The organism is Aeromonas sp. ANP5 (assembly GCF_963870295.1).
Classification (GTDB): Bacteria; Pseudomonadota; Gammaproteobacteria; order Enterobacterales; family Aeromonadaceae; genus Aeromonas; species Aeromonas veronii.
The window spans coordinates 1-56,803 of record NZ_CAWMRY010000031.1 but is presented as its reverse complement, the minus strand read 5'-3'; the positions used below and the strand labels follow the sequence as shown (position 1 = coordinate 56,803).

The 56,803-nt window shown below is 60.4% G+C and carries 49 protein-coding genes (1 of these 49 cut by a window edge); 31 read left to right on the top strand and 18 right to left on the bottom strand.

Features of this window, described 5'->3' with window-relative positions; translation table 11 throughout:
• The 8 genes from wecB to AACT07_RS16635 form a co-directional block, all read left to right on the top strand.
• Nucleotides 1–605, top strand: partial view of a non-hydrolyzing UDP-N-acetylglucosamine 2-epimerase gene (gene wecB / locus AACT07_RS16670; RefSeq protein ID WP_069528998.1) — the 3' portion only. 478 nt of this gene lie to the left of the window's left edge; only the last 605 of its 1,083 coding nucleotides appear in the window; its start codon lies off the left edge, out of view; its stop codon occupies nt 603–605.
• Between the two features lie 5 nt (nt 606–610).
• Nucleotides 611–2,854 (top strand): cyclic di-3',5'-guanylate-activated glycosyltransferase NfrB, encoded by a 2,244-nt coding sequence (nfrB, locus tag AACT07_RS16665; protein WP_069528996.1) that lies wholly within the window; start codon nt 611–613, stop codon nt 2,852–2,854.
• Nucleotides 2,854–5,814, top strand: a complete 2,961-nt coding sequence (locus AACT07_RS16660; RefSeq protein ID WP_069528994.1) for an NfrA family protein — start codon at nt 2,854–2,856, stop codon at nt 5,812–5,814. The genes nfrB and AACT07_RS16660 overlap by 1 nt, the downstream gene beginning before the upstream one ends.
• Entirely contained in the window at nt 5,814–6,701 is an 888-nt protein-coding gene (locus AACT07_RS16655; protein WP_069528993.1) for a DUF4434 domain-containing protein, read from the top strand. Before AACT07_RS16660 ends, AACT07_RS16655 begins: the two co-directional genes overlap by 1 nt.
• Before the next feature lie 636 nt (nt 6,702–7,337).
• Complete coding sequence (gene pgaA, locus AACT07_RS16650; RefSeq protein ID WP_253182274.1) at nt 7,338–9,722, top strand: poly-beta-1,6 N-acetyl-D-glucosamine export porin PgaA; 2,385 nt, start codon at nt 7,338–7,340, stop codon at nt 9,720–9,722.
• Nucleotides 9,722–11,680: a poly-beta-1,6-N-acetyl-D-glucosamine N-deacetylase PgaB gene (gene pgaB, locus AACT07_RS16645; protein ID WP_069528991.1), complete on the top strand. Its 1,959-nt coding sequence runs from the start codon at nt 9,722–9,724 to the stop codon at nt 11,678–11,680. The genes pgaA and pgaB overlap by 1 nt, the downstream gene beginning before the upstream one ends.
• Nucleotides 11,677–12,927, top strand: a complete 1,251-nt coding sequence (pgaC, locus tag AACT07_RS16640; protein WP_083249994.1) for a poly-beta-1,6-N-acetyl-D-glucosamine synthase — start codon at nt 11,677–11,679, stop codon at nt 12,925–12,927. Before pgaB ends, pgaC begins: the two co-directional genes overlap by 4 nt.
• Entirely contained in the window at nt 12,914–13,228 is a 315-nt protein-coding gene (locus AACT07_RS16635; protein ID WP_069528989.1) for a hypothetical protein, read from the top strand. The genes pgaC and AACT07_RS16635 overlap by 14 nt, the downstream gene beginning before the upstream one ends.
• 145 nt (nt 13,229–13,373) lie before the next feature.
• On the opposite strand, the gene AACT07_RS16630 is transcribed toward AACT07_RS16635, so the two are convergent.
• Nucleotides 13,374–13,763 (bottom strand): hypothetical protein, encoded by a 390-nt coding sequence (locus AACT07_RS16630; protein ID WP_253182273.1) that lies wholly within the window; start codon nt 13,761–13,763, stop codon nt 13,374–13,376.
• A 151-nt stretch (nt 13,764–13,914) separates the two neighbouring features.
• On the opposite strand from AACT07_RS16630, the gene AACT07_RS16625 reads away from it, so the two are divergent.
• Nucleotides 13,915–15,207 carry a ferredoxin reductase family protein gene (locus AACT07_RS16625; RefSeq protein WP_069528986.1) on the top strand — a complete coding sequence of 431 codons (1,293 nt, stop codon included), beginning with the start codon at nt 13,915–13,917 and terminating at the stop codon, nt 15,205–15,207.
• Between the two features lie 15 nt (nt 15,208–15,222).
• On the opposite strand, the gene AACT07_RS16620 is transcribed toward AACT07_RS16625, so the two are convergent.
• Complete coding sequence (locus AACT07_RS16620; RefSeq protein WP_069528984.1) at nt 15,223–18,390, bottom strand: S41 family peptidase; 3,168 nt, start codon at nt 18,388–18,390, stop codon at nt 15,223–15,225.
• Between the two features lie 279 nt (nt 18,391–18,669).
• Between AACT07_RS16620 and AACT07_RS16615 the strand changes: the two genes are divergently transcribed.
• The 6 genes from AACT07_RS16615 to AACT07_RS16590 all read left to right on the top strand — a co-directional run bounded on the left by AACT07_RS16615 (nt 18,670) and on the right by AACT07_RS16590 (nt 23,323).
• Entirely contained in the window at nt 18,670–19,149 is a 480-nt protein-coding gene (locus AACT07_RS16615) for a L,D-transpeptidase family protein (RefSeq protein ID WP_005340284.1), read from the top strand.
• A gap of 120 nt (nt 19,150–19,269) precedes the next feature.
• Nucleotides 19,270–19,977, top strand: a complete 708-nt coding sequence (locus AACT07_RS16610) for an AzlC family ABC transporter permease (RefSeq protein ID WP_005348822.1) — start codon at nt 19,270–19,272, stop codon at nt 19,975–19,977.
• Between the two features lies 1 nt (nt 19,978).
• The gene (locus AACT07_RS16605) at nt 19,979–20,314 is read left to right on the top strand and encodes an AzlD domain-containing protein (protein ID WP_005340292.1); all 336 of its coding nucleotides are present in this window, start codon (nt 19,979–19,981) and stop codon (nt 20,312–20,314) included.
• A gap of 122 nt (nt 20,315–20,436) precedes the next feature.
• Nucleotides 20,437–21,963 (top strand): YjjI family glycine radical enzyme, encoded by a 1,527-nt coding sequence (locus AACT07_RS16600; protein WP_069528983.1) that lies wholly within the window; start codon nt 20,437–20,439, stop codon nt 21,961–21,963.
• Nucleotides 21,964–21,973: 10 nt separating this feature from the next.
• Nucleotides 21,974–22,861, top strand: a complete 888-nt coding sequence (locus AACT07_RS16595; RefSeq protein ID WP_069528981.1) for a YjjW family glycine radical enzyme activase — start codon at nt 21,974–21,976, stop codon at nt 22,859–22,861.
• 138 nt (nt 22,862–22,999) lie between these two features.
• Nucleotides 23,000–23,323 (top strand): DUF1820 family protein, encoded by a 324-nt coding sequence (locus tag AACT07_RS16590; protein WP_005340296.1) that lies wholly within the window; start codon nt 23,000–23,002, stop codon nt 23,321–23,323.
• Nucleotides 23,324–23,386: 63 nt separating this feature from the next.
• On the opposite strand, the gene AACT07_RS16585 is transcribed toward AACT07_RS16590, so the two are convergent.
• The 3 genes from AACT07_RS16585 to AACT07_RS16575 form a co-directional block, all read right to left on the bottom strand.
• Entirely contained in the window at nt 23,387–24,319 is a 933-nt protein-coding gene (locus AACT07_RS16585; protein WP_042053292.1) for a LysR family transcriptional regulator, read from the bottom strand.
• Nucleotides 24,320–24,495: 176 nt separating this feature from the next.
• A complete protein-coding gene (locus tag AACT07_RS16580; protein ID WP_069528979.1) occupies nt 24,496–25,692 on the bottom strand; it encodes an amino acid aminotransferase in 1,197 nt (398 codons plus the stop codon).
• A gap of 127 nt (nt 25,693–25,819) precedes the next feature.
• On the bottom strand, nt 25,820–26,095 hold the full coding sequence (locus AACT07_RS16575; protein ID WP_058058594.1) for a metal/formaldehyde-sensitive transcriptional repressor: 276 nt from the start codon (nt 26,093–26,095) through the stop codon (nt 25,820–25,822).
• Nucleotides 26,096–26,166: 71 nt separating this feature from the next.
• Between AACT07_RS16575 and dmeF the strand changes: the two genes are divergently transcribed.
• Complete coding sequence (gene dmeF, locus AACT07_RS16570; protein ID WP_069528978.1) at nt 26,167–27,138, top strand: CDF family Co(II)/Ni(II) efflux transporter DmeF; 972 nt, start codon at nt 26,167–26,169, stop codon at nt 27,136–27,138.
• Nucleotides 27,139–27,185: 47 nt separating this feature from the next.
• Here the strand turns inward: dmeF and AACT07_RS16565 are convergent, their stop codons facing one another.
• Nucleotides 27,186–27,599, bottom strand: coding sequence for a hypothetical protein (locus AACT07_RS16565; protein ID WP_069528976.1), 414 nt, complete (start codon nt 27,597–27,599; stop codon nt 27,186–27,188).
• Between the two features lie 262 nt (nt 27,600–27,861).
• On the opposite strand from AACT07_RS16565, the gene pulA reads away from it, so the two are divergent.
• Entirely contained in the window at nt 27,862–31,926 is a 4,065-nt protein-coding gene (pulA, locus tag AACT07_RS16560; RefSeq protein ID WP_139123858.1) for a pullulanase-type alpha-1,6-glucosidase, read from the top strand.
• A gap of 201 nt (nt 31,927–32,127) precedes the next feature.
• Here pulA and AACT07_RS16555 read toward each other — a convergent pair whose 3' ends face one another.
• Nucleotides 32,128–34,581, bottom strand: a complete 2,454-nt coding sequence (locus tag AACT07_RS16555) for a zinc/cadmium/mercury/lead-transporting ATPase (protein WP_069528973.1) — start codon at nt 34,579–34,581, stop codon at nt 32,128–32,130.
• Between the two features lie 184 nt (nt 34,582–34,765).
• Here AACT07_RS16555 and tpx point away from each other — a divergent pair, with 184 nt between their 5' ends.
• Nucleotides 34,766–35,266 (top strand): thiol peroxidase, encoded by a 501-nt coding sequence (tpx, locus tag AACT07_RS16550; protein ID WP_069528971.1) that lies wholly within the window; start codon nt 34,766–34,768, stop codon nt 35,264–35,266.
• Between the two features lie 59 nt (nt 35,267–35,325).
• Here tpx and AACT07_RS16545 read toward each other — a convergent pair whose 3' ends face one another.
• The gene (locus tag AACT07_RS16545; RefSeq protein ID WP_069528970.1) at nt 35,326–36,153 is read right to left on the bottom strand and encodes a transporter substrate-binding domain-containing protein; all 828 of its coding nucleotides are present in this window, start codon (nt 36,151–36,153) and stop codon (nt 35,326–35,328) included.
• A gap of 144 nt (nt 36,154–36,297) precedes the next feature.
• Between AACT07_RS16545 and AACT07_RS16540 the strand changes: the two genes are divergently transcribed.
• Nucleotides 36,298–37,518, top strand: a complete 1,221-nt coding sequence (locus AACT07_RS16540) for a DEAD/DEAH box helicase (protein ID WP_069528968.1) — start codon at nt 36,298–36,300, stop codon at nt 37,516–37,518.
• 2 nt (nt 37,519–37,520) lie between these two features.
• On the opposite strand, the gene AACT07_RS16535 is transcribed toward AACT07_RS16540, so the two are convergent.
• The 3 genes from AACT07_RS16535 to AACT07_RS16525 all read right to left on the bottom strand — a co-directional run bounded on the left by AACT07_RS16535 (nt 37,521) and on the right by AACT07_RS16525 (nt 40,648).
• The gene (locus AACT07_RS16535; RefSeq protein ID WP_069528966.1) at nt 37,521–38,306 is read right to left on the bottom strand and encodes a hypothetical protein; all 786 of its coding nucleotides are present in this window, start codon (nt 38,304–38,306) and stop codon (nt 37,521–37,523) included.
• Nucleotides 38,303–39,619 carry a sphingomyelin phosphodiesterase gene (locus AACT07_RS16530; RefSeq protein WP_069528964.1) on the bottom strand — a complete coding sequence of 439 codons (1,317 nt, stop codon included), beginning with the start codon at nt 39,617–39,619 and terminating at the stop codon, nt 38,303–38,305. The genes AACT07_RS16535 and AACT07_RS16530 overlap by 4 nt, the downstream gene beginning before the upstream one ends.
• Before the next feature lie 198 nt (nt 39,620–39,817).
• On the bottom strand, nt 39,818–40,648 hold the full coding sequence (locus tag AACT07_RS16525; RefSeq protein ID WP_069528963.1) for a CPBP family intramembrane glutamic endopeptidase: 831 nt from the start codon (nt 40,646–40,648) through the stop codon (nt 39,818–39,820).
• Between the two features lie 120 nt (nt 40,649–40,768).
• Here AACT07_RS16525 and AACT07_RS16520 point away from each other — a divergent pair, with 120 nt between their 5' ends.
• Nucleotides 40,769–41,506 carry a substrate-binding periplasmic protein gene (locus tag AACT07_RS16520; RefSeq protein ID WP_069528961.1) on the top strand — a complete coding sequence of 246 codons (738 nt, stop codon included), beginning with the start codon at nt 40,769–40,771 and terminating at the stop codon, nt 41,504–41,506.
• Between the two features lie 67 nt (nt 41,507–41,573).
• Here AACT07_RS16520 and AACT07_RS16515 read toward each other — a convergent pair whose 3' ends face one another.
• On the bottom strand, nt 41,574–41,870 hold the full coding sequence (locus AACT07_RS16515) for a hypothetical protein (protein ID WP_005340323.1): 297 nt from the start codon (nt 41,868–41,870) through the stop codon (nt 41,574–41,576).
• Between the two features lie 53 nt (nt 41,871–41,923).
• Nucleotides 41,924–42,298, bottom strand: a complete 375-nt coding sequence (locus AACT07_RS16510) for a YacL family protein (protein WP_031227767.1) — start codon at nt 42,296–42,298, stop codon at nt 41,924–41,926.
• A gap of 209 nt (nt 42,299–42,507) precedes the next feature.
• On the opposite strand from AACT07_RS16510, the gene AACT07_RS16505 reads away from it, so the two are divergent.
• The 7 genes from AACT07_RS16505 to AACT07_RS16475 all read left to right on the top strand — a co-directional run bounded on the left by AACT07_RS16505 (nt 42,508) and on the right by AACT07_RS16475 (nt 49,935).
• Entirely contained in the window at nt 42,508–43,623 is a 1,116-nt protein-coding gene (locus tag AACT07_RS16505; RefSeq protein ID WP_069528959.1) for a sugar diacid recognition domain-containing protein, read from the top strand.
• Between the two features lie 118 nt (nt 43,624–43,741).
• Nucleotides 43,742–45,004 (top strand): GntP family permease, encoded by a 1,263-nt coding sequence (locus AACT07_RS16500; protein ID WP_058059709.1) that lies wholly within the window; start codon nt 43,742–43,744, stop codon nt 45,002–45,004.
• Between the two features lie 9 nt (nt 45,005–45,013).
• Nucleotides 45,014–46,147 carry a glycerate kinase gene (locus AACT07_RS16495; RefSeq protein ID WP_069528957.1) on the top strand — a complete coding sequence of 378 codons (1,134 nt, stop codon included), beginning with the start codon at nt 45,014–45,016 and terminating at the stop codon, nt 46,145–46,147.
• Nucleotides 46,148–46,379: 232 nt separating this feature from the next.
• The gene (locus tag AACT07_RS16490; protein WP_069528955.1) at nt 46,380–46,943 is read left to right on the top strand and encodes an NnrU family protein; all 564 of its coding nucleotides are present in this window, start codon (nt 46,380–46,382) and stop codon (nt 46,941–46,943) included.
• A 58-nt stretch (nt 46,944–47,001) separates the two neighbouring features.
• Nucleotides 47,002–47,538 carry a glutathione peroxidase gene (locus tag AACT07_RS16485; RefSeq protein ID WP_069528953.1) on the top strand — a complete coding sequence of 179 codons (537 nt, stop codon included), beginning with the start codon at nt 47,002–47,004 and terminating at the stop codon, nt 47,536–47,538.
• An 82-nt stretch (nt 47,539–47,620) separates the two neighbouring features.
• The gene (locus AACT07_RS16480; RefSeq protein ID WP_005340335.1) at nt 47,621–48,556 is read left to right on the top strand and encodes a LysR family transcriptional regulator; all 936 of its coding nucleotides are present in this window, start codon (nt 47,621–47,623) and stop codon (nt 48,554–48,556) included.
• A 182-nt stretch (nt 48,557–48,738) separates the two neighbouring features.
• A complete protein-coding gene (locus tag AACT07_RS16475; protein WP_005348874.1) occupies nt 48,739–49,935 on the top strand; it encodes a NupC/NupG family nucleoside CNT transporter in 1,197 nt (398 codons plus the stop codon).
• 106 nt (nt 49,936–50,041) lie between these two features.
• On the opposite strand, the gene AACT07_RS16470 is transcribed toward AACT07_RS16475, so the two are convergent.
• From AACT07_RS16470 to AACT07_RS16450, 5 genes are all read right to left on the bottom strand, one after another.
• On the bottom strand, nt 50,042–50,461 hold the full coding sequence (locus AACT07_RS16470) for a DUF4426 domain-containing protein (protein ID WP_005340339.1): 420 nt from the start codon (nt 50,459–50,461) through the stop codon (nt 50,042–50,044).
• A 43-nt stretch (nt 50,462–50,504) separates the two neighbouring features.
• Complete coding sequence (gene yggU, locus AACT07_RS16465) at nt 50,505–50,807, bottom strand: DUF167 family protein YggU (RefSeq protein ID WP_021230942.1); 303 nt, start codon at nt 50,805–50,807, stop codon at nt 50,505–50,507.
• Nucleotides 50,807–51,358 (bottom strand): YggT family protein, encoded by a 552-nt coding sequence (locus tag AACT07_RS16460; protein ID WP_069528951.1) that lies wholly within the window; start codon nt 51,356–51,358, stop codon nt 50,807–50,809. The genes yggU and AACT07_RS16460 overlap by 1 nt, the downstream gene beginning before the upstream one ends.
• 11 nt (nt 51,359–51,369) lie before the next feature.
• Nucleotides 51,370–52,194 (bottom strand): pyrroline-5-carboxylate reductase, encoded by an 825-nt coding sequence (gene proC / locus AACT07_RS16455; protein WP_069528949.1) that lies wholly within the window; start codon nt 52,192–52,194, stop codon nt 51,370–51,372.
• 142 nt (nt 52,195–52,336) lie between these two features.
• A complete protein-coding gene (locus AACT07_RS16450) occupies nt 52,337–53,038 on the bottom strand; it encodes a YggS family pyridoxal phosphate-dependent enzyme (RefSeq protein ID WP_013724131.1) in 702 nt (233 codons plus the stop codon).
• Between the two features lie 39 nt (nt 53,039–53,077).
• On the opposite strand from AACT07_RS16450, the gene tapT reads away from it, so the two are divergent.
• The 4 genes from tapT to AACT07_RS16430 all read left to right on the top strand — a co-directional run bounded on the left by tapT (nt 53,078) and on the right by AACT07_RS16430 (nt 56,691).
• On the top strand, nt 53,078–54,112 hold the full coding sequence (gene tapT / locus AACT07_RS16445) for a type IVa pilus ATPase TapT (protein ID WP_005340354.1): 1,035 nt from the start codon (nt 53,078–53,080) through the stop codon (nt 54,110–54,112).
• A gap of 28 nt (nt 54,113–54,140) precedes the next feature.
• A complete protein-coding gene (tapU, locus tag AACT07_RS16440) occupies nt 54,141–55,250 on the top strand; it encodes a type IVa pilus ATPase TapU (RefSeq protein WP_005340356.1) in 1,110 nt (369 codons plus the stop codon).
• A gap of 47 nt (nt 55,251–55,297) precedes the next feature.
• Nucleotides 55,298–56,071 (top strand): peroxide stress protein YaaA, encoded by a 774-nt coding sequence (gene yaaA, locus AACT07_RS16435; protein ID WP_040067414.1) that lies wholly within the window; start codon nt 55,298–55,300, stop codon nt 56,069–56,071.
• Between the two features lie 194 nt (nt 56,072–56,265).
• A complete protein-coding gene (locus AACT07_RS16430; protein ID WP_005340360.1) occupies nt 56,266–56,691 on the top strand; it encodes a hypothetical protein in 426 nt (141 codons plus the stop codon).
• Nucleotides 56,692–56,803 lie beyond the last annotated feature (112 nt).

Sequence of the window (56,803 nt, the reverse complement as noted above, 5' to 3'; positions counted from 1 at the left end):
TGCCGACAGAGAGGGTACATGTGACTGGCAATACTGTCATTGATGCCCAGTTATGGGCCAGCAAACGTCACGGTATCAAACGTAAAGGAGATCAACCGGGACATCTGCTGGTGACGGTACACAGGCGCGAAAATTGGGGCAATGAAGTTGCGGGGATCTGCCGTGCTATCGCGCGGCTTGCTACCGCCAATCCCGGTATGCGAGTGCTTTTCCCGGTACACCTAAACCCCGTCATCAAGCAGGTTGTCTACCCACTGCTTGGTCATTTATCCAATGTCACGTTGACTGAGCCTCTGGATTATCTGGCGATGCAACAGGCTATCGCTGATGCATGGTTGGTTATGACGGATTCTGGAGGTTTGCAGGAAGAGGCGCCAACCTATGGGGTGCCACTGCTGGTATTGCGTGAAGAAACGGAACGCCCCGAGGCTGTCGATTCCGGTTACGCACAACTGATGGGGACGGATGAGGAACTCATTGTCCAGCGAGTCAGTGAGCTATGGCAAGCCGGGGACTTTGAGCCACGAGAGATGGCAAATCCGTTTGGGGATGGCCAGGCCTGTTCCCGCATCGTGGCTATCATGGCAGACACTCTGCTGAGGTAATCGGGATGCCGGAATATTGGTTGGTGGATGGTTTTGCTACCTATCTATATGGTCTGAAGCTGATCGCTATCGTAGTGGCAATAGCCATGCTGGTGAGTGGACTGGATGACCTTTTCATCGATGTCGTTTATTGGCTCCGAAGTGCTTGGCGGCGGCTGACGGTTTATCGACAGCACGATCGGCTGAATTATCTGGCGCTTTATGAACGGGAGGAGCAACCTCTCGCCATTATGGTGCCAGCATGGCATGAAACGGGCGTAATTGGTCAGATGGCGGAGTTGGCTGCGACCCGTTTTGACTATGAAAACTATCAGATCTTCGTCGGTACCTACCCCAATGATCCGGATACTCAGAAGGATGTGGATGAAGTTTGTGCCCGTTTTCCTAATGTGCACAAAGTTGTGTGTGCCCGTCCTGGGCCGACCAGCAAGGCGGACTGTCTCAACAATGTGCTTGATGCCATTTTCCAGTTCGAGCGCAAGGCCAACCTCTCTTTCGCAGGTTTCATTCTTCACGATGCCGAAGATGTTATTTCGGACATGGAGTTGAGGCTCTTCAACTACTTGGTAGGCCGCAAGGATCTTATCCAGATCCCTGTCTATCCCTTTGAGCGTAGTTGGTTCAATTTTACCAGCTTGCATTATCTGGACGAGTTTGCCGAATTGCATAGCAAGGATGTTCCGGTGCGTGAGGCCGTGTCAGGGCAGGTACCCAGCGCTGGCGTTGGTACCTGTTTCAGCCGCCGCGCCGTCATCGCGCTGTTGGAAGATGGGGACGGTATCGCTTTTGATGTGCAAAGTCTGACTGAAGACTACGACATAGGTTTCCGTCTTAAGGAAAAGGGGATGGAAGAGATATTCGTCCGTTTCCCTGTCATTCGTGAGGTCAGAAGTACCCCGAATAAGCGTTGGCGACTTGGTATGCATGAGCGTGATACCAATGTCATCTGTGTAAGGGAGTATTTTCCCGATACTTTCCAGACCGCTGTGCGCCAAAAGTCACGCTGGATCATTGGTATAGTCTATCAAGGTTTCAAGACTCACAAATGGAGCCGAAACTGGAAGCTTAACTACTTCCTGTGGCGAGATCGCAAGGGCGCTCTGACCAATTTTCTCAGTTTTACTGCCAGTCTTATTTTGCTCCAGTTACTTGCTCTCTTGTGTTATCAGTTGCTTGCCGAGGACCCCTACTACTTTCTATCTATCTTCGAAGGTGACAGCTGGTTGGTCACCCTGCTTTGGGTCAACCTGTTTCTTATGCTTAATCGAATGTTGCAGCGCTTGATTTTCGTGACTCGCTACTACGGCATAGTGCAAGGATTTATGTCCATTCCCCGCCTGTTCTGGGGGAATGTAATCAACTTCATGGCCAACTGGCGTGCGCTTTCCCAAATCATTGCGCAAGGGGATCCGCGTCGGGTTGCTTGGGACAAAACTACCCACGACTTCCCAAGCTTGGGAGAAGAAAACCGGGCACGGCGACCGTTAGGTCAGATCCTGATTGATCAGGGCGCACTGACCAAGGAGCAGCTTGAACAGGTATTAATGAACCGATTGCCCGGTTTGCGCTTGGGCAGCAACCTGGTGCAACAAGGGTTACTAACCAGTGAACAGCTGGCTGCAGGGGTGGCTGAGCAGAGTGGGGTGAATTGGGAACATGTCGATGCCTATGGTCTGGAGCGATATCTGCTGCACAAGGTTCCGCCCAACGTTGCCATGCACTATGGGGTGTTACCGCTACGTATTGAGGATGGGGTGCTGGTGCTTGCATGTGAGGTTTATTTAGACCCTGTCTCTCTTGGCGCGCTATCTCGCAAACTCCGGTCACCCGTTACCTATGTGATCGCCTGCAGAGGAGAAGTGACCGTGGGCCTTCGTCGCTGGTATGCCCGTGGTCAGCGTATCGACCCAAAAGCATTGCTGCAGCGAGCACTGACGGATGGTCTGGTTAGTGAAGAGCAATCAATTACGATCTGGAACCGATATCTGGCCAGTCAGGTGATGTTGCCCGAACTGCTGATCACGCTCGGCCATATAGATGAAGCGGCGTTGCGTTCCTTGTTGCTGCGACATGAGCGAAGCGAATTGACACTCGCCCATTTTCTGGTCGACCAGGAAGTGATCTGTGAGCAGGTGTTGGCTCAAGCCCTGACGTTGCAAGGGGCTTATCAACTGAACCTGTACGAACTGCTGCGGGAAGCGGGAGTTAATGATAGCTGGTTGGCGCAACGCTCGGAGGTGACTACCTGATGCGTCCCGAATTTTTGCTTTTGTCAGGGCTGTTGCTTGGTCAGGGAGTTATGGCTGCTCCCCAGGAATATGAACTGGGGCCCGGAGTGAGCAGTTATCAGCGTTTCGTGCTTTATCCTCATTTGCAGAAAGGGTTCTCTGCCATTGAGCGGGGACATCGTGATCGCGCAATTTCCGAGTTCGAACAGGCTCGCAGGCTGCAACCTAAAAACCCGGTTATAGCCCTCTATCTTGCCCGAGCGTATGAGCATTTTGGTCAAGACAAGCAGGCTATGGCGCTGGTGCGCCAGCAGTTAGCTATCACGCCGCAGGATGCCGAGCTATTAACCTTCGCTGAAGGGTTGCAGCGTAAAAAACCATTCGATCCTGACTGTAATTTGCTCGAGTGCAAGGTCGCAAGGGCCGAGCGAAAGTTGTTGGATGCGGACCTGCAAGGGTTGGCTACTTTACTGGATGACCCCGAGCTTGCAGCCACCCCACAGGGGTTGACACTGCGGCATGACCTTCTTGCCCGCTCACTGGGTGAACGGAATTGGGGCTTGGCTGCCGGGCAGCTTTCCTGGCTCGATAAAGCAGGAAAACTGAGCCTGGGAGAGCTGAAGCAGTGGTTCAATATGCTACTGACACAAGGGGATGTCACCCAAGCTGTTGTATTGCGTCGCCGTTTGTCGAGTCAAGATGGTGAAGTGGATTTGGCCATCGCACTCGCCCTTGCCAAGGAGCCGGATAGTGCAGCGTTAAGGCGTTATCAGCGGTCTCATTCACCACATTTTGCCAAGGCAGCTCAGGAGCGTGAATGGTTGCAGCTCTCCGCCAATACAGGAATCCTGAAGGGCGACGAGGTGTTGCAATTTGCTGAGAATCAGCGCTTTTATGCCAACTTGATGTTGCCTGTATTACGCCAGGAAGGGCGTTGGGCGGAGCTGGATAAATTGCTGGTGAGCGTGCCGTCACACGAGAGTGCTGAGTTGGCATTCGAATCGGCCTTGCATCAGCGCCAATGGCGCAAACTGATCAGAGAGGGGCGCAGGTTGATCCGGGACTCTGGACAACCAATGAGGCAGTTGGATCGGCTTACTTACCAGTTGCAGCGTGCAGGTTTATTGACGGCGGCTCGTGAGCTGCTCATTGAATATTGGCCCTATCAGGGAGCCAACTTGTCGGATCGAGAGACGTTGATTCGGCGTTTGACTCTGCTGCAAGAGGATAAGGGGTTTGGCACATTGCCCGATCACCTATCTGAACCATTGAGCGATCCGGCGCTGCGTACTCTGCAGGCCAATCTGTTGGCACTGTCTGGTCAATGTGACGGGGTTATGCGGGTGCTGGGTGATCTCTCAGCCCGTTATGATGCTGACAGCTGGCGTGCTCTCGGAGGTTGTTATCGACACAGCAAGCCGGGCTTGGCTGAATATGCCTTTTCTCGGGCCGCCAGTTTTGGATTGCCTGGTGATGTACGTCAATTTGCCTATCAGGCGTATGAAAATCATCACTACGATGCAGCGCTCAAGGCCTGGCAGCAGGTTACGCTGGCCTCTGATCAACAAGAGCAAATGGCAGCAATTCGTTCAGCCCTCGCTGCCGGAGATATTGTTCAAGCTCGGCGGTGGCTTGAGCAATATCTGCAGTCAGGGTTGCCTCAGGATGCTGAATACTGGCGAACTTTGGCCAAGACCCAGCAGGATGAACAAGCGATTGCAAGCCTTGAGCAGGCTATTGCCTTGATGCCGCAAGCTGCTGACTATTCCCTGGTGGCGGATCATTATCAAAAACGTGGACAAACGTCGCAGGCGAGTACGGCATTGCAGGTAGCAAACCACCTTGAGCCGAATAATCGGGAATACCAGCTGGCTTACGGCTATGCCCTTCTGAACAATGGCGAGAAACAGGCGGCCAGTGACTGGTTGGAGTCCCTATATCGGGAGGGGGATACCGAGTTGGCGGAGCAGCTTGTTTATATCAATCAATCCCTGGCTCATAACCCGAAAGCGCGTATGTATGCCACCAAAGCCATTGATGGCGATCAACCGGCACAATTACGTTACGACTTGAGACGATTGCATGAAGATCTGGGTCGGCGCTTGACTTACAGTTTTGATGCATGGACCGGGAATGGTCAGGGCACGGTCAGTGGCATCGGCGGTAATGCCGTGGCTCAGAGCTATGCCCAGACAGAGTTGGAGTACCGTTTGGGAGAAGAGACCATCCGTGATGGCAAGACGCTCTCCTTGTATGGCCGTCTCTATGGCAGCAGTCAGAGCCAGCGGCTTTACCATTTAGATGAGGGCGACCCGAATGACGGCACCTATATGGAGAAGACTGGCAGCAACCCGCTTGATTTCCGGGATCCCACCCTGGGGATAGGGCTGCGCTGGAAACCATTCGGAAGTCAGACTCTCTTCTTCGCGGCCGAAGAGCTGCTGCCACTCAACAGTAGTCAAGGGGGCGAACACGATACCCTGATCCGTGCCAGTGCTTCTTTCCTTAATGGTGGCAAATATAGTGATGAGTGGCATGTCGGTGATAGTGGCTGGTGGGCACAGAACCTCTATCTGGATGTAGCTCGTTACCTGCGTTCACAGCAGACCAGTCTGGTGGCTGATTATCGAGTCAGCTACCACCACAAAATTAGGTGGGGTGAAACTGTAGAGCCTTATGCACATGTTCAGGGACGCCAATATTGGAACGACAAGAGTCCGGATCGAGGTTACTACAGTGGCAAGAATGGCATAGTGGAGTATGTGTCGGGCTCTGACGATTACACCCTGCTGATGGGGGGGGTTGGGCTACGCTGGAACCACTGGTTCGGAGAGACTCAATACGATGCTTGGCCCCATAAATTGAGCCTGGGGATCGAATATCAGCACCGGTTGAAGAGTGATCCCGTCATCAAGGACATTAAATCCGGTAATGACTATGACAAAGGCACCCTGATGATGACTATGGGATTGAGATGGTAATGAGATATTGGTTCAAGGGTTTGCTACTCATTCTGTTGGGAATTGTGCTGCCTGCCCAGGCTAGCCAGGGCATCTTCTATCAGCCCCAGTTGCGGGATGCCACCCTCGGAGAGTTGCGCTGGGATGAGATAGTTGCTCAGGTGAAGCAGGAAGGGTTCGATACGCTAGTCGTTCAGTGGACTCGCTACGGTGATGCTTTCGCCAAGCCAGAGGAAAGCGCTTGGTTGGCAGCCAGGCTAAAAAGAGCTCATGCCGCGGGGTTGAAGCTGGTTCTGGGGCTTTACGCGGATCCTGCATTTTTTCAACGCCAGGATCAAAGCGCAGGTTCTCTTGCTCGCTATCTTGAGCAGCAGGAAAGTCACAACCATCTTCTAGCCGAAGAGTGGTTAAATCGTCTGGGTGAGGGAAGTATTGCGGGTTGGTACCTACCTGCAGAGTTGGACGATTTCAATTGGCGCGACCCCGAACGGCAAGTACTGCTATCCAGGCATCTGGCCAGCTCCGCCAAGGCGTTGCGCGAAGTGAGCCCGGAACCCGTCTATATCAGCAGCTTCTTTACTGGCAAAATGAGTCCACAAGCCTATCGGGATCTTCTGACCCGCCTGTCAGATAAGGGCGTAAATCTGATGGTTCAGGATGGAAGTGGAACCACAGTGCTGAGCAAGCCGGAGCGTGAGCTCTATCTGGATGCTCTTTCTCCCTGCGAGGGTCGTGTGACTGGTTTGATTCATGAGTTGTTCGTTCAGAAGGGAGAACTCGCAAGTTTTCATGCAGAGCCCTTGGCTGAGCGACAACAGCGGGCACTTATGGTCTCTCCGAGCTCATGTGGTAGCCAACGCTGGTTCTTTTCACTACGTTACTTGCCTGGAATGGCTGACATGCGTTGAATGTTCGTATGAGCGTCGATATCAATGTTTGGATCGTTAACCATTACTGGCGAGTATCCGCCGTGTAATCCACAGTGCTCTCGGTGAGCATGCCGGGAGCGCAGTGCCTTATGGCTATCCTTGTTACAGCTGTAGTGAGGGATACTTCGCTAGGGATGGGTACGACACCAAGTGTCGCTTTGGCAATAGTGTCCGCGATTTTTCCATCAAATATGTATTCATATGAAGATGAGCGTGAACAGTGAGCGGCAAGGTAATAGATTCGGTGATTCACGCTGTTATGTCTGTTTTGTTAATAGTGTTTTTTGCTCTCATCTTTGTGCATAAAGATTGATCTATTCATCTTTTTGAGAACCATTCCCATCTTGTCGGATTGACTAAATTGTCCACAGCTGCAAAATCGCCCTCCTTGCCACTCCCGATGTGAATCGGGTTCGGAAAGCCTCAGATCTCCGCCCGGAGATGGCTGGGCCGCACATAGGAAAGGTGCTGGCCGTTGCCCGCCTTTCACCCTCGAAATCAGCACACAAGTCAGGAAGCCCTCTTGCTCATCAGGCAGGAGCGGACGGGTGTGTATATCCGTATGGTCGTGCAGGGACGATATGACCAGCGTTTGTTATGGGTGGTATGTTGCGAATGAATCGCATCTTTTTGATGTTGGCGCTGTTGCCCCTGCTGGTGTGTGCCAGTGAGGTGGACAGAGTGCGTGAAGCCTGGGTCATCAAGGCCCGGGCGGGAGAGCTGGATGCGGCAGCGCATGGGCTGGATGCTCTCTATCGACAAAGTGGTGATGGCAAGGTGCTCGATGATCTGATCGCCGTGCAGCTGTGGCGGGGTGATCGCAAGTGGGCGCTGGCCGCCTGTGAGCCGTGCGAGCTCAGCCCCATCAGCAACAGTACGCTGGAAGGGTTGGCCCGTGCCGCCCGCGACGAGAAGCGCTACTCCGAAGCGATCAGCTATTACCGCATCCTGCAGGGACGCGATCCGGCCAACCGCAATGGCTGGCTCGGGCTGTTTCTCACTGCCAGTGATCAGGGCAACCGCGAGCTTGCCCGCAGCGCAGCGGCTGATTATGAAGCCCGTTTCGGCCGCGACCAGGCGATCCTCGTAGCCCGCATCTATGCCGCCCGCCAGGGTGAGGATCCCATGGGCGAGCTGCTGGCCCGCCAGCAGTGGCTGGAGCTGGAACCGGATAATCACGAGCAGGTGCTGGCGCTCTATCGGGTAGCCGTGAGCCTGGGGGCGGGGCCTGCGGCAGCAGACCTGATGGGCCGTTACCCCAAGCTGTTCAAACCGGTCGACCGGCTCTGGCTCGACTACTACCAGGCGGTCAATCTGCTGCGGATCTCGGCCCAGACCGAGGATCCGGTGCTGGCCCGCCGCTCCCTGACCCGCACTCTTGCGCTGCAAGAGCGGATCCTGGCCCGCGCCCCCCACGATCATGTGCTCTATATCAGTGCCCGTCGCGATGTAGTGGTGACCCTGGTAGCCCTTGGCGATTTTGCCCGGGCCGAACGGGAGTCCGCTACGCTGCAGGCCGAAGGGCCATTGCCTGACTATGTGCTGGAGGCGCGCGCCGATGCTCTGGCCGGGCTGGGACGGGTGGATGAGGCCTCCGTGATTTACCGGCAACTGGCGACGCCGGCACGGGCCAAAGACAAGCGGCTGCTGGAGAAGCGCTTCTACGCCTATTCGGATGGCGAGCGCTATGGTGCGGCACAGGGTCTGCTGGCCGGTTGGCAGGAGCCACCGACTCGCTGGGATTTCACCGGCAACATGCGGATGGCCAACGACGACTACGAGAAGGTATTGCAGCTGAAAACCTTGCTGCAGGCCTGGCGTGGTCAGGCGGGCGCCGCAGAGGCGCAGTTGGAAGCGTGGCTGCAAACCGCGCCAGCCAATCCCTGGCTCTGGCTGCAACTGGGGGATATCCGCCGTTGGCGGGGTCATCCCGACGGGGCCGAGCAGGCGTATCGGCAGGCCGTGCGCTGGCTGCCTGCCGGACGCACCGTGCTGGCCGAGCCCGGTCGCCTCAACGCCCGGCTCGACAAGGGCGACTGGCAGGGCACGCCGCAGGCCGTGCGCACCCTTGGCAACCTGACCCGGGATCGTCAGGAGTTGCAGCAGCGGCTGGCTCTGGAGCAGGCGCCACAATTTGTCACCGACTTGACCCATGGCCGCAACGAAGGGGGCTCGGTGCAGGCCAGCCGTGACTGGAGCTACGACAGCCGCCTCTACAGCGCTCGCACTGATGGCGGTGATCGGCTGTTTGTCCGTCGTCAGGGCAGCTTTGGCGAGTTCGACCAGCAGCCCGAGCGCACCGCCTATACCGGGCTGGGGGCCGAGATCTTTTTCTACCCGCTGCAACTGACGCTGGAGGGGGGCACGGGCAGCGAGCTCAACCACAAAGGCTATCTCTGGAGTCGCCTCGATTGGCGGCTGGATGATCACTGGACATTGGGTGCAGCCATCAATCTCAACAGTGCCGACACCCCGCTGCGGGCATTGGCGCGCGGCAACTACGCCGATCAATACCAGCTCGATCTGGGCTGGCGTCAGGATGAGACCCGCGAGGGGGCACTGCGACTGGAGCAGATGGATATCAGCGATGGCAACCGGCGGCTGACGGCCTCTGGCTGGCTGCGTCAGGATCTCTGGCGCCGGGATCGCTGGTGGTTCGATACCACTTTGCGTGGTGCCACCTCCCGCAACGAGGCGGTGGAGGTTGACTACTTCAATCCCTTGCAGGATCGCAATCTGGAGCTGGAGCTGGCGGGGCGCTACCGGCTGCCGCTGGATGGGCGTCGCTCCCTGCTGCAGAGCCTGACCATGAGTGGTAACCACTACTGGCAGCAGGGCTATGGCAGCGATCAGGGGTGGCAGCTCAGCTATCGCCATGACTGGATCCTCTCTCCCGCTCTCAGCCTGGGCTATGGCCTGGGCCGCCGTCAGGCCATCTATGACGGCAACCCCGAGTTCGGAAATTTCATCTTCGCCAATCTGCAATGGAGTTTCATGTGATGAGACGCTGGCTTGCTCCTTTCGTTTTGCTGCTTGCACTGCTGCCTTCGTTGACGCAGGCAGCCCGGCAACCTGATGACTATGTGGTGCTCTGCTACCACGATATCGTCGATCTGAAATTGACCCCCAACCTCAAGCTCTATCCCCAGACCATCCGGCGCGACACCCTGATCCGCCACTTCAACTGGATCAAGCAGCAGGGTTATCACCCGGTCAGCTTCCAGCAGATCCTGGATGCCAAAGCGGGCAAAGCACAGCTGCCGGAGAAGGCGATCCTGCTCAGCTTCGACGACGGCTACGAGAGCTTCTACCGGCTGGTCTATCCGCTGCTCAAGCTCTACAACTATCCGGCGGTCTTTGCGCTGGTGGGCAGTTGGTTGGATGTGGCCGATGACAAGATGGTCCCGTACGGCAATGACAAGCTGCCACGCAGCTACTTCGTCGGCTGGCCGCAGATCCGCGAGATGCAGGACTCCGGACTGGTGGAGCTGGCCTCCCACACTTTCACCTCCCACTACGGGCTGCTTGCCAACCCGCAGGGCAACGTGCAGCCGGCGGTGACCACCGCAGGCTGGAGCCAGAATGGCTATGAGAGCATGGCCGACTATCGGGCCCGGATAAAAGCGGACTTCGACGCATCAGCCAGCCAGCTCAGGGAGCAGACCGGTCGGGCACCACGGATCCTGGTCTGGCCCTACGGCGCCTTCAACCAGACGGCGCTGGAGCTGGCCCGTGCGGCGGGGATGCCATACACCTTCACCCTGGCGGAAGGGCTCAACAAGCTGAGTGACTCGGGCAGCACGGTGCGCCGCTATCTGCTGGAGGAGGACACCAGCCTCGAAACTCTGGACGAGATCATGGGGGGCAACACCTGGGAGCGGCAGGTGGAGCGCTTGGTGCACGTGGATCTGGACTATGTCTACGACAAGGATCCGCAGCAGATGAACAAGAACATCGACATGCTGCTGGACCGGATCAAGGGTTACGGTATCACCACCGTCTATCTGCAGGCCTATGCCGATGACAACGGCGACGGAGTAGCGGAGGCGCTCTATTTCCCCAACCGTCATATGCCGGTCAAGGCGGATCTCTTCAATCGGGTGTCCTGGCAGCTCAAGACCCGTGCCGGGGTCAAGGTGTTCGCCTGGATGCCGGTGATGGCCTACGACATGGGGCCGAACCACGCCTATGTCACCGACAGCCGTACCGGCGCCCCCGCCAAGGGGCAGTATCTGCGCCTCTCGCCCTGGGATCCTGCCAGCCGTCAGCTGCTGCTGGATATCTATGAGGATCTCGGTTTTTACACCAAGTTCGATGGCCTGCTGTTCCATGACGACGCCTTCCTCAGCGACTACGAGGGGCCGATGCCGCTGGCTCGCACCCCGAATGCGCTGCAGGCACAGGGGGAGCAGAAGACCGATCTGCTGATCGACTTCACCATGGCGCTGCGTGATGCCGCCGCTCGTTACCGGCAAGGGGGCGCCGATGGTCTCAAGACTGCCCGCAACATCTATGCGGCGCTGGTGACAGAGCCGCAATCCCAGCAGTGGTTTGCCCAGAGCATGGCGGCGTTTGCCAAGGCCTATGACTACACCGCTGTAATGGCGATGCCCTATATGGAGCAGGCAGAAAACCCCGATGAGTGGCTGGCCAGGCTGGCGGAGGATTCACTGGCACAGGTGCCGGCCAATCGGCTTGTGTTCGAATTGCAGAGTCGCAACTGGCGCACCGACCAGCCTATCCCCGATGCCGAGCTGGTGCGCTGGATGCAGATCATCCAGCGCAAGGGGGTGACCAACTTTGGCTACTACCCGGATGATTTTCACAACAACCAGCCGGATCCGGCCGTGCTCAAGCCGGTCTTCTCGGTGCAGACCCAGCCTCAGCCGACCCAGCTGCCGGCGACGCCGGTCGCAGTCAGTACCGCTAAAGCCACCCAAGGGGAGGCGATGCAGTGAAGGATCTTCTGGAAGGGATAGCCATCTTTACGTTGGCCTATCCCAGTCTGATGGCCATGGTGTGGGTTTGTGGCGGTCTCTATTACTACTTCCAGTGGGAGCGAAGGGATATCGCGCTGGCCAAGCGGGGGCTGGAGCTCCCCTATTACCCCAGGGTGACCCTGATGGTGCCCTGCTACAACGAGGGGGCCAATGTCGAGGAGACCATCGGCCACCTGCTGCGCCAGCGCTATCCCGATTTTGAGGTGCTGGCCATCAACGACGGCAGCAAGGACGACACAGGCGCGCGGCTGGATCGGCTGGCGCAGCAGGATCCGCGCCTGACCGTGCTCCACCAGCACAATCAGGGCAAGGCGATGGCGCTCAACAACGGGCTGGCCGTTGCCAGCGGGGAGATCCTGGTCGGCATCGACGGGGATGCGGTGCTCGACTATGACGCGGTGCGCTGGATGGTGAAGCACTTCATCGAGAGCCCGAGGGTCGGGGCGGTCACCGGCAACCCGCGGGTGCGCACCCGCTCCACCATCATCGGCAAGATCCAGACCGGCGAGTTCAGCTCCATCATCGGCCTCATCAAGCGGGCCCAGCGGATCTACGGTACCGTCTTCACCGTCTCCGGGGTGGTGGTGGCCTTTCGCAAGTTGGCGGTCGAGGCGGTCGGTGGCTGGAGCAATGACATGGTGACCGAGGATATCGACATCAGCTGGAAGCTGCAGCTGGCCGGCTGGCTCATCCACTATCAGCCCCAGGCGCTCTGCTGGGTGCTGATGCCGGAGACGGTACGCGGTCTCTACAAGCAGCGGCTGCGCTGGGCGCAGGGTGGCGCCGAGGTGTTTCTACGCTACGGGTTGCAGGCGATGCGCTGGCGCAACCGACGCTTCTGGCTGCTGCTGCTGGAGTATCTCTCCAGCGTGGCCTGGTGCTACAGCATGTTGCTGCTGGCGCTGATCTGGCTGATTGAGCCTGATGTGAGCGGGCTGGCGGTGGGCCACCTGTTCCAGTGGAGCGGGGTGATGATGACCGCGATTTGTCTGGTGCAGTTCGGGGTCAGCATCTTTATCGACAACCACTACGACAAGAGCATGGCCCGCAGCTTTATCTGGTGCGTCTGGTATCCGCTCATCTACTGGCTGCTCAATCTGGTGACCGTGGTGGTGGCGGTGCCCAAGGCGATCCTGCGTCGCCGTGGCCAGCTGGCGGTGTGGGAGAGTCCTGACAGGGGGGAGTCGTTCCGTGACAAAGCATAAGCTGGCGAACGAGATGATCATCAGCAACGGCGCCCGGCGCAGCTGGAAGTACCAGCTGCGGGATCTGCTGATCCTGCTGGTGACCTGGGGGGGCTGGTTGTTTCTGGCGCTGCAACCCTGGTTCAACTATCTGGAGACGGAGGAAGATGAGAGCTTTATCGGTTCGCTGGATGCCATCGAGGTGGGACAACTGTTTCTGGCCCTGCTGTTCGGCATCTTCCTGTTGATCCACTCCTGGGCGAAATACAACAAGCTGCTGCACCGGCTGGTGGGCAAGCGAGCGGCCCCGAAAGCGCCGTGAGCATGAGGGGCCAGTCGGCCCCTCACTTTTTATCACCGATCAAGCACTGCGAAGCGGGCGGGGTACCCGGAGCGTTTTTTCCGGGCCGGTTTGCCATCGTGATGTCGCCGACACTCCCAAAACCAGTCGTTTTGCCCCTAATTTTTCATTCATCAATAACTTTATTTCCGCAATTTTCACAGATGGTGTGGCGTTCAAAGCGAGCCATGTTGGCCAGAAAGGGGCCGGCGGCCCAGCCGGTAATGAAGTCTTTGATAAATGCAGTGCGCTTTTGCTCTGGTTTCACCTCTTTTCCATAGGATTTGTCGACCAGCACCACGACATGGTTGGTCTCGCGCTGACAACTCGGGCAGTAGCGTTGTTCGGTGGATGAAAGCAAGGGGATCTCCTTGTCCGGAAGAGTGGGCAGCAGGCTTTCCGCCGCAAATATGTAACGTCCCCATTTGATTCCTCTTGCTGGCGGATCGTCAATCACAGCGGAGGCGAATTGTGCGCCATCTCCTATGAATAGGGGCGAGCCAACAAGGGTGATCACGAGGGGCCGGTCGGCCCCTCTTTTGTTTCCGTTTGTCACACATTGCCACACAAGCTTCCCCCTCTGGCAAAGTCTTGTGACCGGACGGGTGTGCAATGGTGCCATGAGCAGGGAGATGAGGCCCTGCCGCGATGGAACCAGGGAGCATGTTATGACGAACAAATGGATGTGGTGGCTGTTGCCGCTGCTGGCGGTCGGGGTCTGGTGGCTCGGTTATGCGGGGGATGCCAACGGGGTGTGGCCCTGGCGCCATGAGATGTTGTTACTGACCGGCCTGCTGGGGATGGCCTATATGGCGATTTCGCTGTTGTTGGCGTTGCGCTTGCCGCAGTTGGAAGTATGGTGTGGCGGTCTGGACCGGATGTTGCGATTGCACCGTCAGACGGCCATCGGCGGTGCATTGGCGCTCAATGCGCATTGGCTGGTGGTGGAGGTGCCCAAGTGGGCAGTCTCGGCGGGGTGGCTGAGTCGTCCTGCGCGGCGTGGGGCCAGCGGTGCTGGGGCTGGCACAGGCAATGGCATCTCGCTCCATGCCCTTGGCAATACCCTGGGTGAGTGGAGTTTCTATCTGCTGATCGCGCTGGTGGTGGTGAGCTTGCTGGCGCTGGTGAGTTATGGCCGTTTTCGGCTGATCCACAGACTGGCGCCGCTCATCTATCTGGCGGGGTGGGGGCACGGGCTCTGCCTGCTGCCTCAGGTGGGAGCCATGACGCCGGTTGGGGTATCGATCTGGTTGATCGGCGGGATCGGCGCTATCGGGGCCCTCTACTCCCTGCTGGGACAAGTGGGAGCGCGGGATCGCCATCCGGGCCGTGTCATTGCTGTGCGGGCTCTGGCGGATCAGACCTGCGAGCTGACCATGCAGCTGGAGAGGCCGCTCGCCCATTACCGCCCGGGTCAGTTTGCCTTTTTCGAATTTGACGCCAAAGAGGGGCCGCACCCCTTTACCCTGGTGCGGGTGTCGGCGGATCGGCGCCAGCTGGTGATCGCGGTGCGGGCGCTCGGGGATCATACCCGTCAGCTGGTGGCAGGGGCGCGCATCGGGGATGGGGTGGTGGTGACCGGGCCCTATGGCGCCTTTGTCGCGCCGCAAGAGGGAGGGCGAGCCCTCTGGCTGGGGGCCGGGATCGGTATCACGCCGTTTGTGGCCTGGCTGGAGGGGCTGGCTGCCCGTGGGAAGCGCGGCGAGGGGATCACCCTGATCCAGTGCGCGCCGGATCTGGCGGGGGCTGTCTACCACCGACGGTTGGCTGAGCTCTGTCATCGCACCGGTGTGTGCTATCAGCTGCATCTGGACAAGGCGGCCGGGCGGCTGGATCTGGCCCGCATCGCGCAGGATGCGCCCGAGCAGGTGTGGTTTTGCGGGCCGGAGGGGATGGCAGATGCCCTGACCCGGCTGTTGCCGGACGGGCATCTGCATCGCGAGCTGTTCCGCTTTCGTTGAGCTCGATGGGCGCCGTTATTTGGCGCTGGCGGGCAACTGCTTGAGGGCGGCTTGAACCGCCGCCTCCAGTTGCGGGTCGCGCCCGGCCACCATGTCGGCGGGAGTGAGGGGCACCTGCAGATCCGGGATCAGCTCCTGATTCTCGTAGAAGGTGCCGTCCGGTTTGCGCAGCCCCAGGGTCGGAATGCCGTAGGAGAGGCCCGGGATCAGCCGGGAGTCGTGGCTGTAGACCATGGTGCCGGTGCCGGGCACCGGATCGCCGACGATGGGGCCGACCTTGAGGGCACGGTAGTACTCGGGGAAGGCGGAACCTTCCGAGTAGCTGCCAGCGTTGACCAGCACAACCGAAGGCTTGGTCCACTGGCGAGTGGCGGCATCGGTTTCCCCCTTGCCCTGACGGGGCCAACTGCTGGCCATCCCCTTGGCGCTGCCGCTGCCGGTCAGAAACTCCACCAGGGTATTGGCGAGATAGCCACCGCTGTTGAAGCGGACATCGACGATCAGCGCATCGCGATTGCGCTGTCTGCCGAGGGCATCCGCCACCACCGCATCGTAGACCTCGCTGTTCATTGCCGGCAGATAGACGTAGCCGACCCGTCCTCCGCTCAGGCTGGCCACCAGCTCCCGCCGTTTCTCAATCCAGCGATCCTGTTGCAGTTGGTACTCCTGCTGTTTGTCGATGGCGGTGAGCACCACCTCGTCAGTTTGCTTGTTGCCCTCTTGCTGGAAGGTGAGGGCGAGTCGGGCACCGGCCTGATGGTTGAGGGCTTGATCCAGCTCGGCCAGATTGGCAATCGGGACGCCGTTGATGGCGAGCAGGCGGGCGCCCGGGGCGATATCGCTCTCCTGATCCAGCGGGCCGCCAGAGAGCATGGCGGTGAGCTCGACCCCTTGCTCGCCATCCTGCCAGTAGCCACCCAGGCTGGCGGTCTCGTCCGCCATGCGAGGGAAGGGGGCGTGGCCGCTGCCCCAGGTGTGGGAGACATTGAGCTCGCCAGCCAGCTCCGCCAGCAGGTTGCCAAAGTCCCGCGGGTTGCCGATGCCCGGCAGCAGGCGGCGGTAAGCGGCGACATAGCTGTCCCAGTTCACCCCGTTCATATCGTCCAGATAGAACTCGTCCCGGGTGAGCCGGGCGATCTGATCGAAGGCGGCGGTCATGCGTTCCTGCCAGCGGCTGGTGGGCTGCAAGGCGAAGGGGGCGCTGGTGGCCTCGCCGGAGTCGAGGTGGATCCGGGTGATCTCCCCATCCCGCACCAGAGTAGCCAGGGTGCCCTGCTGGTTGAGGCTTGCCAGCGCAGGGCCGGGCTGCTCGCCAAACAGTTCGCTGGTTTTGCCCTTGCGCAGATCCTGGCTGTAGCCCTTGATCTCGCTCTCGCTGTTGACCCCCATCTCCTCCACCAGATAGATCAGCTGGTCGCCGATGATGCGGCTGGCGAGCAGGGTGCCGGTGGGTTGCAACAGCAGCGCTTCCCGATGGTTGAGGCGATCGCTCTCAAAGCCGTATCCCCCTTTCGGCGGCTCCATTTCGGCCATCGCATCGGCTCTGGCGGCGCGGCTGCTGTAAATGCCGAGCAGGTTGGTGACGAGGGGCTCGCCATCAGGCCCCAGTGCGCCAAACCGGGTCGATTGCCAGTAGAGAATGGCGCCATCCTGACTCCAGCCCGGTTGCCCATCCTGATAGCCGTTGAGGCTGACATTGACCGGTTTGGCCTTGGGATTGGCCGTATCGATCACCGCGATCTCCTGCTCTGCCGCATCGGGGCGGAAGGTGAGCGCCAGATGGCGTGAGTCGGGGGCAAAGGCGAGATGCACCTCGTGGCGAGACGGGTTGAAGCTGGCAGGCACCAGCTCCCGCTGCTTGTTGCTCGCCAGATCCAGCAGATGGATGGCCTGGCCATCCACCACGAAGGCGAGTTGCTTGCCGTCGGGGGAGAGCACCGGACGGCTGATCCCCTTGCCGGAAATGGCCAGCAGCAGACTCTCGGTCAAAGTGCCGGGATCGCTGAACAGCAGATCAGGGTCCCCCTTGCGCAGGCGATAGAGGGCGGCGTGCCCCTGCTGCTCCGACAGATAGATGAGGGCGCGTCCCTGTTCGGCAAAGAGGGGGCTGGATTGCTCGCTCGGGTCACGAGTCAGCTGGCGCACCCGCTCCCGCTCGGGGTCGACGGCAAACAGGTTGCCCTCGCTCACCAGGATCAGCTCGTCCGCCTCTTCGCTGACCAGCGCTTCGTCTGCCAGGGTCAGGGCCTCGTTCGCCTCATCCGGCGTGCTCGCCACTTGCGGGGTGAGGGTCAGCTTGCGTGGCTCGCTGCTACCGGCATCGAGGCGATAGAGTTCCCCCAGCCATGACCAGACCAGATCGCCACTGCGAGAGGCGCTGAGCCCCCGCACCGGATGGCCCTGATAGTGGGTCAGCTGTTGCTCCTTGCCGCTGGCGAGATCCCGGCGCCAGACGTTGAAATCGCCGCTGCGCTCGCTCAGGTAAAAGAGGGTATCTCCCTTGTCGCTCCAGACCGGATCGGTGGCCGCCACCCGATCTTCGGTCAGCTGCTTGTGCTGCTTGCCATCAAACAACCAGAGACGGGGCACCGCGAACGAGTGCTGATGCTTGCGAAAGGGTTGATCCGTCGCGGGCATCTGATAGGCGAGCCGCTCCCCGTGGGGGCGGGCTAGGGTCGCAGGCAGCGGCAGATCGGCCTGCAAGGTGCCGCCGGTGATCGGGGTCCAGTAGAGCTCGCCCCATTGGTAGCCTTCCGCGACAAAATGGTCGGCATCGGGCGCCCCCAGGCGCTGGCTGCTCAGCAGCAGCCGTTTGCCATCGGCGCTGAAGGCTTGCGGCAGATCGGTGCGCGAATCGCGGGTGAGGCGCACCATCTCGCCGCCGCTGGCGGGCACCACGAACACATCTTCGTTGCCGTAGAGATTGGCGGCAAAGGCGAGCTGTTTGCCATCCGGCGACCAGATTGGCCGCTGGCTCAGGTAGTCGCTGCCGGTGAGCGCCATAGCGGGGCCACCCTCGGCACTGGCAACAAAAATGCGCCCCTGCCAGGTGAAGGCAAGCCGCTTGCCATCGGGGGAGAGGGCGGGCTCGCGCAGCCAGAGTGCATCGGCTGCGACACTGGCGGGCAGCCAGAGCAGGAGTGGCGAGAACAGCAGGGTGGCGAGGCGGCACGAAGAGCGCATGGCATGATCCTGTCGGGGAGTGGAGTGTTATCTTCGCCGATCATTGCCCCGGGTGCCAGCGCGATAATTTTTGGTATCTTGTTGTTTTAACTGTTAATTACTAATGCCAAATGACGGTGTCCAAGGAAGATGGCCTTGCTGCGGCAAGATATGTTTTGCCGGGCATATTGAGTATTGATGGCGATCCAATATCATGGCGCTCGCTCGCCGCTCGGCGGGCATCGTTCAGATGATCTGGTAACAAGAAAAGCCCGCACCAGAGGCTTGTCGAGGGATGGAATGAGAGCCGTATTACTGTGTTTGTTGGGGCTTTGGCCCGCATTGAGTTTTGCCTTGACCGAAAAAGCCGATTTGGTGGTGGTCAAGAAGTCGACCTATAGCCTGACCCTGATGAAGGATGGCAAAGAACTGAAGCGCTACTGGATTGCTCTGGGCCCGGCGCCCAAGGGGCACAAGCAGCAGGAAGGGGATCAGCGTACGCCGGAAGGGCGCTACACCCTCGACTACAAGAAGACCAATTCCGGCTACTACAAAGCCATCCATATCAACTATCCGAACCTGGATGACATCAAGCGCGCCAATGAGCTGGGTGTTCGTCCGGGTGGCATGATCATGATCCACGGCCAGCGCAACAGCATTGGCAACCGCAGGGTTCAGCCTTCCAACTGGACCAACGGCTGCATCGCCATGCTCAACCACGAGCTGGATGAGGTGTGGGACGCGATTGATCCGGGTACGCCCATCGTCATCGAGCCCTGATCCCCTTGTGCACGCCCGCGACTCCGCGGGCGTTTTATTTCCCGCCAGTGATGACGTGACAGCGCTTGCTGTCCCGTGCTAGTTTTTTCGGCTCGCTTTGGCTGTGACAAGGAAGATCACATGATGTCAGTAACGAGCGTGCCCGAGCGAACGGGGATGCTCTGGTGGCGTGCCACACTGGATATGCTCCCGCTCTCCATTTCGGTGATCCCCTGGGGGATCCTGTGTGGCGCTTTGGCGTTGCAGGCAGGGCTGAGTCCGCTTCAGGCTCAGCTGATGTCGTTGCTGGTCTACGCCGGAGCCGCCCAGCTCTCGGCCACGACCCTGTTCGGGGCGGGCACGCCCCTGCTGCCCATCATGGGCTCCACCATGGTGATCACTTCCCAGCATCTACTATACGGCTTCACCTTCCGCCGTGACGTATTGCCGCTCTCCCTGCGCTGGCGGGCCAGCCTTGCTTTTTTCCTGACTGATGAGATGTTCGCTGTGGCGCTGAAAGACCGGGAGCGCAGCGGCCACTTTGATCCGGCCTACGCGCTCATCGCGGGATTCGTCTTCTATCTGTTCTGGAATCTGGCGACCCTGCTCGGCATCGCGGCCGGCCAGTACATCGATGGACTGGACAGCATGGGGCTGGATTTTGCCATCGCGGCCACCTTCATCGCCATGACCATTCCCGCCATGAAAAACTTGCCCATGGTGGCGGCCACGCTGGTGAGCGGCGGCACAGCGTTGCTTACCAAGCCGCTGCTGGCGGAGATCCACATCATCGTCTCGGCTCTGGCTGGCATGGTTGTGGGCTATGTGCTGCACCGGATGAGGAGGTAGCGTGAGCTGGCTGATGATTGGCCTGCTGGCCCTGATCACCTTTTTCAACCGCTTCGCCTTCTTTTCTCGGTTGACCCGATATCAGCCGGGTGCCGAGATGGGGGCGTTTCTCGGCTTCTCGGCCCAGTCGGTGCTGACTGCCATCTGGTTGCCCATCGTCTTTAGCTACGAGCCGGGGATAGGTCTTGACTGGGATCCTGACTACCTGACCGCCACCCTGTGGGTGATGCTCTTGACCCTGTTGCGGCTGCCGACTCTGGTTGTGGTGGTGGGTGGAATGGGGGGCTTCTTCCTGCTGCGCTGGCTGGGAGGCATAGCCGAGCTCTTGCCTTGGTGAAGCGCGAGCCGTGATCTTGTGTAATGGATGTCATTATTCGACATCCGTCATGTCATGAATGTCACTTCAAAAAAAGCCTGCAAATGGTGAGGATATGGGCTCTATCCGTGAAGGAGTGTCCCATGTCTTTGATCGAAACCTGTCAGCGCATCGTGCGCGATCCCCATCTCTCCGCCGCCCAGAAGAGCCACGCACTGGCGCTGGCCGCCGAGAATGCGTTGCCCTACCCCGACCTGCCTGCCGCAGTCGCCGAGGCGATGGAGCAGGGATTTATCTGCGACATGTTCGAAGGGCACGCCCCCTACAAGCCGCGTTATGTGCTGCCGGACTATGAAAAATTTCTGACTAAGGGCTCTGCCTGGCTGGAGCTGGCGGCGCCGCAGGATTTCGACGAGGCGCTCAACGCCCTGCGCATCCTGTATCACCATGTCCCCTCCGTCACCGGCATGCCGGTCTGGCTGGGTCGGCTCGACCATCTGCTGTTGCCGTTTGTCGGCGAACTGGATGACGAGACTCTCTACCGCAAGCTGAAAGGGTTCTGGATCTATCTGGATCGGGTGCTGCCGGACGCCTTCATGCACGTCAACATCGGGCCGGATGACAACCGCATCTGCCGCCTGATCCTGCGCATCGACAACGAGCTCAAGCAGGTAGCGCCGAACCTCACCTTCTTCCACGATCCGGAGCAGACCCCGGACGATCTGCTGCTGCAGGCGGTGAAGAACATCGCCGAGTGCAGCAAGCCGCACATCGCCAACTACCCGATCCACCGCGATACCTTCGACGCTCGTGGTTTTGGTATCGTCAGCTGCTACAACGCCCTGCCGCAGGCGGGTGGCGCCAATACCCTGGTGCGCATCTCCCTCAAGCGGGTCGCCGAGCAGTGTCAGGGGATCGACGACTTCCTCGGCTGCCTGCTGCCCCACTACTGCCGTTTGGCTTCTCAGCTGATCGAAGCGCGGGCTGCCTTCCTCCACGATGAGTCCGGTTTCTTCGACAGCTTCCTGGTCAAGGAGGGGCTGCTGGATGAGGATCGCTTTGTCCCCATGTTCGGCATCTACGGTATGGCGGAAGCGGTCAATATCCTGATGGATAAAGAGAATCTGCCGGATCGCTACGGCCATGGCGAGGAGGCGAACCAGCTTGGCTATCGCATCTCGGCCCAGCTTTCCGCCTATGTGACCACGACCCCGCAGACCCATGCCTGGGGTGGCCGCGCTTTATTGCATTCGCAAGGTGGCCTCAGCATCGATGTGGCTGTTACCCCCGGGGTGCGCATTCCCTACGGGCATGAGCCGGATCCGGCAAGCCATGTGCTGGCACTGGCGCCGCACCACACTTATTACCATTCGGGGATCAGCGAGATCCTGACGCTGGATCCCACCATCCGCCAGAACCCGCAGGCGCTGTTGCAGCTCTGCAAGGGGGCGCTCGCCATCGGTATGCGCGAGTTCACCGCCAACGTGGCCGACAGCGATCTGGTGCGGGTGACCGGCTACATGATCCGCAAGAGCGACGTGGCCCGCTTCGCAGAAGAAGGCTCGCGGCTGCAGACCACCTGTCTTGGTGCCGAGGCGAGTGAAGTGACCGCCATCCGTCAGCGGGCTCCGCGAGTGGTCGCCCACGAATCGACCATCGGCGAGTATTGAGTTCGCACCGATGGCTGATGTATTGCCAACACGCAGCGCCCTGGTAAGCAGGGTGCTGCCGTTCTCCTGTGTCGACGGGCCGGGCAACCGGCTGGTGCTGTTTCTGCAGGGTTGCAACTTTCGCTGCCCCGGCTGCCACAACCCGCACACCATCGGGCTGTGTGACGATTGCGGTGACTGCCTTGCGGTCTGCCCGAGCGGCGCCCTATCCATGAGCGAAGGCAAGGTTCATTGGCAGGCGGTGCTCTGTACCGATTGCGACGCCTGTCTGGAGGCCTGCCCGCGCAGTGCCAATCCCAAGACGGCCAGCATGACGGTGGACGACGTGTTGGCCCTGCTGCGCCGCTACGGCCCCTTGCTCAGCGGGATTACCGTCTCCGGTGGTGAGGCGACCACCCGGCTCCCCTTCGTGGTTGCGCTGTTTGCCGCCATCAAGGGCGCGCCGGATCTGACCCATCTCAGTTGCCTGCTCGACAGCAACGGTTCGCTGGCCGAAACCGGCTGGCAGCGGCTGCTGCCGGTGCTCGACGGCGCCATGCTCGATCTCAAGGGGTGGCGTGACTCGGTGCATCACACCCTGACCGGCTATGGTCGCGAGCGGGTGCTGGCATCGCTGCAACTGCTGGCACGCCACGACAAGCTGACCGAACTGCGGCTGCTCCATGTGCCGGGCAAGAGCGATTTTCTGGATGCGAGTGGTGAGCTGGACGCGGATCTCGCCGCCTTCTTGCAGCAGCTTGGGCCTGTGCCCATTCGCCTCAACGGCTTTCGCCACCACGGGGTGCGGGGGGCGGCGGCGCAATGGCCGCAGGCTCACCAAACCGAGCTGGAACAGCTGGCCAGCCGTTTGCGTGCAGCGGGATTGGGGCCGGTCTCACTGCCTGCCTTGATGGGCTGAGTGGCTGCGTCATCCGGTGACCGTCATGGCGTGAGGTGCGGCATGGAAAGGCCGCAACTGTGATTTCTGTCTATTGGAGGGGGCGAGAACGGCGGCTAGAATAATGGCCATCTTCTTACCCCTCAATGACAGATAATCATGAGTGAAAGCAAGGCGTTATATCGGGTTCAGTTTATTTGCCACAGCGAGCGCTACGAAGTCTATGTGCGCGAAGTCAATCAGGGCCAGCTGTTCGGTTTTATCGAGATTGCCGACTTTGTCTGGGACAACCACACGGCGCTTATCGTCGATCCCAGTCACGAGAAGCTCAAGAGCGAATTTGCCGATGTGCGCCAGACCCTTATTCCCATGCATCAGGTGCTGCGCATCGATCAGGTGAAAAAGCAGGGGGCTGCCCGCATCACGGATCTGGGCAGCAACGTCGCCTCCTTCCCCAGCCCCATCTATACCAAACGTCCCTAGTCCCTGCTTGCCATTGATGTTTCACCGCGGTGAAACATCAATCTCTTCTCCTTGTCGTCCGGCTCAGGGCTCAATCAATTCGCGACCCAGTTGCAGGATCCGCTGGCGGAACCAGTGACGGGCCGAGCCATCACCGGCCGGGCCATACCAGACCAGACTGTGACTCACCTTGCCGTAATCGAACGGTGCCGGACGCATCACCAGATCCGGCTGACTGGCCATGCAGGCCGCCCAGCCACCGATGGCGGTGAGGATCAGGTCGGTCTGGGGCAGCAGGGCCGCCGCGCTGGCAAAATCGGGCAGGGTGGCGCCAATCTGGCGCCGCACCTGCTGCTGGGCCAGGCTCTGCTCAAAGAAGGGGTTGGCCAGCTCCTGATCCCGAATGGCGATATGGCGCCAGCTCAGGTAGGCATCGAGATCCCAGGGCTTGGCCAGCGCGGGGTGGTCTTTGCGCAGCAGGCAGACCAGTTTTTCTTCCCGCAGGGTCTCCCACACCAGCCCGGGCTGGCGCGGCAACGGCTGGCTCTGGTCATGGGGCAGGATCACGAAGTCGAGTTTGCCCGCTGCCAGCGCCTCCAGCCCCTGTTCATCCTTGTTCCAGATCTCCGGCACCATGCCCGGCACCTCCTGCATCAGCTGACCCAGAATGGGGCCCACCGGCCAGGTCATCACGCTCTCGCGCAATCCCAGCCGCAAGCTGCCCTGCCACTGTTGGGGGTTGAAGGCATTCTGGCGAGTGAGGCCGTTCAGCTCCCCCAGCAGCCGGTGCAGGGTGGGGGCCAGTCGCTCGGCCATGGGGGTGAGCAGCAGCTGGTTGCCCTGGCGGTAGAGCAGTTGATCCCCCAGCAGATCCCGCAGCTGGTTGAGGGTTTTGCTGACGGTGGAAGGCGTGGTGCAGAGCCGCTCGGCGGTGCGGGTGACGCTCTGGTTGTCGAGCAGCAGGTGTAGGGTGACCAGATGGCGACCTCCCAGCCGAGAGAGAGCGATCAGATCCATAGTGGCTCCTGAAGTGGATAAAGATAAGCGGATGAAAAGACAGGCTCTGAATCAGTACGATACAGCGTGACCTGCTGGCATTCTCTCACAGCAGGGGGAGGGTGAGCAGATCCATCAAGAGGTGACCGCGAACGCAACAAACAAAAAAAGCCCCGCCAAAGCGGGGCTGATGCGGATTAGCCCTTGAGCACCGCCGCCATGGCGTCGGCCACATAGTCGACGTTGCGGCTGTTGAGGCCCGCCACGCACATGCGACCGGAGCGCACCAGATAGACGGCAAACTCTTCGCGCAGGCGATCTACCTGCTCCGGGGTGAAGCCGGTGTAGCTGAACATGCCGCGCTGGTTGATGAAGTAGCTGAAATCGCGGCCCGGCACCTTGGCGCTCAGCACCTCGAACAGCTTCTGGCGCATGGCCTTGATGCGGGTGCGCATCTCGGTCACCTCGCCGACCCACAGGGCGTGCAGCTCCGGCTGGCTCATCACAGCCGCGGTGATCTGGCCACCGTGGGTGGGCGGGCTTGAGTAGTTGCGACGCACGGTGGCCTTCATCTGACCCAGCACCCGGCTCGCCTCTTCGGCATCCTGACAGATGACCGACAGACCGCCGCAGCGCTCGCCGTAGAAGGAGAGGTTCTTGGAAAACGAGTTGCTGACGAAGAAGCTGACCCCGGCGGCCACCATGGCGCGAATGGCGTAGGCATCCTCTTCCAGTCCGTCACCGAAACCCTGATAGGCGATATCCATAAAGGGGATCAGGTTCTTCTTGACCACCAGCGCGATCAACCGATCCCACTGGGCGCGGGAGAGATCCACCCCGGTCGGGTTGTGGCAGCAGGGGTGCAGCAGCACGATGCTCTTGGCCGGCAGAGTGCTCAGGCAGTCGATCATGGCATCGAACTGCACGCCGCCAGTGGCCGCATCGTAGTAGGGGTAGTCATGCACCTTAATGCCGGCCCCCTCGAACATCGCCTTGTGGTTGTCCCAGGTCGGGTTGCTGACCCACACTTCGGAGGTCGGGAAGTAGCGCTTGAGCAGATCGGCGCCGATCTTCAGGGCGCCGGAGCCGCCGATGGTCTGGATGGTGGCGATACGTCCCGCCTTGACCGCTTCATGGTCGGCACCAAACAGCAGGTGTTGCACTGCGGTGCGGTAGTTGGCGGCGCCTTCCATCGGCTGGTAGGGGCGCGGGGCCGGGGCGGCGGCGCGCTGGGCTTCGGCCTGCTGCACCGACGGCAGCAGCGGAATACGCCCCTGCTCGTCGTAATAGAGGCCGATCCCCAGGTTCACCTTCTGCTCGCGGGTGTCTTTGTGGAAGGTCTCGACTAGCGTCAGGATGGGGTCGCCAGCATAGGCATCGACGTGTTCAAACATGGGGGATCCTTGAAATTGACTGTCCAGTAAAACCGGCGGTCAGCCGGGCTGGACATCATGGCGCAAAGCTGGCGGTGGCTCAAGCCCGACGCTGGTCGAGCCTGAAGGGATGGCGCCGCCATCCTGCTTATTTCAAATAGGATCGCAGGACGCTGACCACCTGATCCAGATCCTCCAGCCGCTCGGCCGGGGTGGCATCGGGGGCGCCGAGATGCTCGCGCATATGCCCTTCCAGCACCTCCAGCATCAGGCCGTTGACGGCGCCGCGGATGGCGGCAATCTGCTGCAAAATGGCGGCGCAGTCGCTCTCCTGCTCCAGCGCGCTCTCCAGCGCACCGGCCTGTCCCTTGATGCGGCGCACCCGTGCCAGCAGCTTCTTTTTGTCGTGAATGGTGTGGGACATGACGGATCCTCTCGATCAACAAAACTATACTGGGGTATAGTATATTGCATCATCGCTCTCAGGAGAAATCCATGTCATCCCTCGCTCAATCACACTGCCATCAACCCGTCATCCACGAGGGCAATCCGCTGGCCGAACAGAAGACCCGCTGGGCCGTATTGCTGACCGTCATCATGATGGTGGCGGAGATTGGCGGCGGCTGGTTCTACAACTCCATGGCGCTGCTGGCCGATGGCTGGCACATGAGCTCCCACGCGCTGGCGCTCGGTCTCTCTGTGCTGGCCTACCGCGCCGCCCGCCACTTCGCCCGCGACCACAGATTCAGCTTCGGCACCTGGAAGATCGAGGTGCTGGGTGGCTTCACCAGCGCCCTGTTACTGGTGGGAGTGGCTGGGTTGATGCTGTTCGAGTCGGTGTTCCGGCTGCTCGATCCCAGCCCGATCCACTATCAACAGGCGATCGCTATCGCGCTGGTGGGGCTGCTGGTGAACCTCGCGTGTGCCTGGCTGCTCAAGGATGATCACGGCTACCATCACCACGGACACGGGCATGACCACCATCATGAGCATCACGATCACGATCATCATCATGACCATGACGATCACCACGGCCATCAGGACCTCAATCTGCGTGCCGCCTATATCCACGTGCTGGCAGATGCGGCTACTTCCGTGCTGGCGATTCTGGCGCTGGTGGGGGGCATGCTGTGGGGGGCCGACTGGCTCGATCCGCTGATGGGCATAGTGGGTGCCGGGCTGGTCGCGGTATGGGCCTGGGGCCTGTTGCGCGACTCCGGTCGGGTGCTGCTGGATGCCGAGATGGATACCCCGCTGGTGGCGGAGATCCGCGAGGTCATCGCCGAACTGCCACAGACCGAGATCCGCGATCTGCACGTCTGGCGGGTAGGGCAGCAGCAGTATGCCTGCGTGCTCTCTTTGCTGATGGTCAATCCGCTACCGGCGCAGCAGATCCGTGAGCGGCTGGCGATCCATGAAGAGCTGGTGCATGTGACCATCGAGATCGCCAGCGAACAGGATAAATAACGGGGGCCCTTGGCCCCCTTGGTTTCAGTGCCGTTGGTTCCCTGATGTCAGTGCGGCTGCCCGGTGATCTCCTCCTGGGGCTTGTGTTGCCACACAGCGCCGAGCAGCAGCTTGAGCAGCAGTCCGGGCGGGTTGTCCAGCAGCTTGCCGGACTCCAGCAGCAGCTGACCATCGGCGCGAAACCCGAGGCTGGCATCTATGGTGCCATCCTCCGAGACCACCTGGATCAGGCCATTGAGGGCGGAGCGCTCACCGGGCTGACAGCGCAGCCGCAGTTCGCGGGGTTCCCCCAGCAGGGTGAAGGCGCGGCTCAGCGGGGGCGAGTCTTCATAATCTGGCCAGTTGAAGAAGTGATACTGCTCGGCCAGGGTGCCAGCCTGCTGGCAAAACTGGTCGAACAGCTGCCCGATCGCCTGATACTCCTGATCGAGTCGTCTTGCCTGCTCTTCAATCCGTTTCATTGTTTACTCCTTGTCTATCCACTTGATCAGACATTGCTTTTCTGACCCCGTGACTGCCGTTTTCCAGATATGAGGCCAAATGGCCACGAGGTCTGTGAGCCGGATCGAAGTTTCAGTCTGAAAACGTTATCTTGTTGAAACTGGATGGTTTTTTTGCCCTTCCGCTCACATTTGAATCGATTGCCGCTGATTAATATGGCACCGCCTGGCAATGACCGGGTGCTCGACTATCGAGACTAACTACAGCGGGAATTATAAAAATATGGATATGAAAAAGACCAAAGTGGCGCTGGTAACAGCCTCACTGCTCGCGCTTTTGTCTGGCTGTAATGACAACAGCTCTGATGCCTCCGGTGTGAACCCCGTCCCCCCTACACCGCCTACACCTGAAGTCACCGATGGGCCTGTCGCCCGTCTGCCCAAGATGGATCCCCCGAAAGAGTTGCTGGTTGCCGGGGAGAATCAGGTGGTCATTGCGCTGGTTGATACCCAGTCGGTAGCCAAGGGGGCCAAGGCACCATTTGACAGCCACAGCCTGCACCTTTGGAACAACGACGCCTGCCAGGCAACGGCTGATAGTGGCCTGAATACCGGTTGGGATGACAAGAGCAAGACACCTGCCACTGCCGACAGCTTTGGTCCGGCCTGGGTCGTTCCGCTCAAAAATGTGGAAGGGTGCATCAACTTTATCGCTCGCAACGGCGATCTGGCCAACCTGACCGGCAGCGATATGAAGGTGAGCTTCAGTGAGCATCCGGATCGCACCGTGGCCATCGTCGCGGGCAAGAAAGATCTGTTTGGCAGCCGTGCCGAAGCCTTTACCGCCGCCTTTGGCGTAGCGGGTGCCAGCGCTCATCTTATCGATGGCAATACCCTGATCTGGCAAGGGGGCAAAGACAAGCCCCACGTTCGCCTCTATTACAGCGACTCGGGCACCATCAAGGCCAATGCCGATGGGGTGTTCGATTTCCCCTATATCAGCCTGACCGCGACCGGCCTGACTGCCGAGCAGCAGGCCAAATATCCGCATCTCAAGGATGCCGCCGCCTTTGCCCTGCCTGCTGGTAAAGATCTCAAGCCCCTGCTCAAGGGGGAACTGGTGGCTATCGGCACCGATGCCGATGGTATCCTGCAGGGGGCGACCCTGGTGCAGAGCGCCGGTGCTCTCGATGCTCTCTATGCGACAGAGGCGACCAAGCTGAGCTATGGCGCCGTGGTGGAGGGTAACCGGGTGACCTTCCGCCTTTGGGCGCCGACCGCCAAGTCGGTCAAGCTGGCCCTCTACAACGCCAGCCACCAGAAGAGTGGTGAAGTTGCCATGACCTTCGACAGCGCCAGCGGCAGCTGGAGTTACGAAGGGGGCAGCGAGCTGATCGGCCAGTTCTACCGCTACGATATGGAGGTCTACCACCCGCTGAGCCGCAAGGTCGAGCACTACGAGGTGACCGATCCCTACTCCCTGAGTCTGGCGATGAACTCCGAGTTCAGTCAGGTAGTGGATCTCGACGATCCGGCCCTGAAACCGGAAGGATGGGACAGCCTCAAGGCGCCCCACAGCCAGCAGAACCCCGCCGACATCACCATCTATGAGGCCCATATTCGCGACCTGACCGGTAACGATGCCTCCACCGATGAAGAGAAGCGCGGCAAGTTTGTCGGTCTGACCCAGCCCGACTCTGTACCGGTCAACCATCTGAAAGCGCTGGCAAAAAGCGGCGTCAGCCACCTGCACCTGCTGCCGGTGTTCGATATCGCTACCGTCAACGAGGATCCGGCCAAGGTAGCCAATCTCGGCGATGACTTCAGCAAGCTCTGTCAGGTCAATCCGGATGTGAAAACATCCAAATTTGGCAACTACTGTGGTGGCGGTCAGACCGTGGGAGATGTGCTGGCCGACCTGCAAGGGGGCGACAGCAAGGATAATCCGCAGGTGCAGGAGCTTTCCGGTTACCTGCGCGGCGTCGACTCCTTCAACTGGGGTTATGATCCCTACCACTACACCACGCCGGAAGGCTCCTACGCCACCAACGCCGAGGGCACCAAACGTATTCTGGAGTTCCGCGAGATGGTCAAGGCCATCAAGCAGAACATCGGCATGAACGTGGTGATGGACGTGGTCTACAACCACACCAACGAATCCGGGCTCGGTCCCAAGTCGGTGCTCGACAAGATAGTGCCCTGGTACTATCAGCGCCTCAATCCGGAGACCGGCTCGGTGGAGAACTCCACCTGTTGCTCCAACACGGCGCCGGAGCACGCCATGTTCGCCAAGCTGATGGATGACTCTCTGGTCACCTGGGCGCGTGACTACAAGATCGACGCCTTCCGCTTCGACCTGATGGGCCACCATCCGAAAGATCAGATGGTGCAGGCGCTGGCCGCGGTGAAGAAGGTCAATCCCGAGATGTACTTCTACGGCGAGGGGTGGAACTTCGGCGAAGTGCAGGATGACAAGCGCTTCGTGCAGGCGACCCAGAAGCATCTGGGCGGTACCGGTATCGGCTCCTTCTCCGACCGCTTGCGCGATGCAGTGCGCGGCGGCAGTCCGTTCGACGGCGGCGATACCATTCGCAAGACCCAGGGCTTTGGCAACGGTGCCTTCGTCGATCCTAACGAAATGAGCAAGGTGGATCTGGCTACGGCCTTGCACCAGTCCGATCTGGTGCGGCTCGGCATGGCGGGCAACCTCAAGGAGTTCGTGCTGACCGACAAGGATGGCATACCGAAGAAAGGCGCCGAGATCGACTACAACGGTCAGAGCGCCGGTTATGCCCAGGATCCGGTGGAAGTGCAGAACTATGTCGACAAGCACGACAACCAGACCCTGTTCGACAACCTGATCTACAAGGCGCCTGCCGGAGCCGATCTGGTGAGGATGCAGGGGGTCTCGCTGGCGACTGCCATGCTGGGTCAGGGCATTCCCTTCACCCACGCCGGTGTCGAGCTGCTGCGTTCCAAATCCATGGAGCGGGACAGCTATGACTCGGGCGACTGGTACAACAAGGTCGACTACACCCTGGGCGACAACAACTTCGACAAGGGGTTGCCGCGCAAGGACAAGGATGGCGACAACTATCCGCTGATCGAGCAGGTGCTCGGCAAGCATGCCAAGCCGGGCTCGGCCGAGATGGCGCAGATGGTGAGCTTCTATCAGGAGCTGGCGGAGCTGCGCAACTCCTCCCGTCTGCTGCGTCTGGGCAGCGGTGCCGAGGTGATCAAGCGGGTCGACTTCCGCAATACTGGCCCGGATCAGGTGCCCGGCCTTATCGTCATGACGGTGGATGATGGCGTCAGTGCCGGGACGGATCTGGATCCGGCCATCGACGGTCTGGTGGTGATGATCAACGCCAGCAACCAGAGCCAGAGCATCGGCGACTTCCGTGACGGCAACGATCAGCCGATCGATCTGAGCGGTATGGTGCTTAGCAGCAAGCATCGCGTAGTCGACAGCATCGCCAGCGGCGCCGCCTATGATAACGGCCAGTTGACGCTGGGGGCCTGGTCTGCCGCCGTGTTCGTCAAGCCGCAGTCTGGTGCACAGGGCGCGGGCCTGCCGGTCAGCAAGAAGACCGACCTGAGCACCCTGCCACCGTTTGGCAACACCGATGTTTATCTGAAGGGGTTCCTCGATGAGTGGGGCAACACCAACCAGATGACCTTCAGCGGCAACTTCATGTACGAGTTCACTACCGAGGTGAGCACCGACAAGCTGGGTACCACCAACGTCAAGATCGCTGACGCCAGCTGGGGGCCGGTCAACTACGGCAGCTGCAACGCTGGTGACAAGCTGGTGGTCGGCACTCCGCTGACCCTTTGCAAGGGGGGAGAAACCGGCAATATCGGTGTCGATCTGGCCAAGGCAGGCAGCTACAAGTTTGTCTTCACCGCCATGAACAAGGACAAACCGACCCTGAGCGTCAGCTTCACCGAGCCGGTGCAGAGCTGCAAGGTGCTGGATACGGTGGCGGGCAATCCGCTCGGCTACAACCTGTTCGTCAAGGGTGAGCTTTCAGGCTGGAATGCTCAGCCCCAGTACCAGCTGAGCTACAAGGGGATGGACGGTGATCTCGCCATCTATCAGGCGGCGTTCAACTACGCCGGCAGCACCGAGTTCAAGGTGGCCAACGAGGACTGGAGCAAGGAGTATCTGCTCAACGGTGGCGGCGCGTTGAACGCTGAAACCGGCTATTCGTTCGCCTTCTCCAAGGGTGGCAGTGCCAATAACAGCATCACCCTGCCGCAGGGGCTGTGGAGTGTGCTGGTGAAGGTTGACCCGGCTGGCGTCAAGGCGGGTACTGCCGTCATTCAGGAGTGCAGCGTCAAGTAAGCAAGCCATTGAGTCCGGGGGATGGCTCGGCGCCCCCGGGTTGAATTCCACCTTGCCAAGGGTGGGATAACTCCGAGAGAGTAAGCAAAGCGCGACTGCCGACCGGCAGGCGCGCTTTTTCTTTTACGGGGGGCCGTGAGAGGAAAAAGAAAAGCCGTCCCGGTTGGGGGACGGCTTTTGGCTGGGATGCCATTGGCTGGCTTAACCCTTGCGTAGCAGCCGCAAGGCGTTGGCGGTCACCAGCGCGGTGGCGCCGGTATCGGCCAGCACCGCAATCCACAGGCCGGTGATGCCGAGCAGGCTGGTGACCAGGAAGATGGCCTTCAGTCCCAGTGCCAGCGCGATATTCTGGTGAATATTGGCCAGTGCCGCCCGCGACAGCCGGATCATCGCGGCAATACCGCCGAGCTGGTTGTGGGTCAGCGCCGCATCGGCGGTCTCCAGCGCCACATCGGTGCCGCCCCCCATGGCGATGCCGATACTGGCCCGCTTCATGGCGGGGGCATCGTTGATGCCATCGCCGATCATCGCGACTTTCTGCAAGCTGGCGAGCTTGGCGATCTCTTCTACCTTGTTCTCCGGCAGCAGACCGGCACGCCAGCCCATGCCCAGCTCGGTGGCGATCGCCTCGGCGGCACGGGGGTTATCCCCGGTTAACATGATGCTGTTGAGCCCGAGTCGGTTGAGCTCTTGCAGCGCGGCCGCCGCCTCGGGCCGGATCTGATCCCGCAGCGCCAGCAGGGCGACTGGCAGCGCATGGTCGCCGCTGCTCCGGCAGAGCACCACAACGGTCTTGCCCTGCTGCTCCAGCGAAGCAATCTGGGTCTGCTGTTCCACATTCAGGGTCGCCACCCGGCTCGGTGCCAGCAGTTGCCACAGTTGACCGTTGATGCGTCCCTCAACCCCCATGCCCGGCAGGGCACGCAGGTCGCGAGCCTCCGCCAGCGTCAGCCCCTGTTCGGTCGCGTTGGCGACCACTGCGCGGGCCAGCGGGTGGTGGGAGCCCTGCTCGATGGCAGCCGCCAGTGCCAGCAACTCGGTCTCCGGTTGGCCATTGAGGCTCACCAGCTCGGTCAGTTGCGGCTTGCCCTGCGTCAGGGTGCCAGTCTTGTCAAAGGCGACGGTGTCGATATGGGCCAGTCGCTCCAGCGCAGCACCACCCTTGATCAGTGCCCCCTGACGGGTGGCCGCGGCCAGTGCCGAGGTAACCGCTGCCGGGGTGGAGATGACCAGCGCGCAGGGGCAACCGATCAGCAGCAACGCCAGCCCGCGATAGATCCACTCGTCCCAGCTCTGGCCGAAGGCAAGGGGTGGCACCAGCACCACCAGCAGGGCGACCAGCATCATGGCCGGGGTATACCAGCGGCTGAAGCGGTCGATAAAGCGCTCGATGGGGGCGCGCTGGCTCTCAGCTTCCTCGATGAGGTGCAGAATGCGGTCGATGGCGTTGTTGCCGGGTTCGGACACTACCTCGAGGCGCAGTACCCGATCCGCCGCCAGACTGCCGGCCGGCACCTTGTCCCCCTGGCGACGTTCCACCGGAATGGATTCACCGGTCAGGGCACTCTCGTCAAACGCGCCGAGGGCGTCGAGCAGACGAGCATCGGCAGGCAAGCGGGCACCCGGAGCGATTTCGATAATGTCGCCGGGACGCAGCTCATCGGCAGCGACCTCTTCCCGCACCTCGCCCTCGGCAGTGGTACGGATGCGCAGCGCCTTGTCAGGCACCAGCGCCATCAGCGCGGTCACTCCGGCCCGGGCGCGCCCGGCGGCGTAGGCCTCCAGATGTTCACCCAGCATAAAGAGCAGCAGCACCATGGCCGCTTCGGCGGTTTCGCCGAGGAACAGGGCCCCCACGGCGGCGACCGTCATCAGGGTCTCGATGGCGAAGGGGGAGCCGCTTTTGGTCAGCGCCCACGCCTTGCGGGAGATAGGCCACAGACCCCAGAGGGTCGCCAGGGTAAAGAGCGGCTGACCGAGCTCTTTCGGCAGCAGGGCGGCAACCAGCATCAGACTGGCCAGTGACAGGGGCTGCCAATATTTGCCCAAAAAGTTACCGAATAGATTGCCTTGCAGGGGCTGTTGTGAAGCTTGCTTGCGGCCAGCTGCCTGCTTGTCAGCGCTTTCCCCTTTGAGCTGGAAACCGGCGGCCAGCACGGCGGCGGTGACGGGATCGGGGGAGAGGCCGGGGGCCAGTTCCACTACCAGCTTCTCGGTGGCAAACAACACGCGCGCCTGTTGCACGCCGCTCACCCGGCTGACGGCGGTCTCGATCTTGCGGGCGCAGCTGGGGCAATCCATCCCCAACACCTGCCAGCTGTGGCGACTGTTACCTTGCGCAGGCGCAACCAGAGGGTCGGCAGGGGGCATATCGTGCCCATGTCCATGCTCATGCTTATGATCGTGAGCTGGCGATAAGGGGGCGCTGCAGCACGCTTGAGCGTGACAGCTTCCTCGGGGAGGCTCTTCATCCCCGGGGGATTCATTGCTGTCACGGGATGCGTGCTCATGAGGCGTCGGGGTTGAACAGCAACTGACGGGCGTGGTGTTGTCGCAGCAGTGGCTATCGTGGTGATGCTCACTCTGGCCGGGGGCCGCCTTGCTGACGGCCTTGATGGGGGCGGCGTGCTGATGATTGCAGCAGGATTTGCTCATGATGAGTCCCTCTTGATGGATCCCGCCCCTGCGAGATCCCTGATTACCGAGAAGGAGTCTAAACCTTGGTGTTAAGTCCAAGGTCAACCACTTTATATCCCTTGTCTTCGCGGGTGTTTGTCTGGTCCCGCCGCCCCTATACTGATCACCCGGATTTTTACTACACCAATAAAGGACATAACACATGAGCAACTCAGTCACTTTGCAAGGCAACCCGGTCTCTGTCGCTGGTCACTTCCCGGTCGCCGGTGAGCAAGCCAAGCCCTTCTCCCTGGTGGCCAAGGATCTCTCCGACGTGACCCTGGCAAGCTTTGCCGGTCAGCGCAAAATCCTGAACATCTTCCCGAGCGTTGATACCCCGACCTGCGCTACTTCTGTGCGCAAGTTCAACGAGCAGGCCAGCGCGCTGGAGAACACAGTTGTGCTGTGCATCTCCGCCGATCTGCCGTTCGCCCAGTCCCGCTTCTGCGGCGCTGAAGGTCTGGACAAGGTAGTAACCCTCTCCACCCTGCGCGGTGCGGCCTTCATGGAAGATTACGGCATTGCCTTCTCTTCCGGTCCGCTGGTCGGTCTGACCGCTCGCGCCATCGTGGTGCTGGATGGTGACAACAAGGTGCTGCACAGCGAGCTGGTCGCCGAAGTGGCCGACGAGCCGAACTACGCTGCGGCGTTGGCCGTGCTGTAAGGCTGCAAGCCATAAAAAATCCCGCTTCGGCGGGATTTTTTTATGCGGGAATTGTCTGTTCAGGGCGTAGCGGGCGGGGTGGTCGCCGGTTCAGCCTTGGTGGGTGGGGAGGGTTGCCACTCCACATAGGGGCGGTGGATCTTCTCGTAAATCTCGGCCAGTTTGCCGGTGGCGGCCAGCTGATCGATGGCTTGGCGGAGAAATTCGTCCATCTCATCACCAGCAGCCCCTTTCTGGATGATGAAGACATCCTCGAAATCCCCGAAAAATTCTCGCCTGATATTGGTCAGCCCCAGCTGCTTGAGCATCAGGTCTGCCTCCTCTTGCGCCCAGACAAAGGCGTCGATACGGCCGCGCGAGAGCTTGCGCAGTGACTGCTCGATACTCATCGAGCGCTGCACCGGGAAGGGCATATAGTCGGGAACCGCCTCGATTAGCAGGTCCCGTTTGGTGGGCACTATGCCATAGGCCATATCCGTGGTGACCGGATAGGCGGTATTGCTGTAAATCACATGGGCAACCTTGCCAAAACTGCGGGTGCTGAAGCGATAAGCCAGCATATCGATATCCTTGAGGTTGCGGATGGCGGGCAGCCCCAGATCAGCCTTGCCGGAGATCACCCCAGCCATGGCACGGGCGATGGGGTAGATGGTGATCTTGATGGTTACATCGGGGTAGAGGTCATCGATGGCGTGTACCAGATCGACAAAGGGGCCTGTCTTGTCGGCATTGATCAGCCCCGGAAGCTCGCCAAGGTGGGCATTGAGGATGCGCATCGGTTTAGGCGGCTCGGGGGCAGCGTCGTTCTCCGGAGTCTGCGACAGGCCGAGGGTGGCGCTGCCGAGCAGGGTGACCACGAGCAGCAGAAGGGGGATGTGTCTGGTCATGGCGAGTCTCTCTTGGTGATGGGTCAGCTAAAGTGTAGTCAGCCCGTCGTCAGCGCCCCTTGGCCAAACCATCATGGATAGGGTTTTACTTCTCGGCCCCCGCTCACTAGACTTCGCCTCCCACTTCTTTGTTGACGTAGCGCCATGACCTTTAGCGAACTTGCCCTTCATCCCGCCTTGCTGGCCTCTTTGCCCGTCACCTTGCAGACGCCGACCCGCATCCAACAGCTGGCCATTCCGGCGGCGCTGGCGGGGCAGGATCTGCTGGCGCTGGCCCAGACCGGCAGCGGCAAGACGCTGGCGTTTGGCTTGCCGCTGCTGCAACGGCTGGATCCTGCCTCCAGCCAGGTGCAGGGTCTGGTGCTGGTGCCAACTCGCGAGCTGGCGATTCAGGTCACTGTTGCGCTTAAAGAGGGCGCCGAGGCGCTGGGGCTGCGTATCGTGACGTTGTGTGGGGGCGTTGCGCAGGAACGGCAACAGGCCGAGCTGGCGCTGGGGCCACAGCTGCTGGTCGCCACGCCGGGGCGGCTGCGGGATCTGCTGACCCAGCAACTGTTGGGGCTGGATGGTTTGCAACTGCTGGTGCTGGATGAAGCGGATCGCTTGCTGGAGATGGGCTTTGCTCCCGACATCAAGGCGCTGCTCGGCTTTATTCCGGCGGATCGCCAGACCTTGCTCTTCTCCGCCACCTTGCCTGCCGAGCTGGAGGCGCTGGCCAACGGCCTGCTGCGCGAGCCTACCCGCATCGAGGCCACCCCCCTCAACAGCGTGGTGAACGAGATCGAAGAGCGGCTCTATCTGGTCAACAAGAGCAGCAAGGTCCCGGCGCTCATCAGCTTGCTCAAGGAGCAGGCATGGCCGCAGGTGCTGGTCTTTATCAGTGCGCGGGATGATGCCGACGGGGTTGCCAGAAAGCTGGCCAAGGCGGGCATTGCGGTGGCCGCCCTTCATGGCGAGAAGGAGCAGGTGGTGCGCGAGCAGGCGCTCGGCGATTTCAAAGAGGGCAAAATTCGGGTGTTGGTGGCCACCGACCTGATGGCGCGCGGCATCCATGTGGAGGCGCTGCCGGTGGTGATAAATCTGGACTTGCCCGCCAGCGCCCCCGTCTATGTTCACCGTATCGGTCGTACCGCCCGGGCTGGCCGCGAGGGGCTGGCCATCTCGCTGGTTTGTCATGGCGAGAGTGACATGCTGCAAGCCATTCGCACCCTGACCGGCCGCGAGCTGCCGTTGGGCGATCTGGCGGGGTTCCCGGTTACCGACCAGCCTGCCAGCGGGGAGGGCAAGCGCCCCCCTCGTGACAAGCAGGCCAATCGCCGCACTCAGGCCAAACGCAGCGTCAAGCAGTTCAAAGGCAAGCGCTGACCTCAGGGTTTGCCTTGCTCCCGCGCGAAGAAGTCACGACGCCACTGGCTCAATACCTCCTCCTTGTGCTGTTGCCACAGGGCAGGGTCCATCTGCTGTTGGCTGATCGCCAGTTGCTGCTCCAGCTCGGCCAGCTCTCGCTGGTAGCGGCTGCGTTGATCGAGCTGTTGCTGGCGCGCCTCGGCAAACGCCAGCGTGGCTTCGGCTTTCTCTGCGGGCAGGAAGTGATGGGCCAGGGTGGCCAGCTCCTCATCTCCCCACAGCTGACGAGCTTGCTGCAGGCGGGCATTCGGGTTGAACAGATCCACCGCCAGATCCGGATGATCCGCCGCCCACTGATCCTGCAAGCGGCTGAGGGCGTCCAGCCGCTCGGCCAGCGGTAACTGCTCGCTCTCTTGCGCCAACTGATCTAGCGCCAGGGCATAGCGCCCCTGTAACCGGATCAGGCTCTCCCCCTCGCTCAGCCACCCGGCCTCTGTTGCTTCCAGATTGCTCACACGCTGCGCCAGCGGCAACTCGCTGTCGCTGATCTCGCTGGCAAGCTGGTTGATCAGTTCATCCGGCATCGCCTGCCAGCTGCTGGGCACTTCTTTGCTTTTGCCATCCATCCCCTCAGCGTTTGGCATGCGGGGAGGCGGGCTCCCCGGTTCTGCTGGTAACTGCATATCGGCCGGAGAGGGCATCTCCGACCGTTCTGGCGATATTGGGGGCTGCTCTTCCTGCCAGCCCAGATTCACCAGCAAAAGGGTCAGGATAGCCAGCGCCAGTATCCCGTAACGGCGAGTCATCGGCTGATCTCTCCCTTCACCGGGAAGTGGTCTGAGAGGTTGCTGGCGGGCCAGAGGCTGCCATCGCTGCTGCGCGGGATCCAGACCGTGTTGAGGTTGTGGCTGGCGCTGCCATATTCCCGGCTCACTACCAGATAGTCCAGATACTCGACGTTGGCGCCACCGGAGAGCGGGCCACCGGCATAGGGGTTGATCCTGGGATCGAAGGTGGCTTCGGTATAGCCGCCATAGGCGGGTTCATGGGCGTTCAGATTGGCCAGCATGTTGGCGTAGTCATCGGCAAACTTGCGCTTGTTGACGTTGAAGTCGCCGCCGTAGATGACGGTGTCCGTGGTCGGGATCTTGAGGCTGGCTGCCAGAGAGCGGATCTGACCGAACTGGATCTGGCGCAGCTTGCGCGCCTCGTCGGTGTCGAAGCTGGCGGTGTGGGTGGCGAACAGGTGCCACGCCTTGCCCTCCTTGATCACCTCGGCGTACATCACCCCCTTGTCGGCGAAGCAGTCGGTACCGGTGCATTGGGGATAGACCAGCTGGGCCTCCCGCACTATGGGATAGCGGCTGACGATCACCACGCCGCCGTCATGAATGTTGACCCCGGGCTTGTCGAGTACTTTGGTCTGGTAGGGGTACTCTTTCGCCAGCGCCTGTAAAAAGCCCTCGCGGCGGCCATCGAATACCTCTTGCAGCAGCAGGGCGTCATAACCCTTGAGATAATCAGGCAGCAAGGTCAACCGCTCGCCGATGCTGGAGGCGATCACCGGCAGCGCCCAGACGTTGTAGCTGGCCACCTTGAGCCTGTTTTCTGCCGGTTCCGGTTGCTCCCGTTTTTGGGGAGGCGTGATCATATAGTGCAAATCGTCGTAACGGCCGGTGAACTTGGCGGCAAAGGCCAGATCTTGTGGCCCCGTAACTCGGTGGATCGCCCGATCGTTTTGCCAGCCGGATGCGCTGGTCGGTGTCTCGCCACCGTGCTGCAAGGTGGTGTTCCACCAGGTTCCCTCCATCAGCTGGTTGAGCCGATAGACGTCGCCACCCGCTGTGGTCACGCGGGTTTCGAACAGATAGCTCTTGCCTGCCTTGACCCCCTCATAGCGATTGAAGCTGAGTACCATGGCACTCTCCCATGGGCCCAGTTCGGTGCGGTGCTGGCTCCACTGACTGCCGGGTTGCAACTGGCCGCTGCCGCTTTGGCTGATGTCGATCTGAAGCGGTTCAGGACTGTTGTTGGTGAGATAGACATCGGTATCGGCCAGTGCCAGTTGCGGGAACTGGCTGACCAGCAGCAGGGCGGCATAACTGAGGGTTTTCTGCATCACAGGATCCTTTTGGTTGCAGGGCAATGGAAAGTGACTGTTATGGCGAATGCAGAGGTCAGTTTGTTTACATTTTGGTTACAAGTAAATGGATTGGTTTTGTTTGGAGCTTTGTGGAGGTGTAAAGCGAGCGAGGCAGCACGCTTAAAGAGAGAGGGAAGAGCGAGGGAAGGCGCCCGTGTCAGGCGCCTTTAGGAGTTAGCGGTGGGCCAGCGGGTAGGTGAAGAGCGCCAGATGGGCGAAGTTGAAGGCGAAGTGGATCAGGATGGCCACGGAGAGTCGCCCGCTGAGCTGGAATGCCAGGCCGTAGCAGCAGCCTGCCAGGGTCGCAAACAGCGCCAGCAGTGGGCCACCGGGCAGGTGGAGGGCTCCGAACAGTAGCGCAGCCACGACGATGCCAATCCAGGGGCGGTAACGTTCGGTCAGCCCCTGCTGGATCGCGCCGCGAAACAGCGCCTCTTCTGCCACACAGGTGAACAGCAGATTGTTGAGTGCAAACAGCCACCACCAGTGGGGCAGACCCACTTCCGGTTTCAGTGCCCCCAACTGCCAGGCGATGACCAGCAGGGCACCCAGCGGCAGCAGCAACAGGGCCAACGGGCGCCAGCGGATTGCGCCCCCCTTGCCCAGCAGCATCGGGCAGGCCAGCAGCAAGCCAAAGAGCAGCAGCGGCTTGTCGAGGTTCAGATACATGTTGAACGGCACGCTGGCGGGGCCTGCCAGCGCCTGATCCAGCACCTTGAGATTGTTGAAGCCGGGGATCAGGTGCAGGGTCAGCGCAATCGCCCAGAGGAGCAGCACCACTCTGGCCGCCATCGCCCAGCGGGCGGGGAGGGTTGGCGTACGCCACGCCAGCAGTAATCCTGCGACCGAGACCAGCAGGGCAGGTAGTGTCATTCGGTCAAGCCACAGTGCCAGCAGCAGGGAGAGTCCCAGCAGGGCAAAGGCGGGAAGACGCTGGCGGAAGAGGGCAAGCAGCACGGCCAGCGCCAGCGCGCCCCAGATGAATGAGTCGGGAAGGGGTAACATTGGATCTCCTTGATCGAGGCAGGCGGCAACCTTAACAAGTGGGCGTCAGCAGGACAACCGCGCAGGAGGTGGTCGGATCCCTTCTCTATACTCATCAACAGGGTAAAGGGAGAGCAGCTGATGAAGAACTGTCTGTGGTTGTTGTGTTGTTGGTGTGTCTGGCTGCAGGCCGCACCCTTGCTGCTGGTGACCGGTGAGTTCACCCCCTATACCGGCAAGGCACTGCCTGAAGGCGGCGAGAGCACCCGGCTGGTGACGACCCTGCTGCAAGAGGCCGGGTATCGAGAGCTCCAGGTCGACTACCTGCCCTGGCCCCGCGGCTATCAGTTGACCCGCAATGGGTTGGTCGCGGCCACCTTCCCCTACGCCTGGACTGCCGATCGGGCCAAGCTCTTCCACTACAGCGCTCCCATTCATATAGATCGCCTCTCCTGGTTTACCTATCGGGGGAGCGAGGCCATTCAGGCTGGCCGCTGGCAAGGGCTGCGAGTCTGCATTCCGCTGGGGTGGAGCACCAGCCATGCCGACGGGGTGATCAAGCGTTTCGGGCTGGATCTGCAGCGCCCCAAGACCCTGGCACAGTGTCTGCAACTGCTGGATCGCAAACGGATCGATCTGCTGCCGATGAACGAGACGGTGACCCGGGATGCCAGCCGTCAGCTGTTTGGCGACCCCTGCCATCTGCAGGCATTGCCCCACTTTCGTCAGAGCGACACCTTTTACCTGATCATTTCACGGCAGTATCCGGAGGCCGCCAACCTGCTTGAGCGCTTCAATCATGCCCTGGCTGCCGCCCGTGCCGATGGTCGCTATGACCAACTGGTCTCCCGAGCCGGAAAGGGGATCGATTGCCGTTGAGAGTGCCTAGGCGGAAAACAAAAAGCCGGAGCAGTGGCTCCGGCTTTCTTTATGCCTTCAGGGGCGATTAGCGGCCTGATTCTGCGATCACGCGGGCGATGATATCGGCGCGCTTGCTGGCTTCGAGTTCGCCCAAGGCGATCAGGCCGGCCTTGAAGATGACGTTCTTCGGCAGGCTGACGTCGTCCAGCGTGGCGATAGCTTCAACGTGCATGCCGTTCAGACGGCTGGCATCGCGCGGGCTCAGGTTGACCTGGGTGTTCATCACCTGCTTGCCTTTCTTCTTGGCAGGTGCAGCCGCTTTCTTGGTGGATTCCTGTTCTTCGTCTTCCGGCAGTTCGTCATCAAAATCGTAAATAGACATAGTCAATCCTGTTGAGTTAGGCAAAAGGGCACATTTGCCCGACATTGGGTCAATCAGCCCATATCCTCGTTACGGATAAAGGCGCGCCAGGAGCCGAGCACCTGGGCAAAATCTTCCAGCCCGCACATGGCCAGCTGCTCATCATCGTAGTAGGCGAGATCGTCAAGATCCTCACCCAGCTCGATATTGAGGGCGTTGGCTTTCACCTCCGCCTCTTCATGGGTCAGCAGCAGGGAGTAGTCACCGCCGTTGAGCCGGTATTCGACTCGGGTGCGGTTGGAGAGCTGGTCAATGATGGAGAAGAGCTCGTCGAGCTTCTCCTCATCCTTGCCAACCTCGTCGATCAGCCACTGACCGATGGCTTCATGGCCCATGGAGAACCGGGCGCGATAGCCACCAAACGGGTCGCGGCGAAATTCATAATCCATAGCACAGTCCAGATCGGGGGGATGGGCCATCACGGGCAGGCGGGTGCAAGCACGCAATTCCTGCTCCATGGCGGGGCACACATCGGGTAAAGTGGCCTATTCTAGCGATCCCCCTCTCGCTTGTCTTGATGATGTGGCATCTTTGCGCCCATGTGCCCTGAATCGCCTCGTGGTGACGTAGTCAGATCAGCCCCTTGTCCGGAGATGTTATGCAGCTAAACGATAACCTTGCCCGCCAGATCGTCGCACGGGCGATGAAGATCCTGTCGTTCTCGGTCAACGTGATGGACGAACACGGTCTCATCATTGCGTCCGGCAATCCGGAACGGATCCATCAGCGCCACGAAGGGGCTGTGCTGGCGCTCACCGAAAACCGGGTGGTGGAGATCAGCGAAGCGACTGCTTTGCAGCTCAAAGGGGTGCGACCCGGCATCAATTTGCCCATCTCCTATCAGGGGGAGCTGATCGGGGTGATCGGCATCTCCGGCGATCCGGAGGAAGTTCGTGCTTACGCCGAACTGGTGCGGATGACCGCCGAGCTGATCCTGGAGCAGGCGGCGTTTACCGAGCAGTTGCAGTGGGACAAGCGCCACAAGGAGGAGTTGGTGTTGCAGCTCATTCGTGGTGAGGGGCGAGTAGATCAATTGCAGCAGGCGGCCCGTTTTCTCGGACTGGAGTTGGCCCAGCCCAGGGTGGTGGCCGTGCTTGCGCTGGAGGAGGCGGATCCGGCGCGTCTGCGAGAGCTGGTTCATCAGCTGGAAAATCCGGAGCGGGACAATCTGGTCGCCATCAACGGGCTCGACGAGATAGTTGTGCTCAAACCGGCGCAATTGAGTGAGGGCGTCTGGCAATCGGCGCAGGAGCGCAGCCGGATCAAACAGTTGCTGGCGCGCATTCCCCACTTCAAGGTGCATATCGCGGTGGGCGATTACTTCGCCGGGATCGACGGGTTGGCGCGCTCTTACCAGACGGCGCGAGATACCCTGCGCCGTGGCATGCGGCAGGCGCCGCGCAAGCAGGTCTACTTCTTTGAGGACTACCGTTTGCCGGTGCTGCTGGGCAGTCTGGCGGACTCCTGGCAGGCGGATCAGCTGCGCACACCGCTGCAGAAACTGGCCCGGGAAGATGGCAAGGGGGCGCTGCAGAAGACCCTGCGCCACTATTTCTTGCAGGATTGTGATCTGCATCGCTGTGCCGAAGCCTTGTTCATTCACCCCAATACCCTGCGCTATCGTCTGGGGCGGATAGAGCAGATAACCGGGTTGAATTTCAACAAGTTAGACGACAAATTTTTGCTCTATCTCGGCCTTAATCTCGACTTGTGATTGTAAAATTAGACAAAAAACTACTTTTAAATGACGCAATTTTTGGCTATTAAGCCAAAGCATTCTGATTGCAGATCTCCATAATGACGGCCATTCACTCCCATTGAAGGTGTCCGTCATGATCCCGGTTACAGCCCTTGGCGCCATCGCGGCGCTCTCCATCGCCATCATCCTCATTTTGAAGAAGGTGCCGCCCGCTTACGGCATGATCGTGGGTGCCCTGGCCGGTGGCCTGATTGGCGGTGCCGATCTGACCCAGACCGTCGCCCTGATGATCGGCGGCGCCCAGGGGATCACCACAGCGGTGATGCGGATCCTGGCGGCCGGTGTACTGGCGGGCGTGCTGATCGAATCGGGTGCGGCCACCACTATCGCCGAGACCATCGTCAAGAAGCTGGGTGAAACCCGCGCCCTGCTGGCACTGGCGCTGGCGACTCTGATCCTGACTGCGGTCGGCGTATTCGTGGATGTGGCCGTTATCACGGTCGCCCCCATCGCGCTGGCCATTGCCCGCCGTGCCGACCTCTCCAAGGCGGCCATCCTGCTGGCGATGATCGGCGGTGGCAAGGCGGGCAACGTGATGTCCCCCAATCCCAACGCCATTGCCGCGGCTGACGCCTTCCATCTGCCCCTCACTTCGGTGATGGCGGCGGGCATCATCCCGGGTCTGTTCGGTCTGGTGATGGCCTACTGGCTCGCCAAGCGGCTGAACAACAAGGGCAGCAAGGTCGCCGCCGACGAGGTAGTGAGCTTCGAGGGCACCAAACTGCCGGGCTTTGCCGCCGCCATCAGCGCGCCGCTGGTCGCCATCCTGCTGCTGGCCCTGCGGCCGGTCGCCGGTATCGTGGTGGATCCGCTGATTGCACTGCCCCTCGGTGGTCTGGTCGGCGCCCTGATGATGGGTAAATTCAGCAAGGTGAACCAGTTTGCAGTCTCCGGCCTCGCTCGTATGGCGCCGGTCGCCATCATGCTGCTGGGTACCGGTACCCTGGCAGGCATCATCGCCAACTCCGGCCTGAAAGATGTGCTGATCAGCGGCCTGACTGCCTCCGGTCTGCCTTCTTACCTGCTGGCGCCTATCTCCGGTGCTCTGATGTCGCTGGCAACCGCCTCGACTACCGCCGGTACCGTGGTGGCCTCCAACGTATTCAGCTCCACCCTGATTGAACTGGGGATCAGCAGTCTGGCCGGAGCGGCGATGATCCATGCCGGTGCCACCGTGTTTGACCACATGCCCCACGGCTCTTTTTTCCATGCCACCGGTGGCAGCGTCCACATGGGGGTAGGTGAGCGCCTGAAACTTATCCCTTACGAAACTGCAGTCGGTCTGACCATTGCCACTGTCTCCACCCTGATGTTTGGCGTGTTTGGCCTCGCCTAAGGAATTGATATGAAAATTGTTATTGCCCCCGATTCATTCAAGGAGAGTCTGAGCGCCATGGCGGTAGCTGATGCCATCGAGGCCGGTTTCAAACAGGTGTTGCCAAACGCCACCTACGTCAAATTGCCGATGGCCGATGGCGGTGAAGGCACGGTGCAATCGCTGGTGGATGCCACCGGTGGCCGCATCCTGCCGGTCGAAGTGACCGCGCCCCTTGGCAACAAGGTGCAGGGCTTCGTCGGCCTGCTGGGTGATGGCGAGCGCGCAGTCATCGAGATGGCCGCCGCCTCCGGCATTCATCTGGTGGCGCCCGAGCAGCGCAATCCGCTGCTCACCTCCAGCTTCGGCACTGGCGAGCTGATCCTGGCTGCGCTGGAGATGGGGGTGAAACATCTGATCCTCGGTATCGGCGGCAGCGCCACCAATGACGGCGGTGCCGGCATGATCCAGGCGCTCGGTGGCAAGCTGCTCAAAGCCGATGGCTCTGCCATCGAGCTGGGTGGCGCAGGTCTCAGTGAGCTCGCGACCATCGATCTGAGCGGTCTGGATCCGCGTCTGAGCGAGCTGGTTATCGAGGTGGCGTGCGATGTGAACAACCCGCTGTGCGGCCCGAAAGGCGCCTCTGCAGTGTTTGGCCCGCAAAAGGGGGCGACTCCAGAGATCGTGGCGCAGCTCGATGCCAACCTCGCCCGCTACGCCGACTGCATTGAGCAGGCCCTTGGCAAGCAGGTGAAGGATATTCCGGGGGCGGGGGCTGCCGGTGGCATGGGTGCCGCGCTGGTCGGCCTGCTTGGTGCCGAGCTCAAGCCCGGCATCCAGATCGTCATCGAAGCGCTGAAACTGGCCGAGGAAGTGGCCGATGCGGATCTGGTCATTACTGGTGAAGGTCGCATCGACAGCCAGACCATCCATGGCAAGACGCCAATCGGTGTCGCACGTTGCGCCAAGCAGTTCGGCAAGCCGGTGATCGGTATCTCCGGCTGTCTGACCGATGATTGCGGCGTGGTGCACGAGCACGGGCTGGATGCAGTTTTCGCCGTGGTCAACCGTGCCATGTCTCTGCCGGAGGCGCTGGAGAGCGCCAGCACCAACATTCAACTCACTGCGCGCAACGTAGCAGCGCTCTATCAGCTCAAGGGCTGATCCGGTTCGGCCGATGCGCCCCATCGGCCACTCAATATCCCCGTTTGGGGCATCTCCCATCCCGCGAGATGTCTGACTGCCCTGGCACTTATTTGCCGATCCATCGTGATCGGCTCTTTTCTTTCTGCTCCTTTGTCTTGCCACACTTCTGACTCCATGGGTAAGCGCGGTTTTGATAGGCGCAAATCTCCCTTTACGGCATAGTGGTCGTACCAAGTACAAGGAGAGACTCATGTTCCTGCTGACCCTGGGGGTTGCGCTGTTTACCCTGATCCATCTCTACCCCTGTTTTGCGGTGGCCCATCGGGCGCGACTGAGAGAACGGCTGGGTGAGAATCGCTACAAGGGGCTCTTCTCCCTGCTGGTGTTTATCGCCATCGCCTGCATCATCGCCGGTTGGCGGTCGTCCAGCTCGCTGCCGCTCTACTTCCTGCCGGAGTGGGGGCCGACGACCATGACGGTGATGATGCCCTTTGCGCTGATCCTCTTCTTCTCCGGCCAGGGGCCCAACCATCTGCGCCGTTGGCTGGTGCATCCCCAACTGCTCGGTACCCTGCTCTGGGCGGTGGCCCATCTGCTGGTCAACAGCGAGGCGCGATCTCTGGTGCTGTTTGGCGGCATCGGGCTGTGGGCGCTGGTGAGCATGGTCTGGATTTCGGTGCGGGACTGGCAGCGATATCCCCGTCCGGCGGCCAACTGGACGGGCACCGGCATCAGCGTCGGGGCGGGCCTGGTTGCCACCGCGCTGCTGGTGTTCTGGGGCCACGGTTGGCTGACCGGCATTCCCCTGCATTGAGAGTGAACTGCGGCTCTGGTAACCGCGTATGATGGACAAAACAAAAGGAGTCTTGGCGATGAAATGGTTCACTCTGTTGCTGTTATTGGGGGCCGGCGCGGCCTCTGCGGCGTGCCCCGATTATTTCCATGTGGAGATGCGGGAGCTAAACAACTCTCAGCGCCATAACCTCTGTCAGCTGACCGAGGGCAAGGTGGTACTGGTAGTCAATACCGCCTCCTACTGCGGCTACAGCGGCCAGTTCCGCGATCTGGAGAAGCTCTACCAGAGCTACAAGGATAAAGGACTGATTATTCTGGGTTTTCCCTCCAACGATTTCTGGCAGGAGGCGGGCAACGAGACCAAGACAGCCGAGGTGTGTCGCCGCGACTATGGCGTCACCTTCCCCATGTTCAATCGGGTAGCGGTGCGGGGCTCCGATGCTGTGCCACTGTTCAAGGGGCTGGCGGCGGCCGCTGATGGGGATGAGCCGAACTGGAACTTCCACAAGTATCTGGTGGGGCGCGATGGCAAGCTGATCGCCAGCTACGGCGCTAACCAGAATCCGGCTGACGACCCCCTCAAACTGCAGATCACCCGGGCGCTGGGGCTCTGACCCTACCCCTTGGCGGGCGGCTCTGGAATAATGGGCTCCCGCCACTCAACCCGGTTATCCTGTGCTGCAACGTCTTCCTCAAATGGTGATCTTCGATGCGCTGGTGCGCGAGCAGGGGATCTCTGCCGCCGCCCGTCGTCTCGGGGTCTCCAAATCCCATATCAGCAAGCAGCTGGCGCTGCTGGAGACCACCCTTGGCGCCCAGCTGGTGCAGCGCACCACCCGCCGCTTCGTCCTGACCGAGCTGGGTCAGGAGTATGCCCGTCATTGTCATGCGCTGGTGGCGGTGGCGCAGGAGGCGGACTCCATGATCGCCGAGCGGCGTGGCAAGGTGAGCGGCGTGCTCCATCTCGGGGTGGGCCAATCTTTTGGCCGTCTGCACGTCATTCCCCATCTCAAGGCGTTTCAGGATCGCTATCCCGAGCTGGAGCTGGAAGTCTCGCTGTTCGACCACAGAACCAATCTGGTGGATGAGGGGCTGGATCTCTGGCTTACCACCTATGAGGACAAGCCGGAAGGGCTGGTGGGACAGCGGCTGGCCGACATCGGCTTCGTGGTGGCGGCTTCGCCGGATTATCTGCTGAGCCACGGCACGCCGCTTCATCCCAAGGATCTGGCCCAACACAATTGCATCACTTACCAGAGTCGGGAGCGGCGCTATCACCAGTGGTCGTTTCGCCAGGGCAAGGAGCGCCAGACGGTGCAGGTGGCGGGCAACTATCGGGTGGATATGGCGGAGGCGGTGCGGGATGCGGCACTGGCCGGGCTCGGCATCGCCTATATCGCCAACTACTTGCTGGACAAGGAGTTACAGAGCGGCAAGCTAATCCCGGTATTGCCAGGGTGGCGACCGAACCAGCAGATGGCGGTACACGCCGTTTATGCCCGGCGCGAACATCTGGATCCCAAGATCCGTCTCTTCATCGATTTCCTCAAGGCCCGCTTTGGCCCCGAACCCTATTGGGAGCAGCGACTGGCCCCCTGGCTCGGGGGTAAATTGTCCGGCGGCGAGGAATGATTGTTTCCATTTAAGAACTCTCGATTTCTCCTGATACTAAAACCGAACCAAATCAACCAGTTGGCGCAACCGATATCGTGCAAACGTTTTTTCTAACAGGGTTGTAACCAAGCGGACTTGCAGTGACGGGGTGAGAGGCGCAGAATCCGCGCCCATCTTTTGCCCCACCTGATGGAGTCCCTATGATTGCCCTGCTCGGCATCCTGAGTATCCTGGCGCTTGCCGTGATCTGCTCTGATAATCGTCGTCGTATCCCGTTGCGAACAGTTGGCCTTGCCCTCTGCCTGCAAATCATGTTTGCCGGTCTGGTGCTCTGGCTGCCTGCCGGTCAGCATGTGCTGAACGGGGTCAGCGAGAGCGTAAGCAGCGTGATCGGTTATGGTCAGGAGGGGATCGCTTTCCTGTTCGGCGATCTGGCCAAGTTCAAGCTGGGCTTCATCTTTGCCTTCAACGTGTTGCCGGTCATCATCTTCTTCTCCGCGGTGATCGCCATCCTCTACCACATCGGCATCATGCCGCGGGTGATCGCCCTGCTGGGTGGTGGCTTGCAGAAATTGCTGGGCACCGGCCGTGCCGAGAGCCTCTCCGCGACCGCCAACATCTTCGTCGGCATGGTGGAAGCGCCGCTGGTGGTCAAACCCTACCTCTCCAAGATGTCCGATTCCCAGTTCTTCGCTGTGATGAGCTGTGGTCTCGCCTCCGTCGCCGGTGGCACCCTGGTGGGCTATGCCAGCCTCGGGGTTGAGCTGAAATACCTGATCGCGGCAGCCTTCATGTCGGCCCCTGCCGGTCTGGCGATGGCCAAAATCCTGGTGCCGCCGGGAGCTGAAGAGGTCGATCACCATCAGGATGTCGAGATCCCCCGCGCCACCAACGTGATTGAAGCGGCGGCCGATGGCGCCATGTCCGGCCTCAATATCGCGGTGGCAGTCGGTGCGACCCTGCTGGCCTTCGTTGGGGTGATCGCCATGCTCAATGGCCTGCTCGGCTGGGCTGGCGGTCTGGTAGGGCTGGATCTGAGCTTCCAGATCATTCTGGGCTGGCTGTTTGCCCCCGTCTCCTGGCTGATCGGGGTACCCTGGGATCAGGCGCAAGCCGCTGGCGCCCTGATCGGTACCAAGATCGTGGTCAACGAGTTCGTCGCCTTTATCGGTCTGGTGCAGGATCAGACCCTGAGCGAGTCGAGCAAGGCCATCGTGACCTTCGCCCTGTGCGGCTTTGCCAACATCTCCTCCATGGCGATCCTGATCGGTGGTCTGGGCTCCATGGTGCCGGAGCGCAAATCCTTCATCGCCCGTTACGGCATGCGCGCCATTCTCTCCGGCGTGCTGGCGAACCTGATGAGCGCCTGTCTGGCCGGTCTGTTCCTCGCCCTGTAACCGCTGTGGTACGTACGGAATAGATGTAACAAGGGCGCCCTGATGGCGCCCTTGTCATATGGATAAAATGAAGCCCCCGATCTTGTTCGGGGCTTCTTGTTGCTGCTCAGTCGACGTAGAAGGTCTGCTGGAAGCTGAGGTTCTGTTGCTGCCCACCGCCCATGATCTTCAGGGTGAACTGATAGGTATCTTCGTTGCGGTAGGGGAGGGTCGCCAGATAGTAGATGGCATCGCCCTCTTTTACCTCCTGAAAGTTCAGGGTGCGGATGGTGCCGGTCAGGTTCTTGGCCTCGCCGGTGATCCCCACGGCTTGCGCCACTTTCTGCTTGTCCTGTACCGCGATATTGATGATGGCGTTGTAGCGACTGCGCTCCAGTCCATACGCCTTGGCGACCTCCGGTGTGAGGAAGCTGGAGTTGAAGGCGTTGTAGTGCACCAACCACGGCCCCAGCTCCTTCATCTGTTCTGCCTTGAGCGGCAGGGTCATCAGCAGTGCCAGCAGGCCACTCATCCAGGCTGTTTTCATCTGTCATCCCTCTCATATCTACGGTTGGCGCAGGCCGATTCATTCAGCCTTGCGTGTCATTCAGCAGTGCACTCACTTCTTGCGGCAACTGTTTGGGGCTGTCGATGGCGACGGTTTTGTGTCGCCCCAGCTCGCCCCGCACTATGGTTACCTGGCCCTTGGCCACCTTGAACTGCTTGGCCAGAAACTTGATCAGATGGCTGTTGGCCTGGCCATCGACGGGCGGTGCCGTGATGGCCACTTTCAGCTCTTCGCCATGCAGTCCGATGATCTGATCCCGACTCGCCTTGGGCTGGATCACCAGATGCAGTACCAGTTCATCCCCTTGTTGCAGGACGGCTGGCATCAAATCATCCACCACAGCTGGCCGAACAGGTCACCCAGCAGGTAGTTGATGGCTTGCAGGCCGATAAAGGCGACCAGCACCGAGAGATCCAGTCCGCCCAGTGCCGGCAGTACGCGGCGGATAGGGGCGAGAAACGGCTCGGTCAGCTGATGCATCACGTATTCGATGGGGTTGCGGCCCTGGCTGACCCAGCTCAGGATGGCGCGGATCAGCAGTACCCAGAAGATCATCGAGCCCGCTTTTTTCAGCACGGTCAGCGCGGCAAACAGGCTGATGCTGAGCCAGTCTGCCAGCAGCACGCTCATGCTCTTGAGCAGGGCAAGCTTGGCGAAGGCGATGACCAGCGCCAGCACCACGGAGGCGAGATCGATGCCGCCAAAGCCCGGGATAACGCGGCGCAGCGGGATCACCAGCGGATTGGTCAGCTTGACCACCATCTGGCTCATCGGGTTGTAGAAGTCGGCGCGGGCCCACTGCAGCCAGACGCGCAGCAGGATCACCATCAGGTAGAGATCGAAAACGGTGTTAATCAGAAAGTAAGCAGTGTTCATCTGGGCTCCTGTTAGAAGAGGGTTTCCATTTCGGTGGCGCGAGCGACGGCCGCCTGCATGGCTTGTGCAGTCAGCGGTATCAGCCCCTGCTGCTGGAAGGTGTTGATGGCTTCGGCTGTGGTGCCGCCCTTGCTGGTCACCTGCTCACGCAGGGTTTGCAGCGCCAGCTCGGGGTTTTGCTCCACCATGGCGGCTGCGCCCAGCGCGGTCTGCTGCACCAGCAGGCGTGCCTGCTCGGGCGAGAAGCCCATTGCCTCCGCCTCTTCGGCGATGGCCTGCATAAAGAGGAAGAAGTAGGCCGGGGCACTGCCCGCCGCGGCGATGACGCCGTTGATGCCGGACTCCTGCTCCACCCAGAGGGTCTTGCCGACCGCCTGCATCATCTGCTCGGCAAACGCGCGATCCGCGGCGGCAATATGCTCGGGCGCATAGAGGCCGGTCATGCCCATACCCAGCAGGGCAGGGGTATTGGGCATGGTGCGGATGATGCGGTCGTGGCCACCGGCCATCTCGCCAAGGCGCGCCACCTTGATACCGGCCGCGATGGAGATGAGCAGCTTGCCCTCAAGGGATCCCAGCTCTTCAACCAGTGCTGCCAGCATGCCGGCCATCAGCTGTGGCTTGACTGCCAGCACGATCACTTCGGCGTCTCGGGCCGCCTCGGCATTACTCTGGGTGATGCGAATGCCATGTTCGCTCGCCAGCGCTTCCAGCTTGGGCAGACTGGGGTTGGCAGCAGTGATCTGCCCGGCGGGATAACCCGACTTGACCAGTCCGGCGATGATGCTGCGGCTCATGTTGCCCGCGCCGATAAAGGCCAGCGTTCTATGCTGCATCAGATGCTCCTGTAGCATATGGGGTCGCGGCGAGGTTGGCGCTGCCTGCACCACCTGGCGCCAGAATTCGGTGTTCCATCAAACGCTCCTGTTGATGAAGTCGCGGCAAGAAGCGGATGTATGGGTTATCCGCTGGCCTTGCCTATGAGTAGTCACGGGCGCCGAAGATGGCGGTGCCGACCCGCACCATGGTGCTGCCGTGGGCTATCGCCAGTTCGAGATCCTCGGTCATCCCCATCGAGAGGGTATCCACCGTGGGGTATTGTCGCGCAAGCTCGGTGAACAGAGTCTGCATACGGGTCATTTGGGCGGCCAGTACGCTCTCGTCACTGGTGTGTTCGGGAATGGCCATCAGCCCCCGCAGCACCAGTCGCTCACTGTGGGAGACCAGCTCGGCAAGGCGGAAAATCTCTTGTTCCGACGTTCCGGATTTGCTGCTCTCTCCGCTAATATTGATTTGCAGACAAACATTTAGCGGTGCCATTGTAGTTGGGCGCTGGTTGTTGAGGCGGTCGATCAGCTTGTCCCGATCCACGCTCTGCACCCAGTCAAACCGTTCGGCGACCAGTTTGGATTTGTTCGATTGTAAAGGGCCGATAAAGTGCCACTCTATGTCGCTATATTCCGGCTGCTGGCGCAAGGTATCGATCTTGGCCGCTGCTTCCTGAGCGTAGGATTCGCCAAAGCAGCGCTGACCTGCGGCATGGGCGGCCATGATGGCCTCGACAGGTTTGGTCTTGCTCACGGCCAGCAGGCGGATCTGCTGCAGGTTGCGGCTCGCCCGTTCGGCGGCCTGGGCAATACGTTCCTTTACCTGAAACAGGTGCTGGGCAATCTGGTTCATATTTCGTTAGTGATCTTGTGATGGGAGAATGACAAGTCTATGGATATCACAGAGTTATTGGCTTTCAGTGTAAAGCATAAAGCCTCGGATCTACACCTCTCGGCCGGGGTTCCCCCGATGATCAGGGTTGATGGTGAGGTTCGCAAGATCAATTTGCCCGCCCTGGAACATCGGGAAGTGCATGCCCTCATTTACGACATCATGAACGACCATCAGCGCAAGGAGCTGGAGGAGAACTTCGAGGTCGACTTCTCGTTCGAGGTGCCCAATCTGGCCCGTTTCCGGGTTAACGCCTTCCAGCAGGCGCGCGGTTCGGGCGCGGTATTTCGTACCATCCCCAGCACTGTGCTGAGCCTCGAAGATCTCGATGCGCCGGAGATCTTCCGCAAGATTGCCGAGTTCCCGCGGGGTCTGGTGTTGGTAACCGGCCCGACCGGTTCCGGTAAGTCGACCACCCTGGCGGCTATGGTCAATTACATCAACGAGAACTTCCATCACCATATCCTCACCATTGAAGACCCCATCGAATTCGTCCACGAGAACAAGCGCTGTCTGGTGAACCAGCGGGAAGTGCACCGGGATACCAAGAGCTTCAGCAACGCCCTACGCTCGGCACTGCGGGAAGACCCGGACATCATTCTGGTGGGCGAGATGCGCGACCTTGAGACCATTCGTCTGGCTATGACTGCCGCCGAAACCGGCCACCTGGTGTTTGGCACCCTGCACACCTCGTCGGCGGCCAAGACCATCGACCGTATCATCGACGTCTTCCCAGGTGCGGAGAAGGACATGGTGCGCTCCATGCTCTCCGAATCCCTGCGGGCGGTCATCTCCCAGACCCTGCTCAAGCGTATCGGTGGCGGTCGGGTGGCGGCTCACGAGATCATGATGGGTATTCCTGCGGTCCGTAACCTGATCCGGGAGGACAAGATTGCCCAGCTCTACTCGGTGATCCAGACCGGGATGACCCACGGTATGCAGACCATGGATCAGAGCCTCAAGCAGCTGGTGAGCCGCGGCGTGGTGGCATCCCTCGATGCCAAGGCCAAGGCTGTTGATCCCAACAGCATTTAAGAGACTCGCACCCAGGGAGGGATAGATGATGAATCTGGATGATCTGCTGAGCGAGCTGGTCGAGCGAAAGGGATCGGATCTGTTTGTGACGGTGGGCTCGCCGCCCACCCTCAAGGTAAATGGCCATCTGGTGTCGCTGGGGGGCGAAGCGCTCGACAAGAAGGGGGCGCTAACGCTGGTCAGGGATACCCTCAGCAGCGATCACTTCGAGCGCTATATCCGCACCAAGGAGGCCAACTACGCGATCTATCGCGAAGCGCTTGGCCGTTTTCGGGTCAGTGCCTTCTGGCAGCAGGAGCTGCCCGGCATGGTGGTGCGGCGTATCGAGACCCGCATTCCCACCTTTGAAGATTTGCAGCTACCCAAGATCCTGCAAGAGGTGGCGATGGCCAAGCGGGGGCTGGTGCTGTTTGTCGGCGCCACCGGGGCGGGCAAATCGACTACCCAGGCGGCGATGATCGGCTATCGCAACCAGCATGCCGATGGTCACATTCTGACGGTGGAAGATCCGGTGGAGTTCGTCCATCAGCATGGTCGCAGTCTGGTGACCCAGCGAGAGGTGGGGATCGACACCGAGTCGTTCGATGTGGCGCTGAAAAGTTCGCTGCGTCAGGCGCCGGACGTGATCCTGATCGGCGAGATCCGAAGTCAGGAGACCATGGAGTTTGCCCTGCAATTCGCCGAGACGGGACACCTTTGTCTCGCCACTTTGCATGCCAACAATGCCAACCAGGCGCTGGATCGCATCCTCCATCTGGTGCCGCAAGACAAACACCGCCAGTTCCTGTTCGATCTCTCTTTCAACCTCAAGGCCATCGTCGCCCAGCAGTTGGTGCCGAGTATGGATGGCAAGCGGCGCTGCGCCGCGTTCGAGATCCTGCTCAATACCCCGCTCATCACCGACATCATCCGCAAGGGAGAGATGCATCGCCTCAAGGAGGTGATGACCAAATCGACCGAGCTGGGTATGCAGACCTTCGATCAGGCGCTCTTCAGCCTGTTCTGCGCCGGCCAGATTGGCTACAGTGAGGCACTCGCCCACGCCGACTCGGCCAACGACCTGCGACTGCTGATCAAGCTCTCCGGTCGCGAACGGCTCGGCACCGGTACGCTGGACAATGTGACGCTGGATGAATGAATCATGGGGCCGCTCTGCCGTTCGGCCCCTCGCCATAAAGGAACGTTATGCTGATTGTGGTTTCCCCGGCCAAGACGCTGGATTACGAGTCACCGCTGGTGACACCCCGTTTCACCCAACCCGAGCTGCTGGATCACTCCGCCGAACTGATTAGCCGGGCCCGCCAACTGAGCCCGGACCAGATCGCCACTTTGATGAAGATCAGCGACAAGCTGGCCGGTCTCAATGCCGCCCGTTTTGCCGAGTGGCAGCCAGATTTCACCCCCGCCAATGCCCGTCAGGCGCTGCTGGCCTTCAAGGGGGATGTCTACACCGGTTTGGCGGTAGAGGATTTCAGCGAGGCCGATTTTGACTTCGCTCAGGCACACCTGCGGATGCTCTCAGGCCTCTACGGCGTGCTTCGTCCCCTCGATCTGATGATGCCCTACCGGCTGGAGATGGGGACCAAGCTCGACAATGATCGCGGCAAGGATCTCTACCAGTTCTGGGGGGAGGTGATCACTCACCATCTCAACGACGCGCTGGCTGCGCAGGGGGATGAAGTGCTGATCAATCTGGCCTCCGACGAGTATTTCAAGTCGGTACGACCCAAGAGCCTGAAAGGGCGGATTGTCACGCCGGTGTTCAAGGATGAGAAGAACGGCCAGTTCAAGATCATCAGCTTCTACGCCAAGAAGGCGCGCGGCATGATGGCTCGCCACATCATCAAGCACCGTCTGACCGAGGTGGAGCAGCTGACCGGTTTCAACGCCGAGGGCTACTACTTCGTGCCGGAAGAGTCGGACGCCAATACCCTGATGTTTAAACGCGCCGAAAATTAATTACAAAAAGAGGGAACCAATCTTTCGACCCACGGGTCTGAATATGTGAATCCTCTGTTGTAAGCACTTTTTATTCGCCGACGTTTGATACGTCGGCTTTTTTATTGCCGTTTTTATTGTCCATCGATTGCCTTCGCCGGGACTATGTGGTTCAGATAGACTCAAGACAGGGAGCGAGTCGTCGTGAGGTGAATATGGAACAGAAAAATGCCATTCGGCAGGTTGCCGTCCCTTGGGCTCCGTCCCGCCAGCTACCGCCCGGTCTGGTTGTGGCCGAGCTGCATCAGGATCTCTGGAGCGACTCCCTGACCATCATGCTGGGTCGGGCACGCAGCATCGATCTGCCCCCGCAAATCCTCTGCCGGGTCTATTTTCGCCATATCTATGCCCTGCGGGTCATCGAGGATTGCGATCTGGCCGAGGGGAAGGATAGTCACGCCATCGAAGAGCAGATCCAGCTCATCACCCCATCCCGTTTTGCCAGCTGGTTCCATCAGGAGTCGGATGGTCTGCATCTGGATGAAGATCTGCAGCACTATCGCATCTCGACCTGGGATTATTGCGCCGATGTGCTGACCTCCTCGGCGCCGGAACTGCAGTTCCTGCCCCAGAGCGAGTAGCCAGCTGTTACGTCAGAGGCGAAGGATGATCCTTCGCCTCTTGGTTTTTGGGCGGGCGGAGATTTTGTGGCGTTCAGGCCATTCAGCTTGGGTGGTGGCCTGTTGTGTTTGT

What these genes read in the sequence shown, in the direction of transcription:
- AACT07_RS16485 (WP_069528953.1), top strand. Translation starts at nt 47,002, where the DNA reads ATGAAATGGTTCACTCTGTTGCTGTTATTGGGGGCCGGCGCGGCCTCT.
- pgaA (WP_253182274.1), top strand. Translation starts at nt 7,338, where the DNA reads ATGAATCGCATCTTTTTGATGTTGGCGCTGTTGCCCCTGCTGGTGTGT.
- AACT07_RS16610 (WP_005348822.1), top strand. Translation starts at nt 19,270, where the DNA reads ATGATGTCAGTAACGAGCGTGCCCGAGCGAACGGGGATGCTCTGGTGG.
- AACT07_RS16500 (WP_058059709.1), top strand. Translation starts at nt 43,742, where the DNA reads ATGATCCCGGTTACAGCCCTTGGCGCCATCGCGGCGCTCTCCATCGCC.
- AACT07_RS16490 (WP_069528955.1), top strand. Translation starts at nt 46,380, where the DNA reads ATGTTCCTGCTGACCCTGGGGGTTGCGCTGTTTACCCTGATCCATCTC.
- dmeF (WP_069528978.1), top strand. Translation starts at nt 26,167, where the DNA reads ATGTCATCCCTCGCTCAATCACACTGCCATCAACCCGTCATCCACGAG.
- AACT07_RS16540 (WP_069528968.1), top strand. Translation starts at nt 36,298, where the DNA reads ATGACCTTTAGCGAACTTGCCCTTCATCCCGCCTTGCTGGCCTCTTTG.
- AACT07_RS16575 (WP_058058594.1), bottom strand. Translation starts at nt 26,095, where the DNA reads ATGTCCCACACCATTCACGACAAAAAGAAGCTGCTGGCACGGGTGCGC.
- AACT07_RS16460 (WP_069528951.1), bottom strand. Translation starts at nt 51,358, where the DNA reads ATGAACACTGCTTACTTTCTGATTAACACCGTTTTCGATCTCTACCTG.
- AACT07_RS16660 (WP_069528994.1), top strand. Translation starts at nt 2,854, where the DNA reads ATGCGTCCCGAATTTTTGCTTTTGTCAGGGCTGTTGCTTGGTCAGGGA.
- nfrB (WP_069528996.1), top strand. Translation starts at nt 611, where the DNA reads ATGCCGGAATATTGGTTGGTGGATGGTTTTGCTACCTATCTATATGGT.
- AACT07_RS16545 (WP_069528970.1), bottom strand. Translation starts at nt 36,153, where the DNA reads ATGACCAGACACATCCCCCTTCTGCTGCTCGTGGTCACCCTGCTCGGC.
- AACT07_RS16495 (WP_069528957.1), top strand. Translation starts at nt 45,014, where the DNA reads ATGAAAATTGTTATTGCCCCCGATTCATTCAAGGAGAGTCTGAGCGCC.
- AACT07_RS16565 (WP_069528976.1), bottom strand. Translation starts at nt 27,599, where the DNA reads ATGAAACGGATTGAAGAGCAGGCAAGACGACTCGATCAGGAGTATCAG.
- tpx (WP_069528971.1), top strand. Translation starts at nt 34,766, where the DNA reads ATGAGCAACTCAGTCACTTTGCAAGGCAACCCGGTCTCTGTCGCTGGT.
- AACT07_RS16535 (WP_069528966.1), bottom strand. Translation starts at nt 38,306, where the DNA reads ATGACTCGCCGTTACGGGATACTGGCGCTGGCTATCCTGACCCTTTTG.
- AACT07_RS16520 (WP_069528961.1), top strand. Translation starts at nt 40,769, where the DNA reads ATGAAGAACTGTCTGTGGTTGTTGTGTTGTTGGTGTGTCTGGCTGCAG.
- AACT07_RS16470 (WP_005340339.1), bottom strand. Translation starts at nt 50,461, where the DNA reads ATGAAAACAGCCTGGATGAGTGGCCTGCTGGCACTGCTGATGACCCTG.
- AACT07_RS16475 (WP_005348874.1), top strand. Translation starts at nt 48,739, where the DNA reads ATGATTGCCCTGCTCGGCATCCTGAGTATCCTGGCGCTTGCCGTGATC.
- yggU (WP_021230942.1), bottom strand. Translation starts at nt 50,807, where the DNA reads ATGCCAGCCGTCCTGCAACAAGGGGATGAACTGGTACTGCATCTGGTG.
- AACT07_RS16530 (WP_069528964.1), bottom strand. Translation starts at nt 39,619, where the DNA reads ATGCAGAAAACCCTCAGTTATGCCGCCCTGCTGCTGGTCAGCCAGTTC.
- AACT07_RS16510 (WP_031227767.1), bottom strand. Translation starts at nt 42,298, where the DNA reads ATGGATTATGAATTTCGCCGCGACCCGTTTGGTGGCTATCGCGCCCGG.
- AACT07_RS16580 (WP_069528979.1), bottom strand. Translation starts at nt 25,692, where the DNA reads ATGTTTGAACACGTCGATGCCTATGCTGGCGACCCCATCCTGACGCTA.
- AACT07_RS16480 (WP_005340335.1), top strand. Translation starts at nt 47,621, where the DNA reads ATGGTGATCTTCGATGCGCTGGTGCGCGAGCAGGGGATCTCTGCCGCC.
- AACT07_RS16585 (WP_042053292.1), bottom strand. Translation starts at nt 24,319, where the DNA reads ATGGATCTGATCGCTCTCTCTCGGCTGGGAGGTCGCCATCTGGTCACC.
- tapT (WP_005340354.1), top strand. Translation starts at nt 53,078, where the DNA reads ATGGATATCACAGAGTTATTGGCTTTCAGTGTAAAGCATAAAGCCTCG.
- AACT07_RS16655 (WP_069528993.1), top strand. Translation starts at nt 5,814, where the DNA reads ATGAGATATTGGTTCAAGGGTTTGCTACTCATTCTGTTGGGAATTGTG.
- tapU (WP_005340356.1), top strand. Translation starts at nt 54,141, where the DNA reads ATGAATCTGGATGATCTGCTGAGCGAGCTGGTCGAGCGAAAGGGATCG.
- AACT07_RS16615 (WP_005340284.1), top strand. Translation starts at nt 18,670, where the DNA reads ATGAGAGCCGTATTACTGTGTTTGTTGGGGCTTTGGCCCGCATTGAGT.
- AACT07_RS16590 (WP_005340296.1), top strand. Translation starts at nt 23,000, where the DNA reads ATGAGTGAAAGCAAGGCGTTATATCGGGTTCAGTTTATTTGCCACAGC.
- AACT07_RS16430 (WP_005340360.1), top strand. Translation starts at nt 56,266, where the DNA reads ATGGAACAGAAAAATGCCATTCGGCAGGTTGCCGTCCCTTGGGCTCCG.
- pulA (WP_139123858.1), top strand. Translation starts at nt 27,862, where the DNA reads ATGGATATGAAAAAGACCAAAGTGGCGCTGGTAACAGCCTCACTGCTC.
- AACT07_RS16555 (WP_069528973.1), bottom strand. Translation starts at nt 34,581, where the DNA reads ATGAGCAAATCCTGCTGCAATCATCAGCACGCCGCCCCCATCAAGGCC.
- yaaA (WP_040067414.1), top strand. Translation starts at nt 55,298, where the DNA reads ATGCTGATTGTGGTTTCCCCGGCCAAGACGCTGGATTACGAGTCACCG.
- pgaB (WP_069528991.1), top strand. Translation starts at nt 9,722, where the DNA reads ATGAGACGCTGGCTTGCTCCTTTCGTTTTGCTGCTTGCACTGCTGCCT.
- AACT07_RS16525 (WP_069528963.1), bottom strand. Translation starts at nt 40,648, where the DNA reads ATGTTACCCCTTCCCGACTCATTCATCTGGGGCGCGCTGGCGCTGGCC.
- proC (WP_069528949.1), bottom strand. Translation starts at nt 52,194, where the DNA reads ATGCAGCATAGAACGCTGGCCTTTATCGGCGCGGGCAACATGAGCCGC.
- AACT07_RS16450 (WP_013724131.1), bottom strand. Translation starts at nt 53,038, where the DNA reads ATGAACCAGATTGCCCAGCACCTGTTTCAGGTAAAGGAACGTATTGCC.
- AACT07_RS16600 (WP_069528983.1), top strand. Translation starts at nt 20,437, where the DNA reads ATGTCTTTGATCGAAACCTGTCAGCGCATCGTGCGCGATCCCCATCTC.
- AACT07_RS16515 (WP_005340323.1), bottom strand. Translation starts at nt 41,870, where the DNA reads ATGTCTATTTACGATTTTGATGACGAACTGCCGGAAGACGAAGAACAG.
- AACT07_RS16620 (WP_069528984.1), bottom strand. Translation starts at nt 18,390, where the DNA reads ATGCGCTCTTCGTGCCGCCTCGCCACCCTGCTGTTCTCGCCACTCCTG.
- AACT07_RS16595 (WP_069528981.1), top strand. Translation starts at nt 21,974, where the DNA reads ATGGCTGATGTATTGCCAACACGCAGCGCCCTGGTAAGCAGGGTGCTG.
- AACT07_RS16505 (WP_069528959.1), top strand. Translation starts at nt 42,508, where the DNA reads ATGCAGCTAAACGATAACCTTGCCCGCCAGATCGTCGCACGGGCGATG.
- AACT07_RS16625 (WP_069528986.1), top strand. Translation starts at nt 13,915, where the DNA reads ATGACGAACAAATGGATGTGGTGGCTGTTGCCGCTGCTGGCGGTCGGG.